Source organism: Kitasatospora sp. NPDC043950 (genome assembly GCF_056435345.1).
In genome coordinates this window covers 1-57024 of record NZ_JBWKER010000027.1, presented here as the reverse complement: position 1 = coordinate 57024, position 57024 = coordinate 1, and the positions used below count along the sequence as shown (strand labels likewise).

The following is a 57024-nucleotide window of genomic DNA, read 5'->3' as shown; positions in this document are numbered from 1 at the left end:
GAGGCCGCGGCGACGTGGTCGGCGTACTGCTCCAGGCAGCGCCCGCGGAAGTACGCCCGGGTGTCCTCCGGGGGCTTGGAGACGGCCCGCTCGACCTCCGCCTCGGTCACCAGCCGCTCGAACCGGCCGCGGGCCACCAGCCGGTTGTAGAGGCCCTTGTCGGGCCGCACGTCGCTGTACTGGAGGTCGACCAGGTGCAGCCGCGGGTTCTCCCACCCCAGGGCGTCCCGGCTGCGGTAGCCCTCCAGGATCTCCCGCTTGGCGATCCAGTCCAGTTGCCTGGAGAGCGACATCGGATCGCGCTCCAGCCGCCCGAGGACGTCCTCCCAGCGGGCCAGCACGTCCAGTGTCTGCTCGTCCGCGTCGGTGCCGAAGCGGTCCTCGACGTACTTGCGGGCCAGCTCGAAGTACTCCAGCTGGAGCTGGACGGCGGTGAGTTTGCGCCCGTTGCGCAGGGTGATCAGGTGCTTGAGCGTGGGGTCGTGGGAGACCCGGTGCAGGGTGCGCACCGGCTGGTCGACGGCGAGGTCGGAGGCGATGAAGGAGTCCTCGATCATCGACAGGACCAGTGAGGTGGTGCCCAGCTTGAGGTAGGTGGAGATCTCGGAGAGGTTGGCGTCCCCGATGATCACGTGCAGCCGGCGGTACTTCTCCGCGTCGGCGTGCGGTTCGTCCCGGGTGTTGATGATCGGGCGCTTGAGCGTGGTCTCCAGGCCGACCTCGACCTCGAAGTAGTCGGCCCGCTGGCTGATCTGGAAGCCGTGCGTCGAGCCGTCCTGGCCGATGCCGACCCGGCCGGCACCGGTGACCACCTGGCGGGAGACGAAGAACGGGGTGAGGTGGCGGACGATGTCGGCGAACGGCGTCGCCCGCTTCATCAGGTAGTTCTCGTGGGTGCCGTAGGAGGCGCCCTTGTTGTCGGTGTTGTTCTTGTACAGGTGGATGTTCTGCCCGTTGGGCAGTTCCAGCGCGCGCTGCGCGGCGGCGGCCATGATCCGCTCGCCGGCCTTGTCCCAGAGCACGGCGTCGCGCGGGTTGGTGACCTCGGGCGAGCTGTACTCGGGGTGCGCGTGGTCCACGTAGAACCGGGCCCCGTTGGTGAGGATGACGTTGGCCAGGCCGATGTCCTCGTCGGTCAGCTGGCTGGCGTCCGCCACCTCGCGCGCCAGGTCGAAGCCCCGGGCGTCACGCAGCGGGTTCTCCTCCTCGAAGTCCCAGCGGGCCCGCCGCGCCCGGTGCATCGCCGCCGCGTACGCGTTGACGATCTGGGACGAGGTGAGCATGGCGTTGGCGTTGGGGTGCCCGGGCACGGAGATCCCGTACTCGGTCTCGATGCCCATCACGCGCCGTACGGTCATGCGGCCCTCCTTGCCCGGTGCGCCGCCCCCCACGGGCGGAGCACGCCGACGTACCGCTGAACAACACCGGCGCCGGCGTTCTGCCCGCGATCGGTGGGTCGAGCCTAGAACCCGGCGCCGACGGGCGGACCCCGAGACGCGCCGTCCGGCTGCGGGGCCGCGAGGCGCCACAGCCGGACGGGGTGCGTGCTGTTCCGGGGACCGCCGGGCGGCCCGGTCTCACCGCGTGCTTACAGGTACTGCCCCGTGTTGGCGACAGTGTCGATCGAGCGGCCGGACTCGGCGCCCTGCTTGCCGGTGACCAGCGTGCGGATGAAGACGATCCGCTCGCCCTTCTTGCCGGAGATGCGGGCCCAGTCGTCCGGGTTGGTGGTGTTCGGCAGGTCCTCGTTCTCCTTGAACTCGTCCACGCAGGCGGCGAGCAGGTGGGAGACGCGCAGACCGCGCTGACCGTGGTCGAGGAAGTCCTTGATGGCCATCTTCTTCGCGCGGTCGACGATGTTCTGGATCATGGCGCCGGAGTTGAAGTCCTTGAAGTACAGGACCTCCTTGTCACCGTTGGCGTAGGTGACCTCCAGGAAGCGGTTCTCCTCGGTCTCGGAGTACATCCGCTCCACGACCGACTGGATCATCGCGGCCACCGTGGTGCCCAGGGAGCCGTCGTGCTCCTTGAGGTCGTCCGGGTGGAACGGCAGCGACTCCTTGAGGTACTTGGAGAAGATGTCCTTCGCGGCCTCGGCGTCCGGGCGCTCGATCTTGATCTTGACGTCCAGGCGGCCGGGCCGCAGGATCGCCGGGTCGATCATGTCCTCGCGGTTCGAGGCGCCGATGACGATGACGTTCTCCAGGCCCTCCACACCGTCGATCTCGGCGAGCAGCTGCGGGACGATGGTGTTCTCCACGTCCGAGCTGACGCCGGAACCGCGGGTGCGGAACAGCGACTCCATCTCGTCGAAGAAGACGATGACGGGCGTGCCCTCGCTCGCCTTCTCCCGGGCCCGCTGGAAGACCAGGCGGATCTGCCGCTCGGTCTCGCCCACGTACTTGTTGAGCAGTTCGGGGCCCTTGATGTTGAGGAAGTAGCTCTTCCCCTGGGGGCGTCCGGTGACCTCGGCGACCTTCTTGGCCAGCGAGTTGGCGACCGCCTTGGCGATCAGCGTCTTGCCGCAGCCGGGCGGGCCGTAGAGCAGCACGCCCTTGGGCGGACGCAGCTCGTACTCCTTGAAGAGGTCGGCGTGCAGGTAGGGCAGCTCGACCGCGTCCCGGATCAGCTCGATCTGGTTGCTCAGTCCGCCGATCTGGCGGTAGTCGATGTCCGGGACCTCTTCGAGGACCAGCTCCTCGACCTCGGACTTCGGCACGACCTCGTACACGTAGCCGGAGCGGGGCTCCAGCAGCAGGGCGTCCCCCGCCCGGACGGTGAGCTCGCGCAGCGGTTCGGCGAGGCGCACCACCCGCTCCTCGTCGGTGTGGCCGACGACCAGGGCGCGTTCGCCGTCCTCGAGGATCTCCTTGAGGGTGACGATCTCGCCGATGCGCTCGAAGGCCATCGCGTCCACGATGTTGAGGGCCTCGTTGAGCATCACTTCCTGGCCGCGCCGCAGTTCGTCGAGGGCGACGTTGGGGCTGACGTTCACGCGGAGCTTGCGCCCCCCGGTGAAGATGTCGGCGGTGCCGTCCTCGTTGGCCTCGAGGAAGGTGCCGAACCCGGCCGGGGGCTGTGCCAGCCGGTCCACTTCCTCCTTGAGGGCCACGATCTGGTCGCGGGCCTCTCGCAGGGTGGAGGCGAGCCGTTCGTTCTGGGCGGACACTCCGGCCAGGTTGGTCTGGAGCTCGACGATCCGCTCTTCGAGGATCCTCGAATTGCGCGGCGAGTCGGCGAGCTTGCGGCGCAGCACAGCGATTTCCTGCTCAAGGAACGAGACCTGAGCGGCCTCGTCGGAACCACGAGCGGGCCTGCCGGTGCTGCGGTTGTAGTCGTCATCGTGGGCTGCCACGGTCCTCACCTCCTCCGGGGAGCTGGACGCTTCCAGACCCTACCTGGGACCAGGGGTCCGTAAACCCCTAGATCAAGAAAGATGGAACGGGCGTGTCCGATCTTCGCCCCAGCGTGCTTCCCCTCTGCTAAGGGGATACCCACCGCTCACCACCCAAAGCGGGCCAGATGTATCGTCGAGCGAAGTGATATCCGATCGCGACCGGGCGCCTGGGTCCGATCGTTGTACGAATGGCGGGATTGCCCCGGAAAAGGGCGACCCGGGACAGAAACGGCAGGGGACCATGTCGGTAACCGAGCAGACGGCCGCGGCGGCCGAACAGCTGGAGGTGTGGATCGACCAGGATCTGTGCACCGGCGACGGCATCTGCGTGCAGTACGCACCCGAGGTCTTCGAGCTGGACATCGACGGCCTCGCCTACGTGAAGGGGCCGGACGACGAGCTGCGCCAGCAGCCCGGGGAGACCGCCCCGGTGCCGCTGACGATCCTTCAGGACGTGGTGGACTCGGCGAAGGAGTGCCCCGGCGACTGCATCCACGTGCGCCGGGTCACCGACCGGGTCGAGGTGTACGGGCCGGACGCGGACTGACGCGTCCTCCCCCTCAGGTCTGGCTGACCGGGGCGGCGGTCTGGGAACGTTCCCAGCCGCCGCCCTTGCGCATCCAGGTGAGGTCGAGTGAGATGTCGGGACGGAAGCGCGGCACCTCGTCGCTCGAATACCCCTGCGCGTGGCCGGTGATGGCGCCGTCGGAGCGCAGCGCGAGCCGGCCGAGGGTGAGGTTCTCGCGCTCGGAGAGGAGCGTGGCCAGCACCACCGGGCGGTCGCCGGGGCCGAAACCGAGCAGGTAGACGGCGTCCGGCGGGGTGCCGTTCTCGGCCGCGCAGTGCGCGGCGACGACCGTGCCGGGCCGTCCGTCGCCCAGGTCGGCCGGCATGCTGATGGCCGTCGCGACCGGGAACGGGCCGCAGTCGAGCGGAAGTTGGGCCTTGGCCGGGTCGGGGGCGGCACTCGCCCCGAGGGCCTTGGGAGTGCCGTGGACGGGCACCGGGGTGCCGGTGGCGGGGCTGGCGGCGAGGGCCGCGGCCACCACCGCGCCGCAGCCGGCCAGGGCCAGGGCCCAGTGCCAGGGGGCGGTGCGCGCGTGCCCGGGCCCGGTGCGGCCCCGCGGTGTCTGCTGTCCAGCCGTCGTCCCGACCGCGGTCTCCACCAGGCGTCCCCTCCAGTGCTCCCAGGAGCTGGTCTGCGTGCGCGAGCATCGTCCCACACGCCGGCGGCCGGAATGCCGAGGGGTGGCACGAGCAGGCTCGTACCACCCCTGGGAAGCGATCCCGGTCAGCCCAGGTCGGGCTGCTCGGTCTCGACGGCGCGGGCGGCGGCACGGGCCGCGGCGCGCTCCTGGAGGCTCGGCTCCGAGCCCCCGTTGTCGTAGTCCTCGCCGTACGCGCCCTTGGCCGGGCGGCGGCGGCGCAGCGGCGGCTCGACGCCGTCGGCGAGGCGGCGGGCGGTGAGCAGGAAGCCGGTGTGGCCGATCATCCGGTGGTCCGGGCGGACGGCCAGGCCCTCCAGGTGCCAGGTGCGGACCATGGTCTCCCAGGCCTGCGGCTCGGTGAAGGTGCCGTGGTCGCGCAGTGCCTCGACGGTCTTGGACATCTGCGTGGTGGTGGCCACGTAGCAGCAGATCAGGCCGCCGGGGACCAGCGCCTTGGAGGCGACGTCCAGGCACTCCCAGGGGGCGAGCATGTCGAGGATGACGCGGTCGACGTCGGCCTCGACCAGGTTGTCCTGGAGGTCTCCGACGGTGAGCTTCCACGCCGGGTGCGGCCCGCCGAAGTAGCGCTCGACGTTGCCCTTGGCGATGTCGGCGAAGTCCTGCCGGCGCTCGTACGAGGCCAGCATGCCGGTGTCGCCGACGGCGCGCAGCAGGTAGGTGGAGAGCGCGCCCGAGCCGACACCGGCCTCGACGACGCGGGCGCCGGCGAAGATGTCGGCCATGGCCAGGATCTGCCCCGCGTCCTTGGGGTAGATCACGGCGGCGCCGCGCGGCATGGACAGGACGTAGTCGGGGAGCAGGGGGCGCAGCGCGAGGTACGGGACGTTCCCCGTGGTGCGCACGACCGTGCCCTCGGGGGCGCCGATCAGCTCGTCGTGCGGGAACGCACCCTTGTGGGTGTGGAACTGGTTCCCGGCCTGGAGCGTGAACGTGTAGTGGCGGCCCTTGGGGTCGGTCAGCTGGACCTGGTCCCCGACCTGGAAGGGCCCGCGTCGGCGGGTGGCACCGGTCGGTTCGGACATGCGGTCAATCCTAAGGGAAGCGGACGGTCCGCCCGACCAGAGTGATCACCGGCCGGCGACGGCGGCGGTGAGGCGCTGCTCGATGTCGGTGAGCGCGGCCACGCCGAACACCCGGCCGTCCGCCTCGACCACCAGGTACTCCCCGGCCGGGGTGGCCTGGACGGCGCGCAGCAGGTCCTCGCCGCCGAGGTCGGCGTCCAGCCGAAGGCCGGGTTCGAGGTCGCGGGCGAGCGGGCCGACGGCGACCCACGGGCGGCGGTGCTCGGGCACCGCGCGGACGGCGGACTCGCGGACGATGCCGATCGGGTCGCCCCGACCGTCCACCACCACGACCGCGCCGGCCTGGGCCTCGCGGGCCCGGCGCAGCGCCTCGCCGAGCGGGGTGTCGGCGGTGACCTCGACGGTCCGGCGGGCGAACTCGCGCAGCCGCAGGCCGGGCAGCACCTCCTTGAGCCGGGCGTTGCGCAGGCTCCCGGTGGCGCCGTTCCAGATGATCGCGGCGAGGACGGCGGCCAGCACCGCGTCCACCAGGGTGTCGGTCGTGGTGCGTTCGATCCCGCGGGCGGCGCTGAACAGCGGCAGGCCGACCAGCACCGCGACGGCCAGCGCCCGGCCGACCCAGGCGGCGGCGACCGTGCCGGTCATCGCCTTGCCGCTGATCGCCCAGACGACCGCGCGCAGCATCCGGCCGCCGTCCAGCGGCAGGCCGGGCAGCAGGTTGAACGCGGCGACCACCAGGTTGGAGACCATCAGCCCGGTGAGCAGCACCCCGGGCACCGTGGAGAGCTCCACGGCCTGCATCGCGAGGTAGAACACGCCGCCGAGCACCAGCGAGAGCAGCGGGCCGACGAAGGCCAGCCAGAACTCGCGCCACGGGCTCTCGGCCTCGTTCTCGATCTCCGAGACGCCGCCGAAGAACTGGAGCTGGATCCGCCGTACACCGAGCCTGTAGCGCAGCGCGACCAGGGTGTGAGCGAGCTCGTGCACCAGGACGGAGGCGTAGAAGGCGACCGCGAAGAAGAACGCGAGCAGGTAGCGGGCGGCGCCGAGGTCCGGCAGGACGTCGCCGAGCTGGCCGCCGAACACCCAGGTGATCAGCGCGGCGATGACGAACCAGGAGGGGGTCACGTAGATGGGCACGCCGAAGGGGCGGCCCACCAGGAGGCCGCTGCCGCGCTCGGGCGGCCGGGGCGGTCGCCCTGCCGGGCGGCCGCCGTCGTCCTGCGGTGGCTGGTCGGAGGTCTGCTGCCCCCTGCTGTCGCTCACCGTGATCCCTTCGGTCGTCTGCCCCGTCGTGCCCCGGTGCGCCCACGCTACGTGATCGCGGCCCTCCGGTGGCGTGCGGCCCTCTGTCAGGCTTCATACCCACTGTGCCGCGCGGTGTGGCAGCACCGTGGCAGCAGGATGACAGCGAAGGGCAATAGGGTCGGAGGCATGCAGCAGACCGACACCACCAGCGCCGCCGGGGCCCCGGCGCGCCCGGCGGCGCCCCCGACCGGCCTGTCCCCGTCCCGGGCGGGGGACTTCCTGACCTGTCCCCTGCTGTACCGGCTGCGGGTGATCGACCGGCTGCCCGAGCCGCCGAGCGCGGCGGCGACCAGGGGCACGCTGGTGCACGCGGTGCTGGAGCGGCTCTTCGACAGCCCCGCGACCGATCGGACGCCGGAGCGGGCGCTGGGCCTGCTGCGCCCGCAGTGGGAGCGGCTGCTGGGCGAGCGCCCGGAGCTGGGCTCGCTGTTCCCGGACGATCCGGACGGCGCGGCGCTCGCCCGCTGGCTGGCGGACGCCGAGAAGCTGGTCGGCCAGTGGTTCCGGCTGGAGGACCCGACCCGGCTGCACCCGGTGGAGCGCGAGCTGTACGTGGAGACGGCCCTGGAGTCGGGGCTGCTGCTGCGCGGCTACATCGACCGGGTGGACGTCGCCCCGAGCGGTGAGGTCCGGCTGGTGGACTACAAGACCGGCCGGGCGCCCTCGCGGGACTTCGAGGGCAAGGCGATGTTCCAGATGAAGTTCTACGCGCTCGTGGTGTGGCGCTGGAAGGGTGTCGTCCCCAAGCGGCTCCAGCTGGTCTACCTCGGCGGGGGCGGGGACGTGGTCAGCTACGACCCGGACGAGGCCGACCTGCTCGCGGTGGAGCGCAAGCTGCGGGCGCTCTGGGAGCGGATCACCCACGCGGTGGCCACCGGGGAGTTCCCGGCGACCCGCAACCGCCTCTGCGACTGGTGCGACCACCAGGCCAGTTGCCCGGAGTTCGGCGGCACTCCCCCGCCGTACCCGCTGCCGCTGTCGCGTACGTCTGACGAAGACGATCCCACGGGGGATCAGATGAGCAAGGAGTCCTAGTGACGATCCGAGTGCTGCTGGTCGACGACCAGCCGCTGCTGCGCACCGGTTTCCGGATGATCCTGGAGGCCGAGTCCGACCTGGTCGTGGTCGGCGAGGCCGGCGACGGTCAGCAGGCGCTGGACCAGGTGCGGGCGCTGCAGCCCGACGTGGTGCTGATGGACATCCGGATGCCCAGGATGGACGGCGTCGAGGCGACCCGCAGGATCGCCGGCCCCGGGCGGGACGGCCCGGCCAAGGTGCTGGTGCTGACCACCTTCGACCTGGACGAGTACGTGGTGGAGGCGCTGCGCGCGGGCGCCAGCGGCTTCCTGCTGAAGGACGTCCCGGCGGAGGAACTGGTGCAGGCGATCCGGGTGGTGGCGGACGGCGCGGCGATGCTGGCGCCGAGCATCACCCGCCGGCTGCTGGACATGTACGCCACCAAGCTGCCCTCGGGCGAGGAGGCGCCGCCGCAGGCGCTGAGCGCGCTGACCGAGCGCGAGCTGGAGGTGCTGAAGCTGGTGGCGCGCGGGCTCTCGAACGCGGAGATCGCGGCCGAACTGTTCGTCAGCGAGACCACCGTGAAGACGCACGTCGGCCATGTGCTGACCAAGCTCCAGCTGCGCGACCGGGTGCAGGCGGCGGTGTACGCGTACGAGAGCGGGCTGGTGCGCCCGGGCGCCCTGTAGACCCTGCAGCCGACGGCCCGCCCGCCTTCCCCGTGCACCCTGGGGGAAGGCGGGCGGGCCGCCGTGTTGAGGGGTGTCGTCCGGTCGTCTACTTGCCGGCGCTGCGGCTGATCTCCCAGAAGCGGAACACGCCGGTGGTGTCGATGGTCGACTCGACGCCGATGATGTACGAACGCGACGCGAAGAAGCCCTTGTTCTGGTACAGCGGGATGAGCGGCGCGTTCTCGGCGACGATCTGCTGGATCTGGGCGTAGCCGGCCACCGCGGCGCTGCGGTCGGCCTGCTTGAGGCCGTCCGGCACCAGCTTCTGGCTGATCCTCGGGTCGTCCCAGCCGTGGTGGTAGGCGCCGCCGTCGATGAGCAGCGGGGCGATGTAGTTGTCCGGGTCCGGGTAGTCGGCGAACCAGCCGATGAGGTACGCCTGGTAGCGGCCCTCGGACCAGCCGGCCCGGTACTTGTCCCAGTCCGGCTCCGTCTGGACGGTCACCTGGAACAGGCCGCCGGCCTCCAGTTGCTTCTTCAGGGTCTCGGGCTCGGCGCTGCCGGCCCGCGAGCGCGACCAGGTGAGGGTGAGCTTGACCGGGAGCTGGACCTTGGCGTCGGTGAGGATCTTCTTGGCCTTGCCGCTGTCCTGGTCGCCGTAGCGGTCGAAGAAGGCCGTGGTGTGGCCGGTGACGCCGGCCGGGACCATCGCGTACAGCGGCTGGACGGTCCGGGCGAAGACGTCGCGGGCGAGCGACTTGCGGTCGAGCAGCTGGGCGGCGGCCTGGCGGACGGCGACGTTGCCGGCGACCGGGTCCTTGGTGTTGAAGACCAGCGAGCGGGTGTCGTTGCTGTCGCCCTCGACGACCTGGAGGTCGGTCTTGCCGCCCTGCTGGTCGGAGTGCATCTGGGCGGCGGTGTTCGGGTCCAGGCTGTTGTCGGTGAGGTCGACGTCGCCCTTGTCCAGCGCGGCCTTCAGGTCGGCGGGCTTGTCGAAGTACCGGACGGTGAACTTGCTGTTCCGGAGCTTGGCCTCGCCGTTGTACTTGTCGTTGGGCACCAGGACGACCTTGCCCAGCTGCTTGGCCGTGTCGCCGTTGCCGCCCATGACCTCGACCGTCTCGAAGCGGTACGGGCCGGAGCCGATCAGCTTGTCGTTGGGGACGACCTTGTCGGCCGGGTAGGCCTGGTGGTCGAGGATGGCGCCGGCCGGGCCGGCCAGCTTGGCCGGCAGGGTGGCGTCGGGCGTGGAGAGGTGGAAGATCACCTCGGTGTCGCCCTTGGCCTCGACGCTCCTGATCGAGGAGAGCAGGGGGGCCGCGCCGTTCTGGTCGTTGATCTTCTTGGTGCGCTCGATCGAGAACACCACGTCGGCCGCGGTCAGCGGGTGGCCGTTGGAGAACTTCAGGCCGGTCCGCATGGTGCAGTGGTACTGGGTGGCGTCGCCCGCGGTGAACTCGCAGGACTGCGCGGCGTCCGGGGAGGGGGCGCTGGAGGCGGCCGGGAAGGTGAGCAGCGACTGGAAGGTGTTGCGCAGCAGCAGCCAGGACCCGGAGTCGTAGGCGGCGGCCGGGTCCAGCACGCCGGTGAGCTGGGTGGTGCCCATGACGATCGCCTTGCCGCCGTCCCCCTTGACGGCGTCGGTGACCGATCCGCAGCCTGCCGCCGTCACGGCGACAAGACCGGCGCAGCCGAGTGCTGCCAGGCGTTCAGCTGAAGTCTTCACGGGGCGCGTCCTTCTGGGTGCGGTCCGACCGGGGCCGGCGGCCCGCGTCGAGGGCGCTCCGGGTGCGGAAGGCGTGCGCGGGCCTGGCGCCCGTACGACCGCGGGCGGGACGGGGTTGCCCGTCGTCGGCGGTGGCAGGGCGCGAGGGAGGGGAACGAACTGGAGTAGCGTGCCATATCGAACACGCACGACCGATACCCGTGCAGATGACGTTTGGGACACGGTGGTTGAGGGCATCGCGAAACACCCGACGAGTTGTCAGGCAATGCCCTTTTTCTCCCCGGGCGGCCGTCGGCGGTGGCTGGATCCGGCTGCTTACCGGCGAGTAGACCACCCTCGCAATGAGATGACAATCACACCCGCGAAGCGACCAGCGAGCGCAGCAGTTCAAGATCGACCTGCTCCAGCGAGGAGCGCACCAGCCGCCCCGGGGCCGGCTCGATCGGTGCCACCGAGGGCACCGCGACGACCGGGCAGCCCGCCGCCTCGGCCGCCCGCACCCCGGTCGGCGCGTCCTCGACCACCACGCAGCGGGCCGGGTCCGCGCCCAGCCGCCGGGCCGCCTCCAGGTACGGGTCCGGGTGCGGCTTGGTGCGCGGCACCTCGTCCCCGGCAACCGTGAAGGCGAAGTGGTGGGAGCCCAGCGAGCGCAGCACGATGTCCACCACGTGCCGGTGCGAGGCGGTCACCAGAACGGCCGGAATCCCGTGTGCGGCCAGGGTGTTGAGGAGACGTTCGGCGCCCGGCATGAGCGGCACGCCGCCCGCCAGCAGGTCGACGAAGCGCTGGTTGATCAGCACCGTCAGGTCCGCCGGGGCGAGGTCCACCCCGGTGGTGCCGACCAGGTAGTCGATCACCCGCGTCATCGGACCGCCGACCACCTGGGCCCGGTCCTCGTCGGTCAGCGCGTGGCCCAGCTCGGCGAACAGGGTGACCTCGGCCTGCCACCAGAAGTCCTCGGTGTCCACCAGCGTCCCGTCCATGTCCAGCAGCACCGCCTGCAGGCCGCGGCCGTCCCCGTGGTCGAGGATCCGGGCGGCGGTGGAGGTGGTCATGGCGGGAGTCCTTCCGTCGGTACCCCCGGGTGCGTTCGAGCGCCCCCCGGGGATGGCGCGGGCCGGCCCGCTGGTGAGCGGACCGGCCCGTTCAGGATCATCCAGGATACGCCCGGTTCGCCCGAAAAGAGCGAACGGAACGAGGCGCCGGGGTTACCGGGCGTTGAAGTACTTCGCCTCCGGGTGGTGGATGACGATCGCGTCGGTGGACTGCTCCGGGTGTAGCTGGAACTCCTCGGAGAGCACCACGCCGATCCGCTCGGGCTTCAGTAGCTCGGCGATCTTGGCGCGGTCCTCCAGCTCCGGGCAGGCCCCGTAGCCGAGCGAGAAGCGGGCGCCCCGGTACTTGAGCGCGAACATGTCCTTGACGTCCTGCGGGTCCTCGCCGGAGAAGCCCAGCTCGTAGCGGACCCGGGCGTGCCAGAACTCGGCCAGCGCCTCGGCCAGTTGCACCGACAGGCCGTGCAGCTCCAGGTAGTCGCGGTAGGAGTTGTCGGCGAACAGCTCGTTCGCCGCCTCCGAGATCCGGTTGCCCATGGTGACCACCTGGAGGCCGATCACGTCCCGCACGCCGGACTCCTCCGGGCGGAAGAAGTCGGCCAGGCAGAGCCGGCGCCCGCGCCGCTGGCGGGGGAAGGTGAAGCGGGTCCGCTCGGTGCCGTCCTCGTGGAAGACGATCAGGTCGTCGCCCTTGGAGTTGGCCGGGTAGTAGCCGTAGACCACGGCCGCCTCCAGCCAGCCCTCGGTCTGCAGCCGGTCCAGCCACATCCGCAGCCGCGGCCGGCCCTCGGTCTCCACCAGCTCCTCGTACGAGGGCCCCTCGCCGCTGCGGGCCGCCTTCAGGCCCCACTGGCCCTTGAACAGCGCGTCCTCGTCCAGCCAGGAGGCGTAGTCGGCGAACGGGATGCCCTTGACGATCCGGTCGCCCCAGAACGGCGGGGTCGGCACGGTGTTGTCGACGGTGACGTCCGAGCGGATCTGGCCGAGGTTGACCTCCGGCTCCTCCACCACCTCGACCCGGGCGTGCCGGCGCTGCTTGAGCTCCGGCAGGCTCGCGCCGGGCACGCCGCGCTTGACCGCGATCAGCGCGTCCATCAGCCGCAGGCCCTCGAAGGCGTCCCGGGCGTAGCGGACCTCGCCCTCGTAGATCTCGTGCAGGTCCTGCTCGACGTAGGCCCGGGTGAGCGCGGCGCCGCCCAGGATCACCGGGTAACTCGCGGCCAGCTTGCGCTGGTTGAGCTCCTCCAGGTTCTCCTTCATGATCACGGTGGACTTCACCAGCAGGCCGGACATCCCGATCACGTCCGCCTTGTGCTCCTGCGCGGCGTCCAGGATCGCCGAGACCGGCTGCTTGATGCCCAGGTTGACCACGTTGTAGCCGTTGTTGGACAGGATGATGTCCACCAGGTTCTTGCCGATGTCGTGGACGTCGCCCTTGACGGTGGCCAGCACGATGGTGCCCTTGCCCTCGCTGTCGGACTTCTCCATGTACGGCTCCAGGTGGGCCACCGCGGTCTTCATCACCTCGGCGGACTGGAGCACGAAGGGCAGCTGCATCTGGCCGGAGCCGAACAGCTCGCCGACCACCTTCATGCCGGCCAGCAGGGTGTCGTTGATGATCTCCAGCGCGGGCCGCCCGGCCAGCGCCTCGTCCAGGTCGGCCTCCAGGCCGTTGCGCTCGCCGTCGATGATCCGGCGCTGCAGGCGCTCGTCCAGCGGCAGCGCGGCCAGCTCCTCCGCCTTGGACGCCTTGACCGAGGCCGAGGAGACGCCGTCGAACAGCTCCAGCAGGTGCTGGAGCGGGTCGTAGCCGTCCCGACGGCGGTCGTAGACCAGGTCGAGGGCGGCCTCGCGCTGGTCCTCGGGGATCCGGGAGATCGGCAGGATCTTGGAGGCGTGCACGATCGCCGAGTCCAGGCCGGCCTCCACGCACTCGTGCAGGAAGACCGAGTTCAGCACCACCCGGGCGGCCGGGTTGAGGCCGAAGGAGATGTTGGACAGGCCCAGCGTGGTCTGCACGGCCGGGTGGCGGCGCTTGAGCTCGCGGATCGCCTCGATGGTCTCGATGCCGTCCCGGCGGGACTCCTCCTGGCCGGTGGCCAGGGTGAAGGTGAGGCAGTCCACCAGGATCGAGCCCTCGTCGACGCCGTAGTCGGCGGTCAGCTCGGCGATCAGCCGCTCGGCGATCTCGACCTTCTTGCCGGCGGTGCGGGCCTGGCCCTCCTCGTCGATGGTCAGCGCGATCAGGCCGGCGCCGTGCTCGCGGGCCAGCGAGGCGATCCGGCCGAAGCGCGAATCCGGGGCGTTGCCGTCCTCGTAGTTGACCGAGTTGAGCACCGCACGGCCGCCGAGCGCCTCCAGGCCGGCCCGCAGCACCTGCGGCTCGGTGGAGTCCAGCACGATCGGCAGGGTGGAGGCGGTGGCCAGCCGGCCGGCGATCTCCTTCATGTCGGCGACGCCGTCGCGGCCGACGTAGTCCACGCACAGGTCCAGCAGGTGGGAGCCGTCCCGGATCTGCTCGCGGGCGATCTCCACGCAGGCCTGCCAGTCGCCGGCCAGCATCGCCTCGCGGAACTTCTTCGAACCGTTGGCGTTGGTGCGCTCGCCGATCGCCAGGTACGAGGTGTCCTGGCGGAACGGCACCGCCTGGTACAGCGAGGACGCCGAGGACTCCGGCTGCGGGGTGCGCGGGGTGACCGGCCGGCCCTGCACCCGCTCGACCACCTGGCGCAGGTGCTCGGGCGTGGTGCCGCAGCAGCCGCCGACCAGCGAGAGGCCGTACTCGCGGGTGAACACGTCGTGCGCGTCGGCCAGTTCGGACGGGGAGAGCGGGTAGTGGGCGCCGTCCTTGCCGAGCACCGGCAGGCCCGCGTTCGGCATGCAGGACAGGCCGATCCGCGCGTTCTTGGCCAGGTAGCGCAGGTGCTCGCTCATCTCGGCCGGGCCGGTGGCGCAGTTGAGGCCGATGTAGTCGACGCCGAGCGGCTCCAGGGCCGTCAGCGCGGCGCCGATCTCGGAGCCGAGCAGCATGGTGCCGGTGGTCTCCACGGTCACCTGCACCAGCACCGGCAGGTCCAGCCCGGCCTCGGCGAGGGCGCGCTTGCAGCCCAGGATGGCGGCCTTGGTCTGCAGCAGGTCCTGGCTGGTCTCGACCAGCAGCGCGTCGGCGCCGCCGGCGATCAGGCCGGCCGCGTTCTGCTGGAAGCCGTCGCGCAGCGTCTCGTACGGCGCGTGGCCGAGGGTGGGCAGCTTGGTGCCGGGGCCGATCGAGCCGAGCACCCAGCGGGTGCGGCCGTCGGCGGCGTGGGCGTCGGCCACCTCGCGGGCGATCCGGGCGCCCGACTCGGACAGCTCGAAGATGCGATCCGCGATCTCGTACTCGCCGAGTGCGGAGAAGTTGGCGCCGAAGGTGTTGGTCTCGACGCAGTCCACGCCGACCCCGAAGTAGGCCTCGTGGACGGAGCGCACGATGTCGGGCCGGGTGGCGTTGAGGACCTCGTTGCAGCCCTCCAGGTTCTGGAAGTCCTCCAGCGTCGGATCCTGTGCCTGGAGCATGGTGCCCATTGCACCGTCGGCGACCACCACCCGGGTGGCGAGCGCTTCACGCAGCGCGTTCGCGCGGCTCTGCTGAGTGATGGACGGATTGGCTGCAGTGGCCATGGGGCTTCTCCCTGGTGCGACGGCTGTCGGCTTTGCGGGCCCGCTTACTCGGGCCCGCACGTGGCCAGGGTATCCGGCCCGCGCCCCGGCCTGCGGTCGCATTCCGTATCCTGAGCGTTCGACCGCAAGGGGGGAGCAACCGCGTGGGCCGATTCCCGACCGTCGCGCGACGCGTCACGGGGGCCCTGGCGGCCCCGTTCCGGGCGTTGCGCAAGCGCTGGCGGAGCTGGTCCCGGTGGCGCCGGGCGCTGCTGGCACTGGGCCTCGCGGCGGCCGTGCCGGCGGCCGCGCTCGGCTCGGCCTTCGTCGCGATCCGCTTGCACTACACCGGCGACCCGTCCGCCGAGGCCCGCACCCGCGGCCGGGACGCGCTCTGGCTCGGCCACGCCTGGGTGGACGGCCGCAAGGGCGAGGCCGACGTCGCCGCGCTGGTGCGGCAGCTGGCCGGCACCGGCGTCCGCGACCTGTACGTGCACACCGGCCCGCTGGAACACGACGGCTCGCTGCCGCCCGCCGTCCACCCCCGGGCCCGCTGGTTCACCGACGCGGTGCACCGGGCGCTGCCGGACGTCCGGGTGCAGAGCTGGCTGGGCGACGAGGTCAAGCCGGAGAAGGACGCCCTGGACCTGGAGGACGCCCCCACCCGGGACCGGGTCACCGCCTCCGCCCGGCAGGTCCTGGACCTCGGCTTCGACGGCGTGCACTTCGACATGGAACCGATCCGGCCCGGCAGCGCCGGCTGGCTGGCCCTGCTCGACCAGGTCCGCCCGGTCACGGCCGAGCACGGCGCCGCGCTCTCGGTGGCGGCCCCGCAGCTCGACCCGGTGCCCGGCCTGCACACCGCCGGGATCCTGCTCACCGACCACGGCAAGTGGTGGGACCAGGCGTACTTCACCGAGACCGCCCGCCGGGTCGACCAGGTCGCCGTGATGGCGTACGACACCAGCATGCCGACCGAGCCGCTGTTCGGCGGCTACGTCGCCCTGCAGACCGAACTGGCGCTGGAGGCCACCCCGGCCGGGGTGGACCTGCTGATCGGCCTGCCGTTCTTCTGGGACGACCGGCACGGCCATCGGGGTGACGCCGAGACCGTGCCGGCCGCCGTCCGGGGCGTCCGGCTGGGCCTGGGCCGCCAGGACCCGGGGCGACGGAACTTCGGCGTCGCGCTCTACGTGGACTTCGCCGCCACCCCGGAGCACTGGGCGGCGTACCGGCGCGGGTGGGTGGACGCCTGAGGGGTTCCGGCGGCGCGTGCGGGAACGGCGCGCGCGGCAAAGAGTGCGTGCGGGAACGGCGCGTGCGGGAAGGGTGCGTCGTCGCGCCGCGTCGCCGCTCGGACACCGTCCGCGCCGGCCCCGGAGGAGCTGACGATCCGTCAGCCCGGACCGTCCGGATATCCGCTGGATCGGGGCGGCACGCTCCCCCAGACTGTCCCGGTGCCCGGCCGCGGTGCGCATCAAAGCCCGTAGGCTGGGCAGGTAGGGACCATGGGGCGAGGCGTTCCATGGGTGACGAGAGGTTCGACAGTCGGCAGCCGACCCGTCGGCGCCCCGGCAGGCCAGCCGAGGCGGCGCAGGTTCGACCGCCGACCGGAGGGAGACGCTGGGTGATCGAGCTGGAAGATGTTCCCGAGTTGATCGACCCGGTGATGGTCTGCGCTTTCGAGGGCTGGAACGACGCGGGCGACGCCGCCTCCGCGGCCCTGGCACATCTGGACGACACCTGGGGCGGCAAGGTGATCGCCGCCCTGGACGCGGAGGACTACTACGACTTCCAGGTCAACCGGCCCACGGTCTGGCTGGACGGCGGCATCCGCCGGATCACCTGGCCGACCACCAGGCTCTCGGTGATCCGGGTGACCGAGCCGACCACCCGGGACGTCGTCCTGGTGCGCGGCATCGAGCCGAGCATGCGCTGGCGCTCGTTCTGCAACGAGCTGCTCGGCTTCGCGCACGAGCTCGGCATCGAGCTGGTGGTGATCCTGGGCGCGCTGCTCGGCGACACCCCGCACAGCCGCCCGGTGCCGGTCAGCGGGGTCACCTCCGACCCGGAGCTGGCCCGCCGGCTGGACCTGGAGGAGAGCCGCTACGAGGGCCCGACCGGCATCGTCGGGGTGCTCCAGGAGGCCTGCACGCACGCCGGGGTCCCGGCCGTGACACTCTGGGCGGCCGTGCCGCACTACGTCGCGCAGCCGCCGAACCCCAAGGCGACGCTGGCCCTGGTCAACAAGCTGGAGGACCTGCTGGACCTGCGCATCCCGCCGGGCGAGCTCGGCGAGGACGCCAGGGCCTGGCAGCTGGGCGTGGACCAGCTGGCCGCCGAGGACAGCGAGGTGGCCGAGTACGTCCAGCAGTTGGAGGAGGCGCAGGACACCGCGGAGCTGCCGGAGGCCTCCGGCGACGCGATCGCCCGCGAGTTCGAGCGCTACCTGCGCCGCCGGGAGAACGTCGGGCCGACCGGCGAGAAGCCGGTGGCCGGGCACGCCACGGCGGAGCGGCCGGCCGAGCCGGAGTCCCCGGGCTCGGCCCGGGAGAGCCAGGACGGCGACGAGGAGTAGCCGCCGCCCCGGGCCCGCCCCGGACAACGCCGAAGGGGCGTCAGGACGCGTGGTCCGGACGCCCCTTCGGCGTGTTGAGAGGAGGCAGGTCCTACAGCGCGACGCCGAGCAGGGCGTCCACGGTGCGGCTGACCAGGCCGGGCGCACCCATGTCGGTGCCGCCCCCGGCCTCCTGCCGCTCGGCCCAGCGGTCGACGGCGGCCAGCGCGGCGGGCGCGTCCAGGTCGTCCGCGAGCGCCGTACGGACCTCGTCGAGCAGCTGCTCGGCGGCCGGGCCGTCCGGCCGGGAGACCGCGGCCCGCCAGCGGGCGAGGCGCTCGACGGCCTCGTCCAGGGTCGCCTTGGTCCACTCCCAGTCCTCGCGGTAGTGGTGCGAGAGCAGCGCCAGGCGGATCGCCGCCGGGTCGACGCCCTCGCGGCGCAGCGCCGAGACGAAGACCAGGTTGCCGCGGGACTTGGACATCTTGTGGCCGTCCAGGCCGACCATGCCGGCGTGCACGTACGCCTTGGCGTACGGGTGGGCGCCGGTGGCGACCTGGGCGTGCGAGGCGCCCATCTCGTGGTGCGGGAAGGAGAGGTCGCTGCCGCCGCCCTGGATGTCGAAGGACATGCCGAGGTACTGCAGCGCGATGGCGACGCACTCGATGTGCCAGCCGGGGCGGCCGTGGCCGAGTTCGGTCTCCCAGGCGGGCTCGCCCGGGCGGGCGGCGAGCCAGAGCAGGGCGTCCAGCGGGTGGCGCTTGCCCGGGCGGTCCGGGTCTCCGCCGCGCTCGGCGAAGACCGGGCGCATGGCCTCCCGGTCGAGGCCGGAGACCTGGCCGAAGCGGGGGTCGGAGTCGACCGAGAAGTAGATGTCGCCGTCCACCTGGTAGGCGGCGCCGCTGGCGAGCAGCTTCTGGACCAGCGGGACGATCCACGGGATCGACTCGACGGCGCCGATGTAGTGGGCCGGCGGGAGCAGCCGCAGGGCGGTCATGTCCTCGCGGAACAGGGCCGTCTCGCGCTCGGCGAGGGCCACCCAGTCCTGACCGGTCTCGACCGCCCGGGCCAGCAGCGGGTCGTCCACGTCGGTGACGTTCTGGACGTACAGGACGTCGTGGCCGGCGTCCTTCCACACGCGCTGCACCAGGTCGAAGGCGTTGTAGGTGGCGGCGTGGCCCATGTGGGTCGCGTCGTAGGGGGTGATGCCGCAGACGTAGATCCGGGCGGTGCCGTCCTGCGGCACGACCTCACGGACCGTGCCCGCTGCGGTGTCGAAGATACGGAGGGGGAGCCCCTGACCAGGCAGGGCGGGAACCTCGGAGGCGGGCCAGGCATGCATGGAACCGACTTTAACCTTGCGAACATTTGAAAGCCTAACCAGTACACAAGATCGACTGGATTCGCTTCCTGTCATTGCCGGACCGCTTCCCGACTGATAAGGAACGGACCTTGACGGGACCGGCGTTGTTTCCGGCAGGCATGCGGCAGGCATGCGGCAGGCTTCGGGCGGGCTTCGGGCGGGCGTCGGGCAGGCGTTGGGCGGGCTTTCAACAGGCTTCGGGCAGGCTTTCGGACACGGTTGAGCGCCCGGTCGACCCTGCCGCCGACCGGGCGCCCGGCACCCCGGGGGACGCGGCCGGAGCCGCTACGACCGCTGCCAGAGGGCCGGCACGTTCGGCGGCTCCCAGCCCACCATGGCGGTGTGCGCCTGGAGGCAGAGGTAGGAGGCACCGGAGTAGGTGACGCGGTCGCCCGCGTTGTACGAGGCCCCGGGCTTCCAACTGCCGCTCGACGGCGTGGGCGTTCCGGTGGGCGTTCCGGTGGGCGTTCCGGTGGGCGTTCCGGTGGGGGTTCCGGTCGGGGTGGCGGTGGGGGTCGGGCTCGGCGTGCCCGGGGTCTGCGGCACGTCCAGGACGAAGTCGTAGCTGCCCTCACGGCCCGGGCCGTTCTGGCGGACGTTCATCAGCAGCCGGGCGTCGTAGATGGTGTCCGTGCTGTTGCGCGGCTCGCCGGGGAAGTAGAGCTGGGTGGTGAGCACCGGGCGGCCGGGCGCCTGGAGCTTGACGTGGAGGTGCCGGGTGCGGCCCGGGTAGAGGCCGGGGACGATCGTGTCCAGCTTGAAGGCGCCGTTCGCGTCGGTGAACTGGTGGCCGCGGAAGGTGAACCCGGTGTTGTCGTAGGCGCCGTTGTCGTCGGCCTGCCAGAAGTCCAGCAGGACGCCGGAGATCGGTCGGCAGGCGCGGCCGAAGACGTAGCCGCTGACGGTCAGCCGGGTGCCGGGGCCGTCGTTGACCATGGAGCTGCGCAGTGGGGAGTTGGGCTTGAAGTAGGGGCCCTCGGTCTGCTCGATGGTGGGGTCGTCACCGTCGTGGCACTCGGGGGTGAGGCCGGGGGGCCGACCGGTGCCGGCCTGCTCGCGGGCCAGCGCGACGCCGCCGCCGACCAGCAGCGGGGCGGCGCCGAGCGCGGCGGCGGCCTTCAGGACGGTCTTGCGGCTGATCATGCCGTCGGGCGTGGGCATGCGCCCTCTCCTTCGGGTGGGGGGTGGGGTGGATGTGGGGGGCGGCCCTTGCCATGGTGGGGGCATGACAAGGGCCGAACCGGCCGCCCGTCCGCGCGCGCCGGACCGACCACCGGTGGCCACCAGCAAAGTTACGGGCAGTCCGGGGCCGCCGCGATGGACGCGATCCGGGGATCGTGGTGATTTCCGTCGACCCGGGCCCGGAACTCCCCCGGCGTCATCCCGGTCTCCCGCCGGAAGAAACGGCAGAAGTAGGCCGGGTCGGCGAAGCCCGCCTCCTTCGAAACCTGACGAATCGTCAGATCCGTGCAGGCCAGCAACCGTTTGGCCTCCAGGGTCTGCTGGCGCCGGATCAGCCCGCCCGGGGTGCGACCGGTGGCCTGCTTGACCAGGGTCTGCAAGTGGCCCGGCGAGACGCCGAGTTCCTGCGCACTGGACGCCACCGAGTGCCGCACCCCGCCCGGGCCGGCGATCAACCGGGTGAAGGCGGAGGCCAGTTCGGTCGGCCGGCCGGGCGGCGACGGCCGCTCCCCCGGCCGGCCGGCGCGCAGCGCCCGGACGATCAGGATGTGCAGACTGGCCCGCAGCACGCCCTGGTAGCCGGGCTGCCTGGAGCGGTACTCGTGTTCCATGTCGGCGAGCAACGCGCCCACCGGCCCGGCCTGTTCGCCGAGCCCGAGCGCGGGGCGGGTGGCCAGGGTACGCAGCGCGGCGAGGTCCTGCGGGTTCCGGAGCAGGAAGTCCTCGTTGAACAGGACGACCTGGCCGGTGAGTTCGTCCGCGTCCGACCAGTAGTGCACCTGGCCGGGCGTGATCACGCACAACTGCGGTGGCGCCAGCGGCCGGTGGACCAGGTCCAGGACGTGGGCGCCGCGGCCGCCGGTGACGTGGACGATCTCGTAGAACGAGTGCCGGTGCGGGAAGCCCGCCCGGGACAGCGGGCCGATCGTGTCGAAGCTCCCGATGGCGAACGGGAGCAGGTGCGGCAGCGGGACCTGTAGCCGGTGCAGCGGCAGGTCCGGCGTGGTACGGGGGGTGGGGGTGGTCCGTAACGCGTCCATCGGAGCAGTGTGCTGCCGGTTCGCGGACAGGTCCAGACCATCAGCCGGCCCGAACCGGTCCGCAGGCCCTAGACCGGCGGCCAGGGGATCGAGGGCCAGTCCTCGGAGGGCAGCGGGTGCCGGCCGGTGCGGCGCAGCCCGGCCACCCGGGCGCGGGTCGCCTCCAGTTCGGCGGCGGTCAGGTGCGGGGCGAGGCGCGCGGCCAGCTCGCCGTCCAGGCGCTCGGCGAGCCGGGTCAGCACCTCCAGCGCCTCGGCGGGCAGCGGCTCGCCGGCCCAGCCCCAGAGCAGGGTGCGCAGCTTGCCCTCGGTGTTGAAGGTGACGCCGTGGTCGATGCCGTAGACCCGGCCGTCGGCGGCCGGGATCAGGTGGCCGCCCTTGCGGTCGGCGTTGTTGAGCACCGCGTCCAGCACGGCGAGCCGGCGCAGCCGCTGGTCGTCGTGGTGCACCAGCAGCGCGGTGCGTCCCCCGCCGACCTCGGCCCGCACGATCGGCAGCCAGCCGTGCTCCGGGCCGCGCGGGTCCTGGAGGGCCAGCAGCGGCTCGGCCTGCGGATCCGGCTCGACCCACAGCTGCACCATCCCGGGCCCGTGCGGCCCGTCGCGCAGCACGGTCGGCGGCACCAGCGCCCAGCCGGTCGCGGCCGACACCTCGTACGCGGCGACCTCGCGGCCGGCCAGCGTGCCGTCCGGGAAGTCCCACAGCGGGCGCTCCCCGGCGACCGGCTTGTAGACGGCCTGCGCGCTCAGCGAACCGTGCGTGGCGGTGCAGTACAACGCGGCGTTGGACGCCTCGGTGAGGCGCCCGTGCACCGTCAACTCGCCCTCGCGCAGCAGCTCCAGCGCGGTGGGCACGTCGGCGGCGAGGGCGGCGGCGGCCGCCGGGTCCGCCTGGGGCGGGGTCTCGGTGTTCAGCGCCGGTAGCCGTTCGCGCGCGGGCACAGGTGGCCCTCCGGGTCGAGCGGCAGGTTGCAGAACGGGCAGGGCTTGCGGCCGGCCGAGACCAGGTCCAGCGCCCGCTTGGCGAACACCCGGGCCATCGCGCCGGACAGCCGCACCCGCAGCATGTCCGGACCGTTGTCGTCGTCCTCGAAGACCGCCGCGGCGCTGTCCTCGTCCTCGTCCTCCTCCACCTCGATCAGCGCCTGCGCCTCGACCACCAGGCAGCCGTCCACGCTGTCCCAGGCCAGGGCCATGGTGCCGACCCGGAACTCCTGCTCCAGCGGCAGGTCCAGCGGTGCGGTGTCGAGCAGGTCCTGCGGGGCGGCGGCCGGGATGGAGACGTCGCCGCCGCTGCGCCGCAGCGCCTCGTCCAGGACCTCGTCGATCCGCTCGGCGAGCGCCGCCACCTGGGTCTTCTCCAGCAGGACGCTGGTGATCCGGCCCCGGGCGCTGGCTTGCAGGTAGAACGCCCGGGCGCCGGGCTGGCCGACGGTGCCGGCCACGAACCGTTCGGGCTGGTCGTAGAAGAAGACCTGACGGGGCACGCTCTCGCTCCGGATCGTGTCGGTCGTGGGGATCACAGGGATCGTTCGGACGTCATTGGCTCGGGCTGCCGTACGGCGGCCCGGGCGCGGGCTCGCCACGCGGCGGGGCTCGTTAGTCACCCTACGACCTCCGGGCCCCCGCAGGGGAGCCGAGCCGCAGTGGCACCGGCCAGCTCAGGTGGTGCCGCCGGCCGCTGCGGAGCGGCGTGCGGCGGCGCTCCCGCCCACGTGATGCGGCTCCGGGCCGGGCGGCTCCGGTCAGGTCGGATGGCGCCGGTCGGACCAGGGTCGTACCAGGCGGGTCAGGCGGGTCAGGCGGGTCAGGCGGGTCAGGCGGGTCAGGCGGGTCAGGCGGGTCAGGCGGGTCAGGCGGGTCAGGCGGGTCAGGCGGGGCGACCGTCTCAGGTGGTGCCGCCGACCACCGCGTCGCCCGCCGGGGCGGCCGGGGCCGCGCCGGGCCTGGGCGCGAGCGAGCCGAGGTCGCCGGTGTCGCCCATCCTCAGGACGAAGGGCCGCTGCGGGGTGTAGCGGATCGCGGTGACCGAGCAGGGCTCGACGCTGATCCGCTGGAAGTGGTCCAGGTGCAGGCCGAGGGCGTCGGCCACCACCGCCTTGATCACGTCCCCGTGCGAGCAGGCGAGCCAGACCGCGTCCGCGCCGTGCTCGGCGGCGACCTTCTCGTTCCACTCCCGGACCGCACCGACCGTCCGGTGGCTCAGCTCGCGCAACGACTCCCCGCCGGGGAAGGCCGCGGCGGCCGCGTGGTCCTGCACGGTGCGCCAGAGCGGCTCCTTGGCCAGCTCGGCCAGCGGCCGACCGGTCCACTCGCCGTAGTGGCACTCGCCCAGCCGCTCGTCCTCGGCGGGCGGGCCCAGCTCGGGCCGGGCCGCCAGCAACGGCTCCAGGGTCTGCCGACAGCGCTCCAGCGGGCTGCTGACGGCCTGCACCAGCGGGATCCCCGCGAGCCGGCCGGCCAGCGCGGCGGCCTGCGCGCGCCCGGTGTCGTCGAGGTCCACGCCGGGCGTCCAACCGGCCAGGATTCCGGCGGTGTTCGCGGTCGAGCGGCCGTGGCGGACGAGCAGCAGGGTGGGCATGGGGCTCAGCCTACGGCCTCCGGGCGCGGGCGTGGAGTGTCGGTGCGAGCTGCGGCCGTCGGGTGCCGGCGCGGGGTGCGGGCGCGCAACGCGGGGGCAGGGTACGGGTCCTCCTGGGCCGCCGCCGGCACCGGCCCGCGAGGCCGTCCTGGCCCGGCTCCGCCCCGGGCACCCCTCGCCGGGCCACAATGGCCCGATGATCGTCCACTGCGCCAGCTACCACGACGGCCACCGGATCGAGGCCCCCGACGACCTCGCCGGCGCGCTCGCCGCCGCCCGCGCCGCCGGGCCCGGCGGCTTCGTCTGGATAGGCCTGTTCGAGCCCACCGCCGAGGAACTCAACCACGTCGGAAGGGAGTTCGCCCTGCACCCGCTGGCCGTCGAGGACGCCGTCAGCGCCCACCAGCGCCCCAAGATCGAGCCGTACCAGGGCTCCCTGTTCGTCGCCCTCAAGACGCTCGGCTACCACCCCGGTGCCCACGCGGTGACCATCGGCGAGGTGATGGTCTTCCTCGGCGCGGACTTCGTGATGACCGTCCGGCACGGCGCCGACGCCCCGCTCTCCGGCCTGCGGGCCCGGCTGGAGAAGCAGCCCGAACTGCTGCGCTACGGGCCCAGCTCGGTGCTGCACTCGGTGTGCGACACCATCGTCGACGGCTACATGGAGGTAGCCACCGGGCTCCAGACCGACCTGGACGAACTGGAGGCGGACGTCTTCGCCCCCAACCGGGTCGGCCGCGACACCGCCGGCCGGATCTACGGCTACAAGCGCCAGGTGATGACCGTCCGCCGCGCCACCGGCCCGCTGCTGGAACCGACGCTGCGCCTGGCCCGCGGCGGCGAACCGTACATCCGCCCGGAGACCCTGCCCTACCTGCGGGACGTCGCCGACCACCTGGCCCGGGTGACCGACCAGGTCGACGGCATGGACCGGCTGCTGTCCGACATCCTCAACGCCAACCTGGCGCAGGTCAGCGTGCAGCAGAACAACGACATGCGGAAGATCTCGGCCTGGGCGGCACTGGCCGCCGTGCCGACGATGATCGCGGGCGTCTACGGGATGAACTTCGAGGACATGCCCGAACTGCACCAGCCCTGGGGGTACCCGGCGGTGCTGTCGCTGATGGTCGCGGTCTGCATAGTGCTGCACCGGGTGTTCAAGCGGCACGACTGGCTGTAGTGCCGCCCGACGGCCCCGGGCGGCTACGCCAGGCCGGCGCGCTCCAAGGCCTCGACGCCGGTGCGCAGCGCCTGGATCCGCTCGTCCAGGGTGAAGCCGGACGGGGCCAGATTCGTTTATCACCTGGAAGGATAGCGCCCTCGTCGCGGCCGGACTCCGGCCGTGCCCAACCGTACGCCCGCCCGTGCGCCACGGGGGAACGGCGCACGGACGGGCAGCCCAGGGGCGGCTACTGGCCGGGGTCCGGCCCGGTGTAGGCCGATGAGCGGAAGATGCGCGGGAACGCCCGGGAACCGTGCCGCTGGTCGAGCCACCCGGTCAGGCCGGACAGGTCCCCGCCGATCGTCGCGGCCACTATCAGGCCGTGCAGCGCGCCAGCATCGGTCCCGCCCATCTCGGTCAGGAAGCGCTGATACCGCGCCCCGACCCCGTGTTCGTATCCAGCCATCGCCAGGTGGTAGCGGGTCGCTATGCCGGGCTCCGCGTGGTCGAAGTCGGACGGCTCCAGACGGCCCGTGGTGTCACGGAAAGCCAGCCGATCGGGCAGTGCGACCCGCTCGGCCAACCTGAGCCGGTCGGCCACCGTGGCGGCGATCGTCCGGGCTTCCCGATCGGTCGCCCCCTCCATCACGATCCCGAGGTTCCGGGTCGAGACGGCGTCCTCCTGGTCCCGCGCCGAGTAGGTGCGCCCCTGCGGGTCACGCCGGTTGATCCCGTACCGGCTCCGGCCCACGTGCCCGTCCTGGAACCGGTACTCCCGGAACGACCCCCAGTGCAGGCAGTCATGCGCGTAGGACCGGAGCAGGTCCAGCGCCACCAGTTCGGGCGAGGGCAGCCGGGGGTCGCTCAGCCGCCCGTACCTCGTGATCACGGAGGCCATCTGCTCGTGCCGGTAGCCCTGGTTCGGGTGGTGGAACCCGCCGAACGCGTCGGGCTGGGTCGAGCACACCCCCACCCACACCCGATCAATCGGCAGCAGCTGGTTCAACCCCAACTCCCGGTAGCGGTCCGCCAGGAGCGCCGCCCCCTGCCGGAACACCTCCCGCGCCGACTCGTCCGCCCAGGTGTCCAGCACCCAGTGCAGCAGCGAGAACGTCACGTGCGGGTGCGCCTGGTCCAGCGCCGCCGTCGCCCGGCGCGCGGCCAGCAGGTGCGCCAGCTCGGCGCGCTCGGCCACGTCTCCGGCCAGGTGCTCGTTCGGCCCCAGACACGAGGGGGTGAGCGAGCGACCGAGGGTCAGAAGCGCTGACGGCTGATCAGCTGTCGGTGCGACTCCTGCACTCCCTCGGGGAGCTTGTCCGGTGAGAACCATCGGGCCTCCAAGATCTCGAACGAAGCGACCTTGATCCGTCCGCTGACGTACAGCGCCTCGTAGGCGACTTCGACGCGCAGCTTGTATCCGCTCTTCAGGTGCGCCAGCTCGCACACCTTCACCGTGAGTCCGGCCTCCTCCTTGACCTCACGGATGATCGTCTCTTCGAAGCTCTCGCCCTTGTTCGCGTAGCCGGTCGGTAGCCCCCACTGCCGACCCTCCGGCCACATCCGGTGCTTCAGGAGCAACACCCGGCCTTCGTCGTCGCGAACGATGCCCGTGACCCCGACCATGAACTTCGAGTGCCACAGCCACAGAACGCGCCACTGCATCGGGCCCCGGATGATCCGCCAGAGCTTCGCAGCGATCTTCTTCATGGGTTCGCCCCTTCATTGGTCGGGCCACCGCGCGCCGCTCGCGCGGTCGGCCCACGATCCCGCACCCCACCCCACCGACACCAAATCCCGTGATGATCAGACCAATTGGGGTGCGTCAGTGCTGGTGCCGGTACCGCAGGCGATCCGAATGCAGGGTTGCTTGTCGGGCCACCTCGGCAGCCACCGGATCGGCCCCACCCGAGGCGTTGGACTGGTCGGCCGACGCGGGGGCATAGAGGTCGAACCGAAGCCATCCGGCGTGCTCCTGCAACGGCTTCTTGCCCTGCTCGGCTCGGATGCGGGTGGCGTTCACCGCGTACTGCTTACGGGTGTCGGCCGTCATCAGCCACAGACGCGCGTGATAGGCGTCGGGGAAGGCGAGCAACACGGGCTTGCCGGAGAGGTCCGGGAGGGTGCAGAACTCGCCCAGGAGCACATCCCGCAGGACATGGGAGCCCGCCGCCTGCACCACCTCATAGCGCATGACCATGCCCGGTTTCGGCTCTCCGGGCACCGCCACCAGTTCAAGCGGCGGCATTGCGGCCCAACCTCAACTCCGTGCACCTCGGGCACGGGCACTCCGGGTCGAGCGGGTAGGTCAGTGCACGACCGGTCGGGTTCGCCGCCCGGTACTGCTCCCTCAACGCGGCCATCGCCTGCGGACTGGCCTTCTCCCTGCTCCGGTGCGAACCGGCGGACCTCACGGCAACGTACACACCTGGCTCCTTTTCGCTCGGCTTCGTGGAATGAGATGCCAGGCTAGGGGAATTCCAGATAGGGACTCAACGATATTCCCGCTATCGACTAAAGATCTTGAGATGTCCCTCGATAGTGGTCGGCCCACTCCGCCAGCTTGACCCGAGCATCCTCACCCCACAGCGAATAGCTCTCGAAGGTCCGGAACTCGTCCAGGTACTCCTGAATGTCTCGGGGGTCACGGAACACAAGCGCGCCCGTGGAGACCTCGACAGTTGCTAGAGCCTCGTCGTAGACGGTGAATACGTTCAATGGCGCCCACGGCATGTGACCAGCCATCGGGATAATCCCGAGGCGCACATTGGGCAACCGGGACACAGAGACCAACCGGTCAATCTGCATCGCCATGGCCTGCGCGGGAACAAGAGGCCAGCGGCAAGCCTGTTCAGTCAGAATGAAGTAGAAGCGCTTAGCCGGCTCGTAGAGGACGGCCTGCCGTTCAAGTTTTTTGGCAATAGCCTTCGAGTGATCGCCGGGGAACGGAGCGAGACTGGCCCGGATGTACTCAGGAGTCGCAAGAAGACCGGTGATCATGGTTGGCAGAAAGTATCGAAACTCGCCGGTGGTACGTTCAAGCGTCGCCAACTCGACTTGCTTCTTTTCAAGCCCCTTCCTGCGCAGGGCCCTCGCATCCTGCCACTCTGTGTTGGCGATGCGGGCAAGTGCCGTGACGTGGGCAATGAGGTCAGGCGGCGCGTCCAGCGCCCGCAGGATCAGTTCAACGTCAACCAGCGACGGCGTGACCTTGCCAGTCTCGATCTTGGAAATCTTGGACTGCGACATGTTGACACGCCGAGCGAGCTGGACCCCGGAGAGTCCAGCTCGCTTGCGAAGCTCTTGAAGAATTGCCGCCAGGTCCGAATTCGATTGACCTAGCTCTTGCGGATCAAGCGCCAATGCCCTTCACGTACTCCTCGAAAGGCACCGATTCAGCGATTGCAATCCGCTGATACTCGACGAACGGGCTCACGTCGCCCTCGAACACGGTGCGGTCGATCTGCGTTCCGTCAGGCAGGTAGTTCATTAGCACCACCTCCCTTTTGTCGAACATCCAATAGTCCGGGACGCCGGCCAGCGGGTTAGGGCGATCCGTGACGTCCATGATCCGAATGTCTTCCCCCGCCCAGGCATGCGGCAGGTAGTACATGAACTCGTAGCGCAAGTAATCGGAGAGCGGTCGTGTAACAACGTGAACGCGCCCCTTGGACTTCCCCTCTCGGCGCACGCGCTTGAGGTCGTCCGTGTAATCGTTGGAGTGCGCGTGCGGGTCAATTCGCTCACCCGCCCGGAAAGCCCGCAGTTCCTCGATCTCCTGCGGCACGTTATAGGCCGGGAGAGTTTCCAGGCGCCATGCCTCCGTCTTAAACTCCCGGAACCTGGCCTGCCAAGCGTCACCATCCAAGCGCACGGACGGCCTCCCGAAGCACGCTCTCGGGGATCTCCACGAGCCCTTCGCCATTGGGCGGCGTGAAGGCGCTGGACACGTCCCCCTGAACCACGAACGTGCCTCGCTCGGTGCGGTACACGTTCGGGCAGTCGTTCTGGTTGCACTCCCCCGAGCCACTGCCGTTGCCCGTGTTGGTCAGCCGTGTGAGACCCGACCTGTCGTCCATCTCAACCCCCTGGAACTGTGGCCCCACTTGGACCGCCCGGCAATGACGCTAGAGAACCCTTCGGCGTGTGTCTATGACAGAACAGAAATATTCCCGTGTTGGACTAAGGATCATGGTGGAGCGGCCCAGAACGCACGAAAGGCCCCGGCTGCCCAGTTCGTTGGGCAGCCGGGGCCGGTGTGGTCGGGGTGGTCAGATGCGGTTGCCCCAGCGGTGGGCGGCGAGGCTGCGGGCGGCATTGGACCGGCCTGCCGGGGGCTCGTCGCCGGGGAGGCGGACGCGGGCGATGAGGCGGCCCGCTTCGGCGCGGAGCTGGCGGGCCTCGGCGATCAGCGGGTGGGCGACCATGACGCCGTGGCGGGTGCCCCCAGCGATCAGGCGGCCGTCCGCCCGAACCTGCTCGTCGCAGTGGGCGGCGTCGCGCAGGTGGTGCTCGGCGAGGCGGAGCGCGGCGTCCTCTTGGGGGTCCAACTCGACCTCCAGGGCGGCGAATCCGGCGCGCAGGTCGGTGATGATCTCGTTCAGGGGAACCCCTTTCGCTACTCTCGGTGGATGGGCGTAACGCTGTGCGCATGAGGGTTGGTTCATGCCTATGCGCATCGGTGCTGGGCTGCTATGACGCCCCGGAGAAGAAAGAGGCGCGCGAGGGAGTCACCCCCCGGGGTCAGCTACCGACATCACGCACCGACGCGCATCCGACTGCGCGAGGCTCACGCTTCTTTCGCCGATCGACTCTCTCAACTTGCCTTCCTATAAAGAGAGTTCGATATAGCGTGTGGCTGCGGTAACTGCGGAAATTTCCGCAGTACCTGCCACGCTGGCCCGCGCTCGTCCCCTCATGTCCAAACGGACATGAGCGTTGGCAGCGGCACCTGCCCACCTCGGAATTGTCCGAGGTGATGCCTCCGCCCTGGCCCGTCCACGATCACCACGCCCGGCGGATCAGCCGGTCGGCGATGGCCTGGTGGTTGGGCTTGGCGGGGGCGGTCGGGTCGAGTCCGCCACGGCCGAACAGCAGACGCGGGGTGGTGGCCTCGGCCAGGTTGCGGCACAGCGCGTCCAGGTCCACGAACGGGCCCGCCGCGCGGGCTGCCTCAGCGGCGAACGGCGGTAGCGAGTACCCGGCGATGACCTGCTCAACCTCGGCGCGGCGGGCGTCCTCGGCGGCCTGGTGGCGTAGCTCGTCCGCCTCGACGGACGCACCGCTATGCTCCTCTCGGAGGTGGGTCAACTCAGCTTCCAGGTCGGCGATTCGGGCGTCTCGCGGGTCGGGTTCGGGCTCCGGCCGGCGTTCAGGCTCAGCCTCGGGTGCGGGGGTCGGCGGGGCGTCGCGCTGGGCAGGGGTGTCGGGGTGGGCGACACCCCCGGGGATGGCCTCGGCGGGCGTGGGGTGGTCGGCGGGCATGGTCTCTCCGGACTGCGAGCGGGGGCGTGGAGTACGGGCCGCCAAGTGTCAGTTCTGACACTTGGCAGCCCGGGGCCTGACTTGTCTTTTCGGGCAAGTGGGCGCGTTGCGGGGTCCGGCGCGCGTGACGACGCCGAGGCCGGACCCTCCAATGTCAGTTTTGACATTGGAGGGTCCGGGGCTCATGTCAGATCTGACATGAGCCCCGGACCGCTTCCGGTCACGCCTTGGCGGGCGGGGTGACCGTGAAGGCGATGGCGCGGGCCGGGTCGATGGTGGCCACGCCGCACAGGGTGTCCACGATGGAGACCTCGGACTTCACGGACGGGTCGAAGTCCATGGTCACGCGCAGCGCGTACTGGTTGTCGGCGGCGGAGACGGAGCGGGCCCCGCCCTGCACCTCGCTGGGGGCGCGCACGGCCAGGGCGAACGCGGTCTTGTGGAAGGCGACCGCGCCGTCCAGGTGCGGGGAGACGACCACGCGGAAGCCGAACAGCTCGCCCATGGTCGCGTTGCGCAGCGCGTGGGAGTCTCCGGCCTCGTTGACCTTCTGGAGCTGTTCGACGTCCAGGAGGATGTTCTGCACGTCCGGGCCGATGGCGAGGAACCGGTCCGTGGCGGGGATCTCGCGGCGGGTGAAGTCGGCGGCTGCGGCGGTGAGCATCTTCACGACGTGCCCCGGCTCGCCCGGCTTGGCGTCGGCCTTGATGACGCGGGCTCCGGCGGCCTTGCTGGCCGCGTTGAGCAGGGCGGCGGCGGACTTCTCGACGTAGGTGGAGACGGCGTCCAACTGGGGCTTGAGGACCTGCTGGCCGAAGCTCTCTATGTTGAGGGTCATGTCCTTGGTGGTGAAGGCGGCGGCGTCGGTCGGCTCGTCGGTCAGCTTCACCTGAACGTGGCCCTCCTCCACCTTGGTGTAGACGGTGGTGCCGTTGAAGTTCTGGGCCACGCGGCGCTTGGGGGTGCGCACCCGCACCGAGTCGCCCCGGCCGCCGGTGAACGCGGCCTCCGCGTCGCGCATCACGCACTCGCCAAGGACAGAGTTCGAGCGCATCAGGGCCAGGCTCACGGCCACGACGTCGGATATCTCGAAGGTGTTGCTGGTCATACGGGTGGCGCCTTTCCTGGGGGTTCCCGCCGCTGAGGCGGGAACGCGAAAGCCCCGGCCATCTGCGGCACGGGGCTGGGTAGTTCGGGTGTCGGGGCGGTCAGCCGGCCGAAACGGCGGGGGCCTCGGCGAACAGCTCGGCGGCGGTCGGCGGCTGGTAGCCGTCGGGGGCGCGGAACAGCTTCGCTTCACCGCTCATGAAGTACTGGTCCCCCGTGCGGCGCAGGCGCAGCAGGGCGGACAGGAACGTGAATTCGGCGTCCGGGTTGGCCTCCCACGCTTCGTGGTTGACCACGTCGCGGTAGGTCAGCGAGAGCGCGTTGCACCACATGAGGTAGTGCTCGGGGGTCGGGGTCTTGTCCTCGGCCTCCCATGCGTAGACGGTGGCGATGTGGACGCCGACGCGGTCGGCGACCTCGGCGACGGACAGGTCCAGGGCCTTGCGGCGGGCAGCAAGGGAGAACGGGTGGATCACGGTTGGGGGTCCTTCATTCGGTCGGATGGCGGGGTTCATGATCACCAGGGGGCTCGGGGTGAAACGGCACGCTGGCGGCCTCATCCGCCCCAGAATTGGTGATCATGGTCACGGCTATGGGTGGGGCGCGGCCCGCTGCGGCAAGGGGCTCGGCGGGCCCAGGGTGGGGTGCGGCCCCCTCCCTGGGGTCAGGGGGTCGGGGGGTTTACGCACGTCACGACATCCCCCCGAATCTGAGGTGGGGTCAGGCGTTCGCGGGGTGAGATCCACTCGGTCAGCAGCATGTCGCCCTTGTCGGTGTTGCAGTCCCGGCAGGCCCAGCGGAGATTGGCGATCTCCGTGAGCCCGCCGCGCGCCACCGGTGTGACGTGGTCGAGGACTTCTCCCGGCGTGGCCAGGTCGAGCGGGCAGTACGCGCACCGGTCTCCGTGGCGCTCGGACACCTTCCGCCGGATCGACTCCTTGCGGTCCTTGAGGCGGCGGCGCTGCTCGGCCTGGCAGGCTTGGCAGACGCTGTCTGGGAACGCCATCACCTCCCGGCGGAAGCGGCAGCGTCGGCACGGGCGGGGCTTCTCGTCGCGATCCTTCCCGGCCTGCCTGGTCTTGCGGCGGGCGTGCTCGGCCGCGCGGGAACACTTGTCGGAGCAGTAGCGTCTGCGAGGGTCCGCCAGCGCGTCCACGACGCCCGTGCACCGGAGGTTGCCGCACGGCCGGGGTCCCAATCTGGAGCGTTCCAGCAGCTCGGCGCGGCGCGCGTCCTCGCGGCGGCGCTGCCTGCGATCGGCCGTACACGGCTCGCAGTAGACGACCTGCCCGGCGTGGGCAGGCCGCTTGCCCGAAGGCGCGCCGCACTCGCCGCACAGCACAGGAGCCACGCACTCCCGGAGAGCCGCGCGCTGCGACTCCTGCGCCAGGGCGTACGCCCTGCGGCAGCGGTCGTCCGCGCAGACCGGCTGCGGGCCGTCCCGGGCCCGGGGCCGCACCCCGCACACCCGGCACACGGCTGTGGCGGTCTCCATGTCCGGCCCTCCTCCCCCCGACGAAACGCGGTGATCATGAACAGTCGGGACGCAACCGTCCCTCTCGCCCTCAGACGAATCCCGAGGCAAAAGCAAGAGACCCCGGCACGCCGCCGGGGTCTCACAGGCCGTAGATGGGCCCACACAGATTCAGGGTGGCCGGTTAACACCCGCCCCCACTGTCACGTGAGCTTCCCTCACATGTATTAAGCCGGGCCGGTTAACGACCAAGGTGGGTGCCCCCGGGGGTCTGCGAACGCCCTCGGGTCCTCCACAAGTCGAGAGAACCCAGGGGACTCGCAGTAGCAGGGTCAGGGCGTGTCGGGAGCCATGGCCGCTTCCAGCACATCGGCCAGTTCTTCGGCCTTCGGGTCAACGATCGTGACCTCGATCCGGGGGTCTCGCTTGAGCGGGCCCCGCGCCGGGAACAGCAGCACCCGAACGCTGAAAGCCTCCAGCAACTCCCGTCGCGCCACGGTGTCCCCGGCCCGCCACTCGTCCGCGACCCTGCGGCCGGTCGGCACCGAGTACCAGCCCGCCGGCTTCTCGGGCGTCGCCTTCGCCGTCTCCAGTTCCCGACCCATCCGGGCGTACTCCCGGCGGAACCACTCGGCATCGTCCGGGGAGTCGTACAGACCCGCCGCGCGGTCGTCGCGCAGCCGCTTGCGGTCGGCCGTCAGGTCGGCGACACGCTGGGCCACACCGTTGCCCGGCTCCCACACCCGTTCCGAGAACTCGGCGGGGCCGAAGTCGGCGAGGAACCGCCGCTCCACGATCTCGTCCATCTCGGCGAGCGGAGCGACCGGCTGCGGACACTCCTCCGAGCCCTTCAGGCCCTCTGTCCGGGCCTTGCAGGCCCATGCCGGAACAACTCCGCTCTTGTGGGTCGTCGTGCTCCTGTACAGCCGTACGGAGCAGATCCCGCAGAACGACCCGCCGGACAGCAACAGCTCACCCTTGGCCGCGCGGGGACCTGCCGGAGCCTTCGTGAGCTTCTTCGTCAGCGATGTCTGAGTGGCCCGGTCCCAGAGTCCCGGGGCGATGCGAACGGGATGGCCGTCCGGCCCCAGGACGGCCTTCCCCTTGTGCGTGAGGTAGCCCAGCGAGGCATCAGAGAGGCAGATTCGCTTGATCACGTTGCCGGTCCACCGGCCGCCGATCGGTTCCTTGCCGTACATCACCCGCGACCAGTCCGAGGGCGAGAGGACCCCCGCACGGGTCAACCGGGCGGCCTCGGAGTCCACGGTGATGCGGCCGGTGCCGTCGGTCAGCAGACGACGGGCGAACTCACGAGCCACGGCCTCCGACTCCGGCTCGTTCTCCGTGTGGTCCACCTTCCCGCCGTGGGCGAGGCGCACGTGCACAAACCCGTACGCGGGCCGCCCCGCGACCTCCCCCGCCGAACGGGCCTGTACCGCGCGGTCCCGGTTCCGTGTCCGGATGTTCCGGTGCTCGATCTGCGCGCCGAACAGCTTCGCGTTGAACTCGATCTCCTGGCTCGGGTCGTCCAGGTCCCAGAAACCGGGGTGATCGGCTGTGAGCAGGAGACGGCCCGCGTTGGTCTCCTTAGCGAGCCGCAGGCCCTCCAGGACGTCACGCCCGAGGCGGTCCACTGCGGACGCCGCGAGTCCGTCATAGGGCCCGCGCTGGGCCTTGAGCCACGGCCCCAGCTTCGGGCGCGTGAGAGGGTCGGACGCGCCGGACACCTCCCAGTCGTCCGCCCACCCGATGACGTGCCCTCCGGCTCGCTCGGCCGAGTCGAGGATCGCGTCCCGCTGCCGCGCCGGTGAGCTGGTGGCCGCCTGCACGCGGGAGAGTCGGCGGACGCCGAGCAGACAGCGCCCGCAACCGTCGTACGGCGTCACGGGCGCGTCGTTGGTGCTGGTCATAGTGGGCATGTGTTCCCCAGGGGACGGGGCGGCTCGCGCCGCTGAACGGGCGAACCCGTCCCCCAGGGATGCCCGCCGTTAGGCGAGCCCGGCCAGTTCCAGCGCCTCCACACCCACGCGGAGAGCGTTGATCCTGCCTTCCAGCGAATAGTCGATTCCGCCGGGGGCCAGGGTGAGCGTGGTGACGCCCGCGTCGGCGTAGGCCTGCATCCGGTCGGCGATCCGGGCGGTGTCGCCGATCAGCGAGGTGGCGTCGATCAGGTCGTGCGGGACGGCGGCCGCGGCGCCCGCGTAGTCCTTGGCCAGGTACTTCTCCTGGATCTCGTCGGCGGCCTGCTCGTAGCCCATCCGCCGGGCGAGCTGGTTGTAGAAGTTCTTCTCCTTGCTGCCCATGCCGCCGATGTACAGCGCGGCGTAGGAGCGCTGGGAGTCGACGCCGGCCGTGATGTCCTCGCCGACCGCGATGGTGACGGTCGGGCAGAGGTCGAAGCCGTCCAGGCCCTGCCCCGCCTTGGCGCGGCCGGCCTTCAGCGGGTCGAGGGAGAGCGCGGCGTGCTCGGGCGAGAAGAAGATGCCGAGCCAGCCGTCGGCGATCTCGCCGGTCTGCTCCAGGTTCTTCGGGCCGATCGCCGCGATGTACAGCGGGATGTGCTCGCGCACCGGGTGCACGGTGAGCTTGATCGGCTTGCCGGGGCCGCCGGGCAGCGGCAGCGTCCAGTGCGCGCCCTCGTGGACCAGCCGCTCGCGGGACATCGCCTTGCGGATGATCTCCACGTACTCGCGGGTGCGGGCGAGCGGCTTGTCGAACTTCACCCCGTACCAGCCCTCGGAGACCTGCGGGCCGGAGACGCCGAGGCCGAGCCGGAAGCGGCCGCCGGACAGCGTGTCCAGGGTCGCCGCGGTCATCGCGGTCATCGCCGGGGTGCGGGCGGGGATCTGGAAGATGGCCGAACCGACGTCGATCCGCTCGGTCTTCGCGGCGACGAAGCTCAGCACCGTCGCGGCGTCCGAGCCGTACGCCTCGGCCGCCCAGCACACCGAGTAGCCGAGCCGGTCCGCCTCCTGGGCCACGGCGATGTTGTCGGCGTCCATGCCGAGACCCCAGTAGCCGAGGTTGATTCCGAGTCGCATGTGCCGAACCTTCCAGTCGGTGAGGGTTGGTGGCGAGGGTAGCCGCGCACTCACCGGTCATGCTACTGACCGGTAGTGGTGGTCTGGGTCACACCCGCCGCCGCCCGGGCCCGGTGATCGTTCTGCGGGTCGCCACCCCTGCCCGGACACCGGCCGCTACGCTCAGCCGACGTGGGGAGCGCTCTCCCCACCTGCGCGTTCTCAGGGCTACCGGGGCGCCCGGTGCCACCGGCCAGTGGAGGGCCCGTCCGATGGAAAAGCGTCACCTCGGCCGTACCGGTCTCCAGGTCTCCCGGCTCGGCCTCGGCACCATGACCTGGGGTCGCGACACCGACGAACACGAGGCCGCCGAGCAGCTCAAGGAGTTCGTCGACGCCGGCGGGACCCTGCTCGACACCGCCGACGTGTACGCCGACGGCGGCGCCGAGTACCTGATCTCCCGGCTCACCGACAGCCTCATCCCCCGCTCCGAACTCGTCATCGCCACCAAGGCCGGCAGCGTGCCGGAGTCCGCCCGCCGCTTCGACGGCTCCCGCGGCCACCTCCTCGCCGCCCTCGACGCCTCGCTGCGCCGGCTCGGCACCGACTACGTCGACCTGTGGCAGGTGCACTCCTTCGACCCCATGACGCCCGTCGAGGAGACGCTCAGCGCCCTCGACATCGCCGTCTCCTCCGGGCGCGCCCGGTACGTCGGGGTCTGCGACTTCAGCGGCTGGCAGCTCGCCAAGGCCGCCACCTGGCAGCGCGCCCACCACGGGCGCACGCCGCTGGCCGGGGCCCAGCTGGAGTACTCACTGCTCCAGCGCGGCATCGAGCGCGAGGCGCTGCCCGCCGCGGCGGACGCCGGAGTCGGGCTGCTCGCCTCCTCGCCGCTCGGGCGCGGGGTGCTCACCGGCAAGTACCGGCACGGCGTCCCGCAGGACTCGCGCGGCGCCTCGCCGTACCTGTCCGGGTTCGTCCAGCCGTACCTCGGGGAGCGCTCGCGGCGGATCGTCGACGCCGTCGCCACGGCCGCCGACGGCCTCGCCAGCAGCCCGCTCGCGGTCGCCCTCGCCTGGGTCCGGGACCGGCCCGGAGTGGCGAGCGCGCTGGTCGGGGCCCGTACGGTGGCACAGCTGCAGGCGGCGCTGTCGGTGGAGGCGCTTACGCTTCCGGGTGAGATCCGTGGTGCGCTGGACGACATCTCGTCGCCGGTGCACCGCTACCCGGACCAGGGGTGGAGCGAGCTGTAGCCCCCCTCGTTCAGCTGAACACGCAGTGGAGTGACCCTTGGAGCGGACGATGAGTGACACGGAGAACGGCGCTCCGGAGGAGACCTCGGCAGTCTCGGTGAGCCCGACGGAGTCGGTCGGCCCGGCCGAGACGGCGAGCCCCGCGGAGACGGCGAGCCCGGCGGAGAAGGCGGCGGCGATCGCCGAGCTGGCGCAGCGGATCCGCAGTGTCGGCCCGCAGGCGGCACCGCCGGAGGGCGAGGGCCGTCCCGCGGCTCCCGAGGACGCCGAGGACGTTAAGGACGCCAAGGCCCCGGCCCCGCCCTCCGCGCAGCCCGACCAGCAGCGCGCGCAGGCCCTCAAGGACACCGCCGAGGTGCTGACCGCCGGGGGCGCCCCGGCCGATCTCGCGGCCGCCGCGGTGGCCGAGTTCGGCGACGGCGCCGCCGAACAGCTGCGCTCCGACCCGTGGGCCGTGCTGTCCCTGCCCGGCGTCCGCCCCGAGCACGCGGACGGCTTCGCCCGCGGCCTGCTCGGCCCCGCCGCCGGCCCCGGCGACCCGCGCCGCGCCCAGGCGCTGGTGCCGTGGCTGCTGGAGCAGGCGGCGCTGCGCGGCCACTCCGCCGTCGAGGTCGCCGAGATCGCGGCCGGGCTCGACCGCCACGGGCTGCCGGACTCGGCCGCGGCGATCCAGGCCGCCGTCCTGGACGGGCGCGCGATGCCGTTCCAGGAGGAGCTGACCGGTCCCGAGGCGCACGCGGCGGGCGGCGACGAGGACGAGGAGCCGCCGACCCGGACGCTGCTCGCCCTGGAGCGGCTCGCGCTGGCCGAGGAGAGCCTCGCGGACGGGCTGGTCCGGCTGATGTCGACCTTCGTGCCGGGCGAGGACCCGGAGCCGGGCGAGGAGGATCCGGAGGAGGACACGGCGGAGGACGCCGGGACGACGGAGGACGCCGAGTCCGCGGCCGACTCCTCGCCGGCCTCCGACTCCGAGGCGGGCTCCGACTCGGGCGTGGCCCCCGCGGAGGCCACGGCGGAGGACGCTCCGCAGGCCCCCGCCGCGCCCGGCCCGACCGCGTGGGCGGCTGCCGGCGAGGCCGCGCCGTCCTCCTCCGCGACCGCCCTGATCCAGGCCGTCGCCGACAGCGCCCTGGTGCTGCACACCGGCGGCGAGGCCGCCCGCGCCGAACCCGCCGCGCTGCTGGCCGCTGCCGGCGGCCTCGGGCTGCGGGCCTGGGCCGCCACCTGGACCGACCAGGGCCGGGAGTCCTTCGCCGCGCTCACCGACACCCCGGCCGCCGTGATCACCCTCGCCGACCTGCTCTCCGGCGCCGCCGGGCCGGGCCGCGCCTCCGACGGCACGCTCGCCCTGGACGTCCTGGTCGTCCTCGACGCCCCGCTGCTGGACGTCGAACTGGCCGCCACCGTCCTGGAGTCGCTCGCCGACGGCACCCGGCTGGTGCTCAGCGGCGACCCCGGCCAGCTCTGGTCGGCCGGCCCCGGCCGGTTCTTCGCCGACCTGCTGGCCGCCAAGGTCTGCCCGGCGGTCGCCTCCCGCACCCCGGACTTCGGCCCGATCGGCGAGCTGGTTTCCGGCGTCGGCATCGGCGAGCTCCAGCCCGTCGAGGCGCCGGACAAGGAGGTGGTCATCCTGACCGCGAAGGACGGCGGCGAAGCCGTCCACCGCGCCCTCCAGCTGCTCACCGACTCCATCCCCCGCGCCCTCGGCATCCCCGCCGAGCAGGTGGTGCTGCTCACCCCCGGCCACGGCGGCCCGGCGGGCACCCGGGCGCTGAACGCCGCCGCGAAGGCCCGGCTCAACCCGGGGCCCGGCCGGTTCGGCGGCTTCGACCCGGGCGACCGGGTGGTCGACTCCCCGGCCCCCGGCGTCACCCGCCCGGCCCGGGTGCTGGACGGCGACGCCACCGGCCTGCACCTGGCGTACGCGGACGGCTCGCGCCGGACCGTCCCGCCCGCCCAGGTGGGCCGGCTGCGGCACGGCTGGGCGCTGACCGTCCACCAGGCACTCGGCCGCCGCTGGCCGGGCGCGGTCGTGGTGCTCCCGGAGGACGCCGGCCCGGCGCTCACCCGGCAGTGGGTCTACACCGCCTTCGGCCGCGGCGAGCGGCACCTGTCCGTGGTGCACGCGGCGGGCCCGGCGCTCGCCCAGGCCGTCACCGAGCGCCCGGCGCAGCCGCGCACCACCCGGCTGCGGGCGATCCTCGCCGAGAACGCCGCCTCGGCGTACTAGGTCCTGCGCGCCGGTCGGCGGAACGCGCGGAGGGCGGGCCCCCTACAGGTGGGGCCCGCCCTCCGGGTGTCCGCACGACGAACGGTTCAGTCGTCGGGGTCCTCGTCGTCGTAGACCTCGCTCACGTCGAACCGGCAGATCAGCATCTGCGGGTCGGCGTGCTCGAAGGGCTCCGGCAGCCACTCCCCCGGCTCGGTCGGCTCCGCCGCCGCGACCCAGAGCGTCGAGTCCGCCTCCTCCAGGCCGAACTCCTCGCTGCGGGCGGCGATCTCGTCCGGCTCGTACTCGCCGAACAGCACACCGATCGCGGCGTTCACCCCGCTGGTGCCGCCCCCGCCGGGGGTCAGCGACTCGTCGAGCCGCTCGGCCTGGGCGCGCAGCCGCTTGGGGTCGGCGACGTGGTAGTCGCGGCGGATCAGCACGCTGATCGCCTCCGGCTGTTCGGGGCCGTGGTAGCCGCCCGGACCCTCGTCCCCGGGGATCTCGAAGGGGGTGACCTCGTCGTAGACCTCGTAGAGGATCTGGTCGTAGGCGATGGCCGCCGTCGCGAGCTGCTCGTAGGCGGCGGACACAGCGGGATCATCCGCTGCGCTGGGGCTTGACACCGCTTCCAGATGACGGTCGATGGCGGCCTTGACCGCCTCGGCGGCGGCGCGTACCTCGGCAATGGTTGGCTGCGCGGCATCAGACATGGTGCAGACGCTATCTCCCCGCGGTGTCGGTACGCACAGCGGTTGTCACCTACACCCGCGATTTCACCGCAACTTCCCCCCTGATGTCCGATCCGCGTGGTTCTGTCCCCGCGCATGCCCGGCGCGAAGGGCGTGCGGCCGGGCCGCGCGGGGCCGATCGGGTGCCGCTTCGCGCGCCGGGATCGGGGTATCCCGTCCGGAGGAACAACGGGACTGATGCACTGTCAGTCAGGCTGGCGTGCCCCGGCCGGTCCGGGGCGTCCCACCGGGTCGGACGGACGGCCGGGAGGACGTCCGGAAATACCCGGGCCGACTGTCCGAGGCAGGTCGTAGGCTTGCGCGCAGGTGATCCTCAGGAGGAGCGTTTTGACCCCACCGAAGCCGGTCCGGCAACCGGAGTACGAGTACCAGTCGCTGCGCATGCCGCGTGGCACCACGCGCAACGCGGCACGCCAACTGCTCACCGAGCACGCCGAGTACGGGCACTGGGAGCTCGACCGGCTGAGGCTGTTCCCCGACGGGAGCCGGACGGTCCGGCTGCGGCGGCGGATCATCCGGCAGGTCCGGAGCTGGTGACGGGCGAGCGCGCCTGAACCCACCCGCCGCCGCGGGGATGGACGGGCGGGGCGCCTGGGTGGGGAAGGCCCAGGCGGGAGGCGGCCGGGTCGGGGAGCTCCGGATCGGCGAGCTCCGGGCCCGGGAACGCGCCCGTCGCGGTGGGGATCTCACGCCGGGCTTTCGAGCCGGGGCTTCACGTCATGTCAGGCCTTGATGCGGGTTCTCACACCGGACCTCCGCCCGCCCGCGGCCGCCCGTACCTCCAGGCAGCCGCGGGCGCGTCACGCTCCGGCCTCGTGCTCCGGCGGCGCCGCGGGGGTGTGGCGCCGCGGGATGTGGCCTACCGGCGGCTCAGCGGGCCCCGGCGCGGGCGCGGCGGTAGAGCACGCCGCCACCGAGCAGCAGGGCGAGACCGGCGGCGCCGAGCAGTTCGACGTCACCGGCGCCGGTGGAGGCCAGCTGGCTGCCGACGGCGCCGCTCGGCGAGGAGGCGACGACCGGGGCTGCGGCGCGGGCCGCGACCGGGGCGACCTGGCCGCTCGCGACCGGCGCGACGGCGGGGGCCGAGTGTGCGCCGGCCTCGGGGGTGGTGGACGGGCCGCCGTTGCGCGGGTTGCCCGGGACCTCCCCGCCGGCCTGCGGCGGGATGGACGGGCTGTGCTTCTCGGGGCAGTCGTCGACCGGCTTCGGGGCCGGGGCGGGCTGCGCGACGTTGGCGCAGTCGTTGCCGAAGGCCGGGTTCCCGACGCCGACCACGTCGACGGAGTTGCCGCAGGCGTTGACCGGGACGTGCACGGGGGCCTGGATGCTGTTGCCGGAGACCACGCCGGGCGAGTTGGCGGCGACGCCGGAGGCGGACGTGCCCGAGGCGGAGGAACCCCGGCCGGAGCCGGTGTGGGAACCGGAGCCGGTGTGGGAACCGGAGCCCGCGTGGGAGCCGCCCGGCTTGGCGGCCTCGGGGTGGCCGCTGACGTTCGCGCAGCGGTTGCCGTAGGACGGGTTCAGCACGCCGATCACGTCGACGGTGTTGCCGCAGGCATTGATCGGCACCTCGACCGGCACCTGCACCGAGTTCCCGGAGGCGACGCCCGCCGATCCGGCGGCACCTCCCTGGGCCTCGGCACCCGCGTAGGCGTAGCCGGCGGTCGAGGCCAGGACACTGCCGGTGGCCACGACCGTGAGGATCCCCTTCTTGGCTACATTCCTCATCTTTTCCCCTGACGTATCGAGAACGACGTGACGACCTTGACGTAAATACCTTCCGAAAGTCGGAATTTCCGTATATCCGGATATCCGGCAAGGTCTTCGACTGCACAGGAGTTAACGAGAGAGCGGCGGAGAGGTTGAGCCGAACGAACCAACTTCACCCGATCGAGCGATTGCCCTCTTGTTTGCCCCTCCGCACCCAGCTCCCTGCACCCAGCTCCCCTCACTCCGCACTCCGCACTCCGCATGCAAGCGGCCCCCGGGCGGCGCGTCCGCCGCCCGGGGGCCGAATGAGTCGGCTCAACGAGCCTCAGCAGCTCGGAGCGTGACTCAGAAGTTGGCGCAGTGGTTGCCGAACGCCGGGTTCAGCACGCCGATCACGCTGATGGTGTTGCCGCACAGGTTGACCGGGACGTGCACCGGGATCTGCACCTGGTTGCCGGAGACGACACCCGGGGAGCCAGCGGCCACACCCTCGGCGCCGGCACCGCCGTGAGCGGACGCGACACCGGCGGCGGCGATCACCAGGCCACCGGTGGCGGCGGCAACAGCGGCGATCTTCTTGACCTTCATCATTCCTCCTGTATGGACAACGCAACCCGTTCGGCGGGTTGCACAGGGATGAACGAGGGTGTGGCAAACGGGGTACGGAACAGATTTGCCATTCACTCGCAACGGTGACGGTCCGCACACACGGTCGATCCGCATTTCCTTGCAGGATCGTTTCTGTTGATCTCCTTCGCCCTGTCCCAAATCATTAGCTCGGACAATGCGGACGGCCCGCCCCCGGCACTCCGGGAACGGGCCGTCCACCCAAGGTGCTCAGCAGGCGTCGAGGAACCGGTCCAGCACCCGGACGCCGAACTTCAGCCCGTCCACCGGCACCCGCTCGTCCACACCGTGGAACATCCCGGCGAAGTCCAGCTCCGGCGGCAGCTGCAGCGGCGCGAAGCCGAAGCAGCGGATCCCGAGGTCCTGGAACGACTTGGCGTCCGTCCCGCCCGACAGGCAGTACGGCACCGCGCGGGCGATCGGGTCCTCCGCCCGCAGCGCCGTCTGCATCGCCTCCACCAGCGCGCCGTCGAAGGTGGTCTCGATCGCCTTGTCCGAGTGCAGGCTCTCCCGCTTCACGCGCGGGCCCAGCACGCTGTCCAGCTCCGCCAGGAACTCCTCCTCGTAGCCGGGCAGGAAGCGCCCGTCCACGTGTGCGGTGGCCTGGCCGGGGATCACGTTCACCTTGTAGCCGGCGCCGAGCATGGTCGGCTGGGCGGTGTTGCGCAGCGTGGTGCCGATCATCTTGGCGATGCCGCCGAGCACCCGCAGGGTCTCGTCCATGTTCTCCGGGTCGAGCTCGACCCCGAGCGCGTCCGACAGCTCGTTCAGGAACGCCCGTACGGTCTTGGTGATCCGCAGCGGGAACTTGTGCCGGCCGAGCCGGGCGACCGCCTCGCACAGCTCGGTGATCGCGTTGTCGTCGTTCTCCATCGAGCCGTGCCCGGCGCGGCCCTCGACCGTCAGGCGCATCCAGTGCATGCCCTTCTCGGCCGTCTCCACCAGGTAAAGCCGCACCTGGTCGTTGACCGTGAAGGAGAAGCCGCCGACCTCGCCGATGCCCTCGGTCACGCCCTCGAACAGCTCCGGGTGCTTGTCCACCAGGAACCGCGCCCCGTACGTGCCGCCGGCCTCCTCGTCCGCGACGAACGCCAGCACCAGGTCGCGCGGGGGCTTGCGGCCGGTGCGCAGCCGGTCGCGGACCACCGCGAGGGTCATCGCGTCCATGTCCTTCATGTCGACCGCGCCGCGCCCCCACACGCAGCCGTCCGCGATCTCGCCCCCGAACGGGTCGTACGTCCAGTCCGCGGCGTTGGCCGGCACCACGTCGGTGTGGCCGTGGATCAGCAGGCCCGGGCGGGAACGGTCCTCGCCCTCGATCCGCACCACCGTCGAGGCCCGCCCCTTGGCCGACTCGAAGATCTGCGGCTCCACCCCGAACTCCGCGAGCTGCTCGGCGACGTACTCCGCCGCCTTGCGCTCCCCCGGGCCGGAGCCGTCCCCGTAGTTGCTGGTGTCGATCCGGATCAGATCGCGACAGATCCCGGCGACCTCCGACTCAGCCGTCGCCCTCGGCCCCGCCGACTCGCTCCGCTCGCTCACGGTCACTCCTCGTCTTTGGCCCGCACCGACGCACCAGCGCGCCACCCCCAGGACCTGCACCCGGGCCGTACGAGCACGTACGCCCATCCTCCCCCAGCCCCCGACCCGGATCCACCCCCTGCGCGCCCCCGAAACCCCCTGGTCACGCCCCCGCCACACACTCCCCCTTGCCCCCGCCACCACCTCCATTCCCCCGCCCCGAACCGTTTTGGGACCCCAAGCCGATCTTTGCTACAGTTACATCTGTCAGCGCGGCCGACGAGAGAACGAAAGCCGCAAGGACAACACCCGGTCCGGGTGGCGGAATGGCAGACGCGCTAGCTTGAGGTGCTAGTGCCCTTTATCGGGCGTGGGGGTTCAAGTCCCCCCTCGGACACCAGCAAGACCCCTGTTGATTCAGGGGTCTTTTGCTTTTCCCGGCCGTCGTGTGACCAACCGCGGGACCGGCGGCCCGGCGAGTGGTGTCGGGTGGTGGTGGAGGTCTCCGCCGGGGAGTCGTGGCTTCGGGCATGGTGGTCGGCCGACCTCGTGGGGCCGGTCGATCCGACGTGACGGCGGGTCGGCCGGCCCTTGGTGTGGGGTCGGGGCTATCGGGTGTGGAGGCGGTGGGCGGTGCGCCGGACCCACCAGAGGGCGGCCGCGGTGACGGCCAGGGTCCAGGCGAGTTGTGCCGCGGCGTACGGGTGGCCCTGGGCTGCGGAGCGGGCGAGCGGGAACAGGAGGGTGCCGACCGCCAGCGGGCCGCGCAGGTACCAGAGCGCCACCTGGCCGGGGCCGGTGTTGCCCATGGGGGTGTTGACACCGATCGTCAGGTGCACGGGCACGACGCCCCGGTAGGAGCTGACCAGCGCGGCCGCGGTGAGTGCGGGTACGGAGGCGAGGAGCGGGAGGAGTCCTGCGGCGCCCCGGCCGCCGAGCGCGCACGCCAGTGCGCCGGCTCCGGTGAGCGCGAGGAGGAGGCCGCCGGGCACCGCCGAGTGCTGGAGGGCGAGCGACTTGAACGTCCAGGGCAGGTTGGTGGAGCGCCGCGGGTCGTCGCTCTCCAGCCGGGCCGGCTCGGTGAGTTGAGCGGCCGCCAGGTATTCGGCGACCAGGGACAGCACGACGACGATCTGCTGTGCGGTCGAGGTGAAGGAGGGGGCGGCCGCGGTCAGTCCGACGGCGAGCCCGCTCCAGACGACGGCCCACCCCAGGCGGCGGGGGTTGCGCAGCAGGCAGGTGAGGTCGCGCCACGGGACCAGCAGCAGCCGGTGCCGCGGCACGGGGAGGCGGAGCCGGGGGGTGCTGCGCCGCTCCTTGAGCCGCGGTACTCCGGAGCGGGCCTGGCGGAGGTCGAGCATGAGGACGGACGTGCTGATCTGGGCGGCGACCGTCGCGCGCAGTCTGAGGGCGGCCTGCGGGATCGCGGGCAGTTCCCGCCAGGCGAGGACGAGGGCGACCACCGGGGTGCCGACCGACAGCACCGTGCCGACGGCGCCCGCCGTACCCACGAGGCCGAGCGCCCACAGGAGCGGTTGGGACGCCCACCCCCACGGGCCCGACCAGAGCAGGAGGTCCTGCAGCCAGCCCGTCCGCCCCTGTGTCCATGCCGTCCACACGCCGGCGGCGGCGACCGCGGCGAGGAGCCACCCCGCGGCGAAGACCCCGCGGCCGTAGCGGGACATCCACTGGTCGTTCCGCTCGACCAGGACGCCGACCGCGCTCGTGGTGAGCGCCACCGAGACGCCCGTCCAGGAGCCCGCGAGGGTCAGCAGGATCCACGACTGCGGGGCCAGGCCCTGCAGCAGGAAACCCGCGACCGCGCCGGCGACGCCGCTCACCACGGAGGCCAGCGCCACCGAGGAGCGCAGCCCCGGCGCGAGCAGGGCTCGCCGGTCGACGGCCGAGGGCAGCAGGAAGCCGGTCGTGGCCCGGTCCAGCAGAACCGGGCCGCGCCACATCGCTCCCCGGGCGGTGAGCAGCAGGGCGAGGACCAGCACCGCCGGGATCAGCGCCAGGAGCGTCGCGGACGCCTGTTCCCCGATCTGCACGGGTGGCCGGTCGGCCGCCCGGGTCGAACTCGTCCACTGGAGCAGGGCGGGGACGCCCCAGCAGCCGCCCACCAGGAGGACCGTGTAGGCGATGAACCACGCGCTCCTGCGCTTCTCCTGGCGCGTGCCACTCCGGGCTTCGCGCAGGAACAGCAGGGTGTCCGCGGTGCAGTCCCCCGACCTGTCGGGCACCCGCGCCCTCGTCCCGGTCGCGGGTGCCACGCTGTCGCTCAAACCGCTCATCCTTCCCCCCGCACCGCCCCGGACGGGCCCGAGTGCCCCGCACGCGAGCCGACTTCGACGATCTGGTCCGCGACCTCGTTCAGGGCCCGGTGGTGGGTGGCCATGAGGACGGCCGCTCCGCGGTCGCGGTGCTCCGCGATCAGGCGGGCGAGGGCGGTCCGGGCGTGGGAGTCGAGCCGCTGTTCCGGCTCGTCGAGGATGAGGAGGTCGTGCGGCCGGATGAAGGCGGCGGCGAGGAGCAGCGCCTGGGTCTGCCCGGAGGACAGGGCCGAGGGGAACTGTTCGGACTGCGCCGTGAGGCGGTGCGACTCCAGCGCCCCGTCGACCGCGGCATCGGCTCCGGCGCCCATGCCGTGCGACAGCGCCACGAGCCGCAGGTGCTCCCGCACGGTGAGGTCCGGATAGAACGCACCGGGATCCATCACCGACGCGACCCGCTTGCGCACGTCCAGGGAATCCTCGTGGATCTCCTCCCCGTCGAAGACGACCGACCCCGCGGAGGGTCTCTCCCGGCCGGCCGCCACGCGGAGCAGCGTGCTCTTGCCGGATCCGTTCTCCCCGACCAGGGAAACGCACTCACCACGGTGAATGCGGAGGGAGACCCGGTCTAGCACGGTGCTGTCACCGTAGGCGTGTGTGACGTCGACGAGTTGCAGCAGCGGTGCGTCCGCCGCCTTGCCGGTTTTCTTTTTCAATCGACGAGCCGTCTTCTCTCGGATGATCGAAACGTTCATTTTCACACTTTTCTGAACATTGGGCCGATCATAGCAAGGCGTCCCAATCCTGCAAAGCCGACCCAAATACACCCTCCGGACGGCCCGGCACGCATCCTCCGGTCGGCCCCGAGGCCGTCAAGTCAAATGGGGCGATTTGAGGCCATACGGACTGTTCGGCGGAATCCGCCGCCCGCCCGGATTCTCGATCAAGGCCTGACCTGCGATATCAATGATCAAATACAGGAGCATCCGGTGACTCCACAACAAAAGGGGCATTGCACAGAATTCGAAGAATGTCCACCTACAATGGAATTGGTCAATTTCTTCGAAATTATCCGCCACCGATTCGCATTGTGCACACCATGAACACATCAAGGGTCTTCCCGTGGTTACCGGAACGACATATGGTCGAACGGCAGCGGCCGGCAGCGGGCGTCGGTCCTCTGCGGGTTGGCCGCTGTCTCCACCATCAAAAGGAGAAAGAGTGAACGCCACCGAATCGCGTGTCGAGTTCGTGACCGATGCCGTCAACGCTTCGTTCGCGGAGGCGCAGGAGGGTTTCGTGAACGCACACAACGCTCCCGCGATGACCACCCCCACCATCGTCGCCATATGCGAGGTCGTCGTGACGGGCAGCACGATCTGCCTCGGCTGCTGAACCACTGACCCACCGGTGACACCACCCATGTGAGCAGACGGGCCGGAAAGGGGGACGAGCGGTTCCCCTTTCCGGCCCCGCTCGACTGGAGCACGAGGACGCGTGAATGCCATTCACCAAGATCGTCAACGAGCCTTCCCACCCCATATCGCGCGAGGACGCGCATTACTGGACGCTGGCCCCGGCCGCGGTGGGCGAGATCATCAGCGGCCTCGAAGCCTTGACCAGGACGGCCGCCTACGGACCCAACGGCCTTTTGCAGGGCCTGAGTTCGAAACGTGATCGCAGCGTGGTCCCGCAGGCCCTCCGCAAGGCGATCGACAGCCGCGGCGGTGCCGTCGCCATCAAGGCCATGGGCGTCGTCGGCGGAGCGCTGACCCTGACCGGCCGCAGGAGCCGGGCGCAGCAGATCACCGGAGCCGGCCTGATGCTGGCCTCCAGCGGCCTGAGCAAGTACCGCACCTCGTTCGGCAGGGACGGGGCGGACCACATGGCCGCCCTGATCTGCGGCTACCGCCTGCTCACCGCCCTGGTCCCCGAGGCCGAGAAGTCCGACGACCTCTTCCTGCGCGCGGTCAACGCCCAGACCTTCATCGCCTACGTGACCGCCGGCGCGGCGAAGGCGATCTCCAGCACCTGGCGGTCGGGCGAGGCGCTGGAACAGGTCCTGCAGACCCAGCAGTACGGGGACAGCGCGGTCGCCAGGTGGCTGAAGAAGAGCCCGCTGCTGTGCAGTTCGATGACGTGGTTCACCATCGTCTGGGAGACCGGGTTCCCGGTCGTCTACCTGCTGGCGCCGACGGACGCCCGCAAGGCCCTGGCCGGCGTCAAGCTCTTCCACCTGGGCATCGCCGTGACGATGGGCCTGCCGCGGTTCTTCTGGGGATTCAGCTCGGCCCACGCGGCGGTCCTCTACGCCGTGGACCGCCTGCCCAGGAACGGGGGCCGGGGATGAGGTTCGAACGCCAGGTGGTCGCCACCTTCAGCGCCGCCGCCGCGGTCAGCGCCTACCTCTCGTACATCCGCCTGGAGGAGGAGTACACCCGGCGCAGCGGACTCAAGGGGACCTCCCTGATCCAGGGCCCGGACGGCCTCGCGATCGAGTACGCGCTCGATGCCGGGGAGCTCGGTCCCACCGCCCCCGTCGCGGTCCTCGAAAGCGGCCTGGGCGCGCCGCTGGAGTCCTGGGACTGGGTGGCCGGGCTGCTCAGCCGGCGCTTCCGGGTCCTGCGCTACCACCGCAGCGGGTACTGGCGCTCGAAGAGCGGACTGCGGCCGGCCCAGTCGGTCGAGTTCCTCCTGCAACAGCTCGCGCCGGAGGGCGACGTCGTCCTGTGCGGCCACTCGATCGGCGCCCTCACCGCCATGAACGTCGCGGCGGAGTCCGCCTACGTGCGCGAGCGCGCCACCGTCCTGCACATCGTCGACGGGACGGACGCCGTGCTCCTCGGTGAGGACCGCGGGTCGAAGCGGCGGGTGGCGCGCTACAACCAGGACACCGCGCGACGGCTGCTCGGCTCGGCCCTGGGCACCACCCGCTGGCTGACGAGCCCCACCGAGCGGGAACTCGAGTACCGCCCGGACATCCAACGGGCGTACCTGGCCTCGATCTCCAGCCCCCAGGTGCTGCTGGCGGCGCGCCAGGAGTACCTCCACGAGCCCCTCGCCGGCCAGGACTTCGTGGCCGCCGGCCCGCTGCGGCGCGTCGTCATCTCGGCCGCAAACAACACCGAGCAGCAGCGCAAGCTCAGCGAGCGGGTCGCCGCGGACTTCCACGTCGTCCCGGCGAGCAGCCACCGGTCCATCATCGCCAAGCCCGCCCTGGCGCAGCAGACGGCGGCGATCATCCTGGAGAACTCATGAGCGCGTGGCGCAGGACCGTCACGTCCCTGGTCAAGGCCGCCCTGGTGACGCACGTCGTGCTGACGGTCTTCGAGAACCTGCCCGACGACAAGCTGCCGATCAAGATGCGCCTGCCGTTCTTCCCCGACCTGCCGCAGTGGCGCTTCTTCGCTCCGAACCCCGGCATCGAGGACCTGTACGTCTTCTACCGCACGCGCGCGACGCCCGCGGACGGGTGGACCACGTGGGCCGACCTGGCCATGCGGAACGAGGCGAAGCCGCTCGCCGTGCTGTGGAACCCGGGGAGCCGGGTTCCGAAGGCGCTGTTCGACATGGCGTCGCAGGTGCGCACGCTCGCCTCGAACGGGGCCATGTTCGAGTGGATGCTGAACAGCGACGGGTACAACCTGATGGCCGGGGCCGTGCGGGACACGTGCAGGAGGAGCAGCGAGTCGGGGGACTACCAGTTCATGATCGTGGCGTCCGTCCCGACCGAGGGTGCCGACGGGATCAAGCCCATCATGATCTCGCCCGAACTCGCCCTGTGAACCGGGGGAACACCGAGATGCCCGAAACCGAAAGCACCGAAAACTCCGGAAGCGCTGCGAACACCGGAATCGCCGCAAGCGCCGGAAGTCAGGCGATCCCCGATCTGGGCGAGAAGCGGATCCTGTTCATCGTGACCGGATCCATCAATGCCGCGCTCACACCGTACTGGCTGCACTGGCTGCGCCAGTCGTTTCCCCGGATCACGAGCGATCTCCTGGTGACCAGGTCCGCACAGCGATTCGTGACGCTGGACGCCCTGCGCCGACTGGTGGGCGGCGACGTGTGGACCGACGACTACGCCGACCCCTCCCTCCCGGAATCCGCACACGTGGAGATCGGCGAACGCGTCGACGCCTTCGCCGTCTTCCCCGCGACGCTCGATTTCGCGATGCGGCTCGCCTCGGGAAACTGCGACACCCCCGCCACCATGGCGTTGCAGATCACCGAAAAGCCGATCGTGCTCGCCACCGCCTTTCCGGCCGGAAATGCCGTCGTCGAACACAACATGGAGCTCCTGCTGCGGCGCCCGAACGTCTCGGTCAGCCAGACCGTGGCGGCGTACAGCGTCGGGAAGCGAAAATGGGAGGGCGAGACCGGCTTCTACCTGCCGTCGGTCCTGAAGGAGCTGGAAGGAATGTTCGATGCAAAGGGCCGCCGGTAGCACCAGCTCCCGGTGACCGGCCGCCCCGCCCGTGGAATCCCGCGCGGCGGACCGACCATGAACGAGGCGGACCGACCATGAAGTGGAACAGGGACGTCGCGGTCGTGGGCAGCGGGCCGAACGGCCTGGCGGCGGCCGTCACCTTCGCCCGCGCCGGGCTGCACGTGGACGTCTACGAGAGCCAGGACGAGATCGGCGGCGGCCTGCGCACGCACGCCCTCTTCGACAGCGACGTACGGCACGACATCTGCTCCGCCGTCCATCCGATGGCCGCCGTGTCTCCGTTCTTCCGCCGGTTCGACCTGTCGGCCCGCGGCGTCGACCTGCTCCGGCCGGAAGCGTCCTACGCCCATCCGCTGGCGGACGGGCGGGCCGCCGTGGCGTACCAGGACCTCGACCGGACCTGCGACGCGCTGGGCCGCGACGGCGCCGGCTGGCGGCGGCTGATGGCACCGCTCATCGGCCGCAGCACCGAGATCGGGGAGCTCTTCCTCTCCGACTTCCGTTCCGTCCCCCCGTCCCTGCGGACTCCGGCGATGCTCGCGTGGCGGTCCCTGGTCCACGGGACGGCGCTCGCCACGCACCGGTTCGCGACCGACGAGGCGGCCGCCCTCCTCGCCGGGGTGGCCGCGCACGCCGTCGGCAGGCTCCCCAGCATCGTCGGCGGAGCCGTGTCGGTCTTCCTCGGCCACCTGGCGCACAGTTCGGGGTGGCCGGTGCCGCGCGGCGGGAGCTCGGAGATCGCGGCCGGCCTGGCCGAGGACATCCGGCGCCACGGCGGGCAGATCCACACCGGTGCGCGCATCACCGACCTGGCGCAGGTGCGCGGTTCGCGCGTCGTCATGTTCGACACCGGGCCGAAGGAGTTCTCGGCCGTGGCGGGCGACCGGCTGCCCGCCGCCTACCGGCGACGGCTCCGCAGGTTCCGGTACGGGCCCGCGGCGGCCAAGGTCGACTTCCTGGTGTCCGAGGCGATCCCGTGGCGGAACACCGAGGTGGCCAGGGCCGCCACCGTGCACCTCGGAGGGTCGCAGGCGCAGATCTACCGCCGGGAGTCCGGGGTCGCCCGCGGTGTCGACGCGGGCGACCCGTTCGTGCTGCTGGTGGATCCCGGCGTCGCCGATCCCGACCGGGTCCGCGCCGGGAAGCGGCCCGTCTGGGCGTACGCGCACGTGCCCAACGGGTACGCGGCGGACCCCACCGGCTCCGTCACGGCACAGATCGAGAAGTACGCGCCCGGGTTCGCCGAGACGGTCGTCGCCGCCCGGAGCACCAACGGCGTCCAGTACGAGGCGTACAACCCGAACTACGTCGGCGGGGACATCGGGGCCGGGGCCCTGACCCTCGGCCAGCTGCTCATGCGCCCGACCCCCCGGTGGAACCCGTACGCGACCCCGCTGCCCGGCGTCTACCTGTGCTCCGCGTCCACACCGCCCGGTCCGGGCGTCCACGGCATGAGCGGCTACCTCGCCGCCGTCTCCGCGCTCCGCCGGGAGTTCGGCATCGCCGCGCCGCCCTCGCTCGGGCCCTGTCCGGCGTCTTTGCGACGTGAACCGTGACGGCGGCGTCATCAATCGGAGAGGCTCCTCGGTAAGGGTGGTGGCGGCGGGTCCGCCCCGTGGAACCCCTGACGTTTTTGGAGGAGACCGATGTCCGCACCTGTTCAGCACCACCGCTTCGCCGTCGACGAGGACGGCAACGACCTGGGGTACGCCCTGTCGCTGCCGGACGGGTACGACGAGGGCCCCGGGCCGTGGCCGCTGCTGCTGTTCCTGCACGGCGCCATGGAGCGCGGCGAGGATCTGGCGGCGCTCGCCGTGCACGGTCCGGTGCGGCAGATCGCCGCCGGGGCGAAGCTGCCGTTCGTGGTGGTGGCCCCGCAGTGCCCGGCGCACAGCTCGTGGGTCGCGGAGGTGAGCGCGCTGGCGGCCCTGGTCGAGGAGGTGGCGCGGACGTACCGGATCGACCCGGACCGGCGGTACGTCACCGGGCTGAGCATGGGCGGCACCGGCACGTGGGCGCTGGCCGCCCGGTACCCGCGCCGGTTCGCCGCCGCCGTGCCGATCTGCGGGTCCGGGCTGAGCGAGGCGGCGCCGCGCCTCGTCGACCTCCCGGTGTGGGCCTTCCACGGCGGGGAGGACGACGTCGTCCCGGTCGCCCACACCGAGCGGGTGGTCGAGGCGCTGCGGGAGGCGGGCGGTCCGGTGCGGTTCACCCGCTACCCGGGGATCGGCCACGACTCCTGGACGCGGACGTACGACGACCCCGAGGTCTACGCCTGGTTGCTCGCCCAGTCCCGCCGGTCCCACAGCGCGGGCTGATCCGCCAGGGTCGGCCGGACAGGACCTACTGCTGGGGACCGGTCGCCTGACGGGGCCCGGTCCGGGGGCGGGTGGGGTGCGGGACGGACGCGGGCAGGGCGTGTCCGGTGCGGTCGTCGGTGTGCCAGGACTGCGACTGGAAGGCCAGGAACACCGCCGCCCACCGGCTCTCCGCCGGCAGGTGGACGAGCAGCGCGCCGTCCTGGTAGACGCCGTCGTCCGTCCGGAACCGCCCGCTGTTGCCCTGGTTCATGTGCACGTCGTGCACGCCGTTGCCGGGCAGGAAGCCGAACACCTTGTCCGGGACGCCGGGTTCGGGCCCGAAGCGCTGCCCGAAGACGTACACCGCGGCCGCCGGGTCGGCGATCGCCCGTTGGACGTGCTGGTCGAGCGCGTCGGCGAGGTCGTTGTCCGGGCCCGGGAGGTCGGGCGGCAGGACGCGCATCGCCGCGGGGTCGAACAGGCGCCCGCGGACGAAGTCCAGGCCCGCCGTGCCCGGCCGGGACGGCACCGGGTTCCAGCCGCTGCCGGCCGGCGGGAGGAGGCCGGTGACGGGGTGCCGGAAGTCCTCGACCGCGAGGTAGCGCAGGTCGGCGGGGGCCTGCTGGGAGAGGACGTTGACCGCCGCGCGGTAGTCGGTGCCCCCGGCGTCGCGCAGGTGGATCTGGTAGTGCGGGGTGTCGGTGGCGCCCTCGCGGCGCCGGTCGACGGCGGTGGCGGCGAGCACGCCGTAGTCGCTGATCGGCATGGGTGTCGTTCCTCGGTTCCCTGGCTGCTGGTCCTGGTGCCCCGTCGGCCGGTCGGCCGGGGTGCCTCCGTTATCGCGCACCCCGCCGACCGGGGAGCGTGGAATCCGCAGTTGTTCATCTGCCGTCCCCCGAAGGGATTTTCGCGCCGCAGAACGTTGACGTCGGGGCGCGGGCGTCTGGGGGCCGGGCGAGGGCTGGACGGGGACCGAACGAGGGCTGGACGGGGACCGGACGAGGGCTGGACGGTCAGTCGGCCGGTGCCGGCCCGCCCCCGCCGGGCGGAGCGTGGGCGCGTCTCGACCGCCCCCGGACCAGCTCGCCGGTGACGAAGGCCGTCACCGCGGTGACGATCAGCAGCGGCATCGCATCGGCGGCCTGACCACCCAGCAACGCCGCCGCCAGCACCGTGCTGGTGACCGGAAGCCGGGTGACGGCCGCGCCGGAGGCGGCCAGTCCGGCGGCCAGCGCGGGCGCGGTGCCGAGGCCGGGCAGCGGCGCGCAGGCCGCCCCGAGCGCGGCACCGATCAGGATCGCCGGGAAGATCGGGCCGCCGCGCAGGCTGCCCAGGGCGATCCCCCAGCCGACCGTCTTGCACAGCACCAGGGCGAGCAGCGCGCCGATCGGCCAGGCCGCCGGGTCGGCCGCCAGCGCGCCCAGGGTGGCCTGCCCGGAGAGCGCGGCCTCCTCCGGTGAGCGACCGGTGAGCAGGGCGTACGCCGCGAGGCAGGCTCCGACGGCGATCGCGCACAGCACCGTCCGGACGGCGGTCCGACGAGCGGTCGGCACCGGCCGGGGGCCGTCCGGATCGCCCGTGGTGAAGGCCTTGACCCGCCGGCCGAGGGCCTGCCCGGCCACGCAGACCACGGCGATCACCACCGCCAGCGGCACGCCCCAGAGGAAGTCACCCGGGTCCGGGACGCCGCTCTCGGGCACCCGCGGCAGCGAGAGCGCGCCGATCGACAGCCCGGTCCAGTGGCCGAAGCCGGTGAAGACCAGCGCACCGACCCCGCTGGCCAGCAGACAGGGCAGGACCAGAGCGATCAGCCGCGGACCGCCCAGCCCGGCCGCCTCGATCATCATCACGCCCGCCACCAGCGGGCTGCCGAAGATGGTGGAGATCGCGGCCGCCGCCCCGGCTGTGCCCAACACCGGTACCAGTTCCGGGTGTTGGGACCGCCTGGCGGACCGGACGGAGAGCAGCGCGAGGCCGCCGCCGATCGCCATCAGCGGCGCCTCCGGGCCGAGCACCGCGCCGAGCGGCAGGCAGGCGAGCGCGGCCAGCACCACGCCGGGGACGGCGCCCGGCGGGGTGGGCGGGCCGCCCAGCCCGTCCACCGGCACGTGGCCGCCGTGTCCGGGCAGCCGGGTGACCACGGGGGCGAGCAGCAGGCCGGCCAGCAGCAGCGCGGGCAGCGGCCACCACCAGGGGGCGCGGTCGAAGCCGGCGGTGACCGGCAGGCTCTCCCAGACCCAGTGCTGGAGTTGGTGCTCCAGGCCGACGAAGCCGAAGGCGACCAGCGAGACCGGGGCGCCGATCAGGGCGGCGACCAGCAGCAGGCCGAGGTAGCCCTTGCCGAGCAGCACCTGGCGCAGGGTGGGGCCACCGTTCTCCTGCTGGGGCGTCCCCGGCATCGCCGCTCCTTCGCGCTCTCGGGGCGCGCGGCCCCCGTCCTGCGACCGAGTCTCGCCCGGGGCCGGGCGGCCCGCACGGCGTGCGGCCCGTCAGCCGGGCGCCGGACGAGCGGAGTTGCGCCGTTCGGGTGGGAGCGCCCTCCGCAGCGGGTGGCGACCGGAGCGGGTCGGCGTCGGCCGGAGCCGGCTGATCGGAGCCGGCGGTCAGAGCCGGTGGGCGTCGCCGAGCGCGCTCTCGATGCCCTGGACCATCCGCCACAGCGGCGCCCGGCGGCTGGCGACCAGCACCACCACATCGTCCGCCCCGGACTCCCCGGACTCCCCGCCCGCGCCGTTCTCGCCGCCCGGGCGGTCGTTCCAGGTGCCGGTGACGAAGGCCATCGCCGCGTCGACCTCGGCCACCCAGTCGCTCTCGCCGCCCGAGCGCAGCCAGGTGCGCAGGGCGTGGTTGTGCGCGGCGACGACGGCGGCGGCGGTCACGTCGGCGCGCAGCGGGCCGTCCGGCCGGTCGGCGAACCGGCCGCGCAGGTAGGCCGCGAGCGTGTGCTCGTAGCGCCAGACCACGGAGAGCTCGTACGCCCGCAGGCCGGGGACCTTGCGGGTGAGGCGGTAGCGCTGGACGGAGAAGGAGGGCTGTTCGGCGTACATCCGCAGGACGAGCCGGGCCGCGTCGCAGGCGTGCTTGACCGGGTCCTCCTCGCCGGTGCCGGACTCCAGGAACTCCGTCATCTCGGCGAGGCTGCGCTCGTGGTCCGGGAAGACCACGTCCTCCTTGGCCGGGAAGTAGCGGAAGAAGGAGCGCCGGCCGACCCCGGCGAGCGAGACGATGTCGTCGATGGTGGTCTGCTCGAAGCCGCGTTCCAGGAAGAGCTCGAAGGCCGCGGCGACGAGCGCCTCGCGCATCGCCGGCTTGGCGGGCCCGTCGTTCATGGGCAGGTCCTGCTCTTCCTTCTCGCTCATTCCCGGAACATAGCATCGGCCCCGAACGGCCGGACCGGGTGCTCGGCCCGGCCGTCGGTGCACCTCGGAGGCGCTGTTACGGCAGGTTGCGGGCCATGACGATGCGCTGGACCTGGTTGGTCCCCTCGTAGATCTGGGTGATCTTCGCGTCCCGCATCATCCGCTCCACCGGGTAGTCCCGCGTGTACCCGTACCCACCCAGCAACTGCACCGCGTCCGTCGTGATCTCCATCGCCGCATCCGACGCGTAGCACTTCGCCGCCGCCCCGAAGAACGTCAGATCCCCGTCCCCACGCTGCGACTTCGCCGCCGCCGCATACGTCAGCTGCCGCGCCGCCTCCAGCTTCATCGCCATGTCCGCCAGCATGAACTGCACACCCTGGAACTCCGCGATCGCCTTCCCGAACTGCCGCCGCTCCTTCACATACCCCTTCGCGTAGTCCAACGCCCCCTGCGCGATCCCCACCGCCTGCGCCGCGATCGTCACCCGCGTGTGGTCCAACGTCCGCATCGCCGTCGCGAAACCCGTCCCCTCCGCAC

The 57024-nt window shown here is 71.8% G+C and carries 53 protein-coding genes and 1 tRNA gene (1 of these 54 only partly in view); 17 read left to right on the top strand and 37 right to left on the bottom strand.

Annotated features, from left to right (window positions below; all coding sequences use genetic code 11):
* Together dop and arc are read right to left on the bottom strand one after the other, a co-directional pair.
* Positions 1–1358: the 5' portion of a depupylase/deamidase Dop gene (gene dop, locus AC07BF_RS19515; RefSeq protein WP_208869055.1), read on the bottom strand. 154 nt of this gene lie to the left of the window's left edge; the window shows 1358 of its 1512 coding nt (coding positions 1–1358); its start codon is at positions 1356–1358; its stop codon lies beyond the left edge, outside the window.
* 230 nt (positions 1359–1588) lie between these two features.
* Entirely contained in the window at positions 1589–3355 is a 1767-nt protein-coding gene (arc, locus tag AC07BF_RS19510) for a proteasome ATPase (RefSeq protein WP_363583904.1), read from the bottom strand.
* A gap of 283 nt (positions 3356–3638) precedes the next feature.
* Between arc and AC07BF_RS19505 the strand changes: the two genes are divergently transcribed.
* On the top strand, positions 3639–3944 hold the full coding sequence (locus tag AC07BF_RS19505) for a ferredoxin (protein ID WP_363583906.1): 306 nt from the start codon (positions 3639–3641) through the stop codon (positions 3942–3944).
* 13 nt (positions 3945–3957) lie between these two features.
* Here AC07BF_RS19505 and AC07BF_RS19500 read toward each other — a convergent pair whose 3' ends face one another.
* From AC07BF_RS19500 to AC07BF_RS19490, 3 genes are all read right to left on the bottom strand, one after another.
* On the bottom strand, positions 3958–4563 hold the full coding sequence (locus AC07BF_RS19500; RefSeq protein WP_363583908.1) for a hypothetical protein: 606 nt from the start codon (positions 4561–4563) through the stop codon (positions 3958–3960).
* A 125-nt stretch (positions 4564–4688) separates the two neighbouring features.
* Positions 4689–5648, bottom strand: coding sequence for a tRNA (adenine-N1)-methyltransferase (locus AC07BF_RS19495; RefSeq protein WP_350877994.1), 960 nt, complete (start codon positions 5646–5648; stop codon positions 4689–4691).
* Positions 5649–5693: 45 nt separating this feature from the next.
* Positions 5694–6914: a site-2 protease family protein gene (locus AC07BF_RS19490; RefSeq protein ID WP_363583910.1), complete on the bottom strand. Its 1221-nt coding sequence runs from the start codon at positions 6912–6914 to the stop codon at positions 5694–5696.
* Between the two features lie 168 nt (positions 6915–7082).
* Here AC07BF_RS19490 and AC07BF_RS19485 point away from each other — a divergent pair, with 168 nt between their 5' ends.
* Together AC07BF_RS19485 and AC07BF_RS19480 are read left to right on the top strand one after the other, a co-directional pair.
* Positions 7083–7991, top strand: coding sequence for a RecB family exonuclease (locus AC07BF_RS19485; protein WP_363583912.1), 909 nt, complete (start codon positions 7083–7085; stop codon positions 7989–7991).
* On the top strand, positions 7991–8662 hold the full coding sequence (locus AC07BF_RS19480) for a response regulator (RefSeq protein WP_063346919.1): 672 nt from the start codon (positions 7991–7993) through the stop codon (positions 8660–8662). Before AC07BF_RS19485 ends, AC07BF_RS19480 begins: the two co-directional genes overlap by 1 nt.
* A gap of 88 nt (positions 8663–8750) precedes the next feature.
* Here the strand turns inward: AC07BF_RS19480 and AC07BF_RS19475 are convergent, their stop codons facing one another.
* The 3 genes from AC07BF_RS19475 to metH form a co-directional block, all read right to left on the bottom strand.
* Positions 8751–10370, bottom strand: a complete 1620-nt coding sequence (locus tag AC07BF_RS19475; RefSeq protein WP_363583914.1) for an ABC transporter substrate-binding protein — start codon at positions 10368–10370, stop codon at positions 8751–8753.
* A 353-nt stretch (positions 10371–10723) separates the two neighbouring features.
* A complete protein-coding gene (locus tag AC07BF_RS19470) occupies positions 10724–11425 on the bottom strand; it encodes an HAD family hydrolase (protein ID WP_363583916.1) in 702 nt (233 codons plus the stop codon).
* A 153-nt stretch (positions 11426–11578) separates the two neighbouring features.
* Complete coding sequence (metH, locus tag AC07BF_RS19465; protein WP_363583918.1) at positions 11579–15085, bottom strand: methionine synthase; 3507 nt, start codon at positions 15083–15085, stop codon at positions 11579–11581.
* Between the two features lie 143 nt (positions 15086–15228).
* Here metH and AC07BF_RS19460 point away from each other — a divergent pair, with 143 nt between their 5' ends.
* Both AC07BF_RS19460 and AC07BF_RS19455 read left to right on the top strand, forming a co-directional pair.
* Complete coding sequence (locus tag AC07BF_RS19460) at positions 15229–16320, top strand: hypothetical protein (RefSeq protein WP_363583920.1); 1092 nt, start codon at positions 15229–15231, stop codon at positions 16318–16320.
* Positions 16321–16691: 371 nt separating this feature from the next.
* Positions 16692–17642, top strand: coding sequence for a PAC2 family protein (locus AC07BF_RS19455; protein WP_363583922.1), 951 nt, complete (start codon positions 16692–16694; stop codon positions 17640–17642).
* Between the two features lie 91 nt (positions 17643–17733).
* Here the strand turns inward: AC07BF_RS19455 and mshC are convergent, their stop codons facing one another.
* The 6 genes from mshC to AC07BF_RS19425 form a co-directional block, all read right to left on the bottom strand.
* Positions 17734–18963: a cysteine--1-D-myo-inosityl 2-amino-2-deoxy-alpha-D-glucopyranoside ligase gene (gene mshC / locus AC07BF_RS19450; RefSeq protein ID WP_363618102.1), complete on the bottom strand. Its 1230-nt coding sequence runs from the start codon at positions 18961–18963 to the stop codon at positions 17734–17736.
* Between the two features lie 306 nt (positions 18964–19269).
* Complete coding sequence (locus AC07BF_RS19445) at positions 19270–20211, bottom strand: dioxygenase family protein (RefSeq protein WP_478333659.1); 942 nt, start codon at positions 20209–20211, stop codon at positions 19270–19272.
* Between the two features lie 65 nt (positions 20212–20276).
* Positions 20277–21206, bottom strand: a complete 930-nt coding sequence (locus AC07BF_RS19440) for an AraC family transcriptional regulator (protein ID WP_363618098.1) — start codon at positions 21204–21206, stop codon at positions 20277–20279.
* 68 nt (positions 21207–21274) lie between these two features.
* A complete protein-coding gene (locus AC07BF_RS19435) occupies positions 21275–22060 on the bottom strand; it encodes an SCO1664 family protein (RefSeq protein ID WP_063350993.1) in 786 nt (261 codons plus the stop codon).
* A 56-nt stretch (positions 22061–22116) separates the two neighbouring features.
* On the bottom strand, positions 22117–22692 hold the full coding sequence (locus tag AC07BF_RS19430) for a DUF3090 domain-containing protein (RefSeq protein ID WP_350878006.1): 576 nt from the start codon (positions 22690–22692) through the stop codon (positions 22117–22119).
* Positions 22693–23093: 401 nt separating this feature from the next.
* Complete coding sequence (locus tag AC07BF_RS19425) at positions 23094–23786, bottom strand: MSMEG_4193 family putative phosphomutase (RefSeq protein ID WP_363583928.1); 693 nt, start codon at positions 23784–23786, stop codon at positions 23094–23096.
* Between the two features lie 196 nt (positions 23787–23982).
* On the opposite strand from AC07BF_RS19425, the gene AC07BF_RS19420 reads away from it, so the two are divergent.
* The gene (locus tag AC07BF_RS19420) at positions 23983–24966 is read left to right on the top strand and encodes a magnesium and cobalt transport protein CorA (protein WP_363583930.1); all 984 of its coding nucleotides are present in this window, start codon (positions 23983–23985) and stop codon (positions 24964–24966) included.
* Positions 24967–25195: 229 nt separating this feature from the next.
* On the opposite strand, the gene AC07BF_RS19415 is transcribed toward AC07BF_RS19420, so the two are convergent.
* From AC07BF_RS19415 to AC07BF_RS19355, 13 genes are all read right to left on the bottom strand, one after another.
* A complete protein-coding gene (locus AC07BF_RS19415; RefSeq protein WP_478333658.1) occupies positions 25196–26143 on the bottom strand; it encodes a hypothetical protein in 948 nt (315 codons plus the stop codon).
* A 59-nt stretch (positions 26144–26202) separates the two neighbouring features.
* Positions 26203–26655: an NUDIX domain-containing protein gene (locus AC07BF_RS19410; RefSeq protein WP_478333657.1), complete on the bottom strand. Its 453-nt coding sequence runs from the start codon at positions 26653–26655 to the stop codon at positions 26203–26205.
* Between the two features lie 115 nt (positions 26656–26770).
* Positions 26771–27193, bottom strand: a complete 423-nt coding sequence (locus AC07BF_RS19405; RefSeq protein ID WP_478333656.1) for a hypothetical protein — start codon at positions 27191–27193, stop codon at positions 26771–26773.
* A 266-nt stretch (positions 27194–27459) separates the two neighbouring features.
* On the bottom strand, positions 27460–28308 hold the full coding sequence (locus AC07BF_RS19400) for a Scr1 family TA system antitoxin-like transcriptional regulator (protein WP_478333655.1): 849 nt from the start codon (positions 28306–28308) through the stop codon (positions 27460–27462).
* Positions 28298–28819, bottom strand: a complete 522-nt coding sequence (locus AC07BF_RS19395) for a DUF6879 family protein (RefSeq protein WP_478333654.1) — start codon at positions 28817–28819, stop codon at positions 28298–28300. Before AC07BF_RS19395 ends, AC07BF_RS19400 begins: the two co-directional genes overlap by 11 nt.
* Entirely contained in the window at positions 28803–29024 is a 222-nt protein-coding gene (locus AC07BF_RS19390; RefSeq protein WP_400329658.1) for a hypothetical protein, read from the bottom strand. The genes AC07BF_RS19395 and AC07BF_RS19390 overlap by 17 nt, the downstream gene beginning before the upstream one ends.
* 192 nt (positions 29025–29216) lie before the next feature.
* Positions 29217–29612, bottom strand: coding sequence for a hypothetical protein (locus AC07BF_RS19385; protein WP_478333653.1), 396 nt, complete (start codon positions 29610–29612; stop codon positions 29217–29219).
* A 337-nt stretch (positions 29613–29949) separates the two neighbouring features.
* Positions 29950–30429 (bottom strand): hypothetical protein, encoded by a 480-nt coding sequence (locus AC07BF_RS19380; RefSeq protein WP_478333652.1) that lies wholly within the window; start codon positions 30427–30429, stop codon positions 29950–29952.
* A 220-nt stretch (positions 30430–30649) separates the two neighbouring features.
* Entirely contained in the window at positions 30650–31537 is an 888-nt protein-coding gene (locus AC07BF_RS19375; RefSeq protein ID WP_478333651.1) for a major capsid protein, read from the bottom strand.
* A gap of 100 nt (positions 31538–31637) precedes the next feature.
* On the bottom strand, positions 31638–32012 hold the full coding sequence (locus AC07BF_RS19370; protein WP_478333650.1) for a helix-turn-helix transcriptional regulator: 375 nt from the start codon (positions 32010–32012) through the stop codon (positions 31638–31640).
* A 188-nt stretch (positions 32013–32200) separates the two neighbouring features.
* Positions 32201–33031 (bottom strand): HNH endonuclease, encoded by an 831-nt coding sequence (locus AC07BF_RS19365; protein WP_478333649.1) that lies wholly within the window; start codon positions 33029–33031, stop codon positions 32201–32203.
* 311 nt (positions 33032–33342) lie between these two features.
* Positions 33343–34920: a recombinase family protein gene (locus AC07BF_RS19360; protein ID WP_478333648.1), complete on the bottom strand. Its 1578-nt coding sequence runs from the start codon at positions 34918–34920 to the stop codon at positions 33343–33345.
* Positions 34921–34998: 78 nt separating this feature from the next.
* Complete coding sequence (locus AC07BF_RS19355; RefSeq protein WP_400329655.1) at positions 34999–36051, bottom strand: LLM class F420-dependent oxidoreductase; 1053 nt, start codon at positions 36049–36051, stop codon at positions 34999–35001.
* Positions 36052–36302: 251 nt separating this feature from the next.
* Between AC07BF_RS19355 and AC07BF_RS19350 the strand changes: the two genes are divergently transcribed.
* Together AC07BF_RS19350 and AC07BF_RS19345 are read left to right on the top strand one after the other, a co-directional pair.
* Positions 36303–37283, top strand: a complete 981-nt coding sequence (locus tag AC07BF_RS19350; protein WP_350878016.1) for an aldo/keto reductase — start codon at positions 36303–36305, stop codon at positions 37281–37283.
* A gap of 49 nt (positions 37284–37332) precedes the next feature.
* Positions 37333–39513, top strand: a complete 2181-nt coding sequence (locus AC07BF_RS19345) for a helix-hairpin-helix domain-containing protein (protein WP_478333647.1) — start codon at positions 37333–37335, stop codon at positions 39511–39513.
* An 86-nt stretch (positions 39514–39599) separates the two neighbouring features.
* On the opposite strand, the gene AC07BF_RS19340 is transcribed toward AC07BF_RS19345, so the two are convergent.
* Positions 39600–40205 (bottom strand): hypothetical protein, encoded by a 606-nt coding sequence (locus AC07BF_RS19340; RefSeq protein WP_063346931.1) that lies wholly within the window; start codon positions 40203–40205, stop codon positions 39600–39602.
* Between the two features lie 366 nt (positions 40206–40571).
* Between AC07BF_RS19340 and AC07BF_RS19335 the strand changes: the two genes are divergently transcribed.
* On the top strand, positions 40572–40781 hold the full coding sequence (locus AC07BF_RS19335) for a DUF5703 family protein (protein WP_280681853.1): 210 nt from the start codon (positions 40572–40574) through the stop codon (positions 40779–40781).
* A gap of 333 nt (positions 40782–41114) precedes the next feature.
* Here AC07BF_RS19335 and AC07BF_RS19330 read toward each other — a convergent pair whose 3' ends face one another.
* The 3 genes from AC07BF_RS19330 to AC07BF_RS19320 all read right to left on the bottom strand — a co-directional run bounded on the left by AC07BF_RS19330 (position 41115) and on the right by AC07BF_RS19320 (position 44123).
* Positions 41115–41936, bottom strand: a complete 822-nt coding sequence (locus tag AC07BF_RS19330) for a chaplin (RefSeq protein WP_478333646.1) — start codon at positions 41934–41936, stop codon at positions 41115–41117.
* 363 nt (positions 41937–42299) lie between these two features.
* The gene (locus AC07BF_RS19325) at positions 42300–42542 is read right to left on the bottom strand and encodes a chaplin (protein WP_400329642.1); all 243 of its coding nucleotides are present in this window, start codon (positions 42540–42542) and stop codon (positions 42300–42302) included.
* 249 nt (positions 42543–42791) lie between these two features.
* Complete coding sequence (locus AC07BF_RS19320) at positions 42792–44123, bottom strand: M20/M25/M40 family metallo-hydrolase (protein ID WP_063346934.1); 1332 nt, start codon at positions 44121–44123, stop codon at positions 42792–42794.
* Positions 44124–44414: 291 nt separating this feature from the next.
* Between AC07BF_RS19320 and AC07BF_RS19315 the strand changes: the two genes are divergently transcribed.
* Positions 44415–44502: transfer RNA gene (locus tag AC07BF_RS19315), tRNA-Leu, on the top strand.
* A gap of 208 nt (positions 44503–44710) precedes the next feature.
* Here AC07BF_RS19315 and AC07BF_RS19310 read toward each other — a convergent pair.
* Together AC07BF_RS19310 and AC07BF_RS19305 are read right to left on the bottom strand one after the other, a co-directional pair.
* On the bottom strand, positions 44711–46387 hold the full coding sequence (locus AC07BF_RS19310; protein WP_478333645.1) for a DUF6297 family protein: 1677 nt from the start codon (positions 46385–46387) through the stop codon (positions 44711–44713).
* A gap of 5 nt (positions 46388–46392) precedes the next feature.
* A complete protein-coding gene (locus tag AC07BF_RS19305; protein WP_363583942.1) occupies positions 46393–47130 on the bottom strand; it encodes an ABC transporter ATP-binding protein in 738 nt (245 codons plus the stop codon).
* Positions 47131–47596: 466 nt separating this feature from the next.
* Here AC07BF_RS19305 and AC07BF_RS19300 point away from each other — a divergent pair, with 466 nt between their 5' ends.
* The 7 genes from AC07BF_RS19300 (at position 47597) to AC07BF_RS19270 (ending at position 53143) form a co-directional block, all read left to right on the top strand.
* Complete coding sequence (locus tag AC07BF_RS19300; protein ID WP_350878031.1) at positions 47597–47770, top strand: cypemycin family RiPP; 174 nt, start codon at positions 47597–47599, stop codon at positions 47768–47770.
* Between the two features lie 106 nt (positions 47771–47876).
* Positions 47877–48725 (top strand): hypothetical protein, encoded by an 849-nt coding sequence (locus AC07BF_RS19295; protein ID WP_478333644.1) that lies wholly within the window; start codon positions 47877–47879, stop codon positions 48723–48725.
* Entirely contained in the window at positions 48722–49633 is a 912-nt protein-coding gene (locus AC07BF_RS19290; RefSeq protein ID WP_363583946.1) for an alpha/beta fold hydrolase, read from the top strand. Before AC07BF_RS19295 ends, AC07BF_RS19290 begins: the two co-directional genes overlap by 4 nt.
* Positions 49630–50160 (top strand): hypothetical protein, encoded by a 531-nt coding sequence (locus tag AC07BF_RS19285; RefSeq protein ID WP_363583948.1) that lies wholly within the window; start codon positions 49630–49632, stop codon positions 50158–50160. The genes AC07BF_RS19290 and AC07BF_RS19285 overlap by 4 nt, the downstream gene beginning before the upstream one ends.
* 17 nt (positions 50161–50177) lie before the next feature.
* Positions 50178–50822, top strand: coding sequence for a flavoprotein (locus AC07BF_RS19280; RefSeq protein WP_363583950.1), 645 nt, complete (start codon positions 50178–50180; stop codon positions 50820–50822).
* A 77-nt stretch (positions 50823–50899) separates the two neighbouring features.
* Positions 50900–52381, top strand: a complete 1482-nt coding sequence (locus AC07BF_RS19275) for a phytoene desaturase family protein (RefSeq protein ID WP_478333643.1) — start codon at positions 50900–50902, stop codon at positions 52379–52381.
* Between the two features lie 90 nt (positions 52382–52471).
* Entirely contained in the window at positions 52472–53143 is a 672-nt protein-coding gene (locus AC07BF_RS19270; RefSeq protein WP_363583954.1) for a carboxylesterase family protein, read from the top strand.
* A gap of 25 nt (positions 53144–53168) precedes the next feature.
* Here AC07BF_RS19270 and AC07BF_RS19265 read toward each other — a convergent pair whose 3' ends face one another.
* The 4 genes from AC07BF_RS19265 to AC07BF_RS19250 all read right to left on the bottom strand — a co-directional run.
* Positions 53169–53891, bottom strand: a complete 723-nt coding sequence (locus AC07BF_RS19265) for a DUF2278 family protein (RefSeq protein ID WP_478333642.1) — start codon at positions 53889–53891, stop codon at positions 53169–53171.
* A 247-nt stretch (positions 53892–54138) separates the two neighbouring features.
* Positions 54139–55524, bottom strand: coding sequence for a chloride channel protein (locus AC07BF_RS19260; protein WP_400844105.1), 1386 nt, complete (start codon positions 55522–55524; stop codon positions 54139–54141).
* Between the two features lie 204 nt (positions 55525–55728).
* Positions 55729–56427 carry a TetR family transcriptional regulator gene (locus AC07BF_RS19255; RefSeq protein ID WP_363583972.1) on the bottom strand — a complete coding sequence of 233 codons (699 nt, stop codon included), beginning with the start codon at positions 56425–56427 and terminating at the stop codon, positions 55729–55731.
* A 133-nt stretch (positions 56428–56560) separates the two neighbouring features.
* Positions 56561–57024, bottom strand: a 464-nt coding sequence (locus tag AC07BF_RS19250; protein WP_400803779.1) for an acyl-CoA dehydrogenase family protein, incomplete at its 5' end; no start/stop codon positions are given.

Bases quoted from the DNA above. Each gene is read 5' to 3' on its own strand.
- mshC (WP_363618102.1), bottom strand. From the start codon at position 18,963: ATGCATGCCTGGCCCGCCTCCGAGGTTCCCGCCCTGCCTGGTCAGGGG.
- AC07BF_RS19470 (WP_363583916.1), bottom strand. From the start codon at position 11,425: ATGACCACCTCCACCGCCGCCCGGATCCTCGACCACGGGGACGGCCGC.
- metH (WP_363583918.1), bottom strand. From the start codon at position 15,085: ATGGCCACTGCAGCCAATCCGTCCATCACTCAGCAGAGCCGCGCGAAC.
- AC07BF_RS19380 (WP_478333652.1), bottom strand. From the start codon at position 30,429: ATGCCCGCCGACCACCCCACGCCCGCCGAGGCCATCCCCGGGGGTGTC.
- AC07BF_RS19405 (WP_478333656.1), bottom strand. From the start codon at position 27,193: ATGCCGCCGCTTGAACTGGTGGCGGTGCCCGGAGAGCCGAAACCGGGC.
- AC07BF_RS19280 (WP_363583950.1), top strand. From the start codon at position 50,178: ATGCCCGAAACCGAAAGCACCGAAAACTCCGGAAGCGCTGCGAACACC.
- AC07BF_RS19275 (WP_478333643.1), top strand. From the start codon at position 50,900: ATGAAGTGGAACAGGGACGTCGCGGTCGTGGGCAGCGGGCCGAACGGC.
- AC07BF_RS19390 (WP_400329658.1), bottom strand. From the start codon at position 29,024: ATGGACGACAGGTCGGGTCTCACACGGCTGACCAACACGGGCAACGGC.
- AC07BF_RS19295 (WP_478333644.1), top strand. From the start codon at position 47,877: ATGCCATTCACCAAGATCGTCAACGAGCCTTCCCACCCCATATCGCGC.
- AC07BF_RS19485 (WP_363583912.1), top strand. From the start codon at position 7,083: ATGCAGCAGACCGACACCACCAGCGCCGCCGGGGCCCCGGCGCGCCCG.
- AC07BF_RS19495 (WP_350877994.1), bottom strand. From the start codon at position 5,648: ATGTCCGAACCGACCGGTGCCACCCGCCGACGCGGGCCCTTCCAGGTC.
- AC07BF_RS19345 (WP_478333647.1), top strand. From the start codon at position 37,333: ATGAGTGACACGGAGAACGGCGCTCCGGAGGAGACCTCGGCAGTCTCG.
- AC07BF_RS19350 (WP_350878016.1), top strand. From the start codon at position 36,303: ATGGAAAAGCGTCACCTCGGCCGTACCGGTCTCCAGGTCTCCCGGCTC.
- AC07BF_RS19375 (WP_478333651.1), bottom strand. From the start codon at position 31,537: ATGACCAGCAACACCTTCGAGATATCCGACGTCGTGGCCGTGAGCCTG.
- AC07BF_RS19355 (WP_400329655.1), bottom strand. From the start codon at position 36,051: ATGCGACTCGGAATCAACCTCGGCTACTGGGGTCTCGGCATGGACGCC.
- AC07BF_RS19445 (WP_478333659.1), bottom strand. From the start codon at position 20,211: ATGCCCCCACCATGGCAAGGGCCGCCCCCCACATCCACCCCACCCCCC.
- AC07BF_RS19385 (WP_478333653.1), bottom strand. From the start codon at position 29,612: ATGAACCAACCCTCATGCGCACAGCGTTACGCCCATCCACCGAGAGTA.
- AC07BF_RS19290 (WP_363583946.1), top strand. From the start codon at position 48,722: ATGAGGTTCGAACGCCAGGTGGTCGCCACCTTCAGCGCCGCCGCCGCG.
- AC07BF_RS19425 (WP_363583928.1), bottom strand. From the start codon at position 23,786: ATGCCCACCCTGCTGCTCGTCCGCCACGGCCGCTCGACCGCGAACACC.
- AC07BF_RS19365 (WP_478333649.1), bottom strand. From the start codon at position 33,031: ATGGAGACCGCCACAGCCGTGTGCCGGGTGTGCGGGGTGCGGCCCCGG.
- AC07BF_RS19360 (WP_478333648.1), bottom strand. From the start codon at position 34,920: ATGACCAGCACCAACGACGCGCCCGTGACGCCGTACGACGGTTGCGGG.
- AC07BF_RS19285 (WP_363583948.1), top strand. From the start codon at position 49,630: ATGAGCGCGTGGCGCAGGACCGTCACGTCCCTGGTCAAGGCCGCCCTG.
- AC07BF_RS19305 (WP_363583942.1), bottom strand. From the start codon at position 47,130: ATGAACGTTTCGATCATCCGAGAGAAGACGGCTCGTCGATTGAAAAAG.
- AC07BF_RS19440 (WP_363618098.1), bottom strand. From the start codon at position 21,206: ATGGACGCGTTACGGACCACCCCCACCCCCCGTACCACGCCGGACCTG.
- AC07BF_RS19410 (WP_478333657.1), bottom strand. From the start codon at position 26,655: ATGAAGAAGATCGCTGCGAAGCTCTGGCGGATCATCCGGGGCCCGATG.
- AC07BF_RS19420 (WP_363583930.1), top strand. From the start codon at position 23,983: ATGATCGTCCACTGCGCCAGCTACCACGACGGCCACCGGATCGAGGCC.
- AC07BF_RS19255 (WP_363583972.1), bottom strand. From the start codon at position 56,427: ATGCGCGAGGCGCTCGTCGCCGCGGCCTTCGAGCTCTTCCTGGAACGC.
- AC07BF_RS19270 (WP_363583954.1), top strand. From the start codon at position 52,472: ATGTCCGCACCTGTTCAGCACCACCGCTTCGCCGTCGACGAGGACGGC.
- AC07BF_RS19265 (WP_478333642.1), bottom strand. From the start codon at position 53,891: ATGCCGATCAGCGACTACGGCGTGCTCGCCGCCACCGCCGTCGACCGG.
- AC07BF_RS19325 (WP_400329642.1), bottom strand. From the start codon at position 42,542: ATGAAGGTCAAGAAGATCGCCGCTGTTGCCGCCGCCACCGGTGGCCTG.
- AC07BF_RS19505 (WP_363583906.1), top strand. From the start codon at position 3,639: ATGTCGGTAACCGAGCAGACGGCCGCGGCGGCCGAACAGCTGGAGGTG.
- AC07BF_RS19340 (WP_063346931.1), bottom strand. From the start codon at position 40,205: ATGTCTGATGCCGCGCAGCCAACCATTGCCGAGGTACGCGCCGCCGCC.
- AC07BF_RS19260 (WP_400844105.1), bottom strand. From the start codon at position 55,524: ATGCCGGGGACGCCCCAGCAGGAGAACGGTGGCCCCACCCTGCGCCAG.